Source organism: Streptomyces sp. 135, from assembly GCF_020026305.1.
Taxonomy (GTDB): domain Bacteria; phylum Actinomycetota; class Actinomycetes; order Streptomycetales; family Streptomycetaceae; genus Streptomyces.
Genome location: NZ_CP075691.1, coordinates 4,883,697 through 4,939,963, shown reverse-complemented (window position 1 = coordinate 4,939,963; position 56,267 = coordinate 4,883,697). Strand labels below are relative to the sequence as shown.

Annotated in this window: 54 protein-coding genes and 1 pseudogene (2 of these 55 cut by a window edge); 14 read left to right on the top strand and 41 right to left on the bottom strand. The window is 69.7% G+C overall.

Annotated elements, in window-relative coordinates; all coding sequences use genetic code 11:
- The 14 genes and pseudogenes from nuoN to KKZ08_RS22245 form a co-directional block, all read right to left on the bottom strand.
- Positions 1 to 1,624 carry the 5' portion of an NADH-quinone oxidoreductase subunit NuoN gene (gene nuoN, locus KKZ08_RS22310; RefSeq protein ID WP_223776144.1) on the bottom strand. The gene continues 26 nt to the left of window position 1, outside the view, so the window shows 1,624 of its 1,650 coding nt (coding positions 1-1,624); the start codon lies at positions 1,622 to 1,624; its stop codon lies off the left edge, out of view.
- Positions 1,621 to 3,234: an NADH-quinone oxidoreductase subunit M gene (locus tag KKZ08_RS22305; protein WP_223776143.1), complete on the bottom strand. Its 1,614-nt coding sequence runs from the start codon at positions 3,232 to 3,234 to the stop codon at positions 1,621 to 1,623. The genes nuoN and KKZ08_RS22305 overlap by 4 nt, the downstream gene beginning before the upstream one ends.
- Positions 3,235 to 3,239: 5 nt before the next feature.
- Positions 3,240 to 5,195 (bottom strand): NADH-quinone oxidoreductase subunit L, encoded by a 1,956-nt coding sequence (gene nuoL / locus KKZ08_RS22300; protein WP_223776142.1) that lies wholly within the window; start codon positions 5,193 to 5,195, stop codon positions 3,240 to 3,242.
- A gap of 10 nt (positions 5,196 to 5,205) precedes the next feature.
- Entirely contained in the window at positions 5,206 to 5,505 is a 300-nt protein-coding gene (gene nuoK, locus KKZ08_RS22295; protein WP_067282377.1) for an NADH-quinone oxidoreductase subunit NuoK, read from the bottom strand.
- A complete protein-coding gene (locus KKZ08_RS22290; protein ID WP_223776141.1) occupies positions 5,502 to 6,341 on the bottom strand; it encodes an NADH-quinone oxidoreductase subunit J in 840 nt (279 codons plus the stop codon). Before KKZ08_RS22290 ends, nuoK begins: the two co-directional genes overlap by 4 nt.
- Positions 6,338 to 7,099, bottom strand: coding sequence for an NADH-quinone oxidoreductase subunit NuoI (nuoI, locus tag KKZ08_RS22285; RefSeq protein WP_223776140.1), 762 nt, complete (start codon positions 7,097 to 7,099; stop codon positions 6,338 to 6,340). The genes KKZ08_RS22290 and nuoI overlap by 4 nt, the downstream gene beginning before the upstream one ends.
- The gene (gene nuoH, locus KKZ08_RS22280) at positions 7,092 to 8,480 is read right to left on the bottom strand and encodes an NADH-quinone oxidoreductase subunit NuoH (protein WP_223779145.1); all 1,389 of its coding nucleotides are present in this window, start codon (positions 8,478 to 8,480) and stop codon (positions 7,092 to 7,094) included. Before nuoH ends, nuoI begins: the two co-directional genes overlap by 8 nt.
- A pseudogene (locus KKZ08_RS22275) lies at positions 8,480 to 10,989 on the bottom strand (NADH-quinone oxidoreductase subunit G). The gene nuoH and the pseudogene KKZ08_RS22275 overlap by 1 nt, the downstream one beginning before the upstream one ends.
- Positions 10,986 to 12,347, bottom strand: coding sequence for an NADH-quinone oxidoreductase subunit NuoF (nuoF, locus tag KKZ08_RS22270; protein WP_223776139.1), 1,362 nt, complete (start codon positions 12,345 to 12,347; stop codon positions 10,986 to 10,988). Before nuoF ends, KKZ08_RS22275 begins: the two are co-directional and overlap by 4 nt.
- Positions 12,347 to 13,180, bottom strand: coding sequence for an NADH-quinone oxidoreductase subunit NuoE (nuoE, locus tag KKZ08_RS22265; RefSeq protein WP_223779144.1), 834 nt, complete (start codon positions 13,178 to 13,180; stop codon positions 12,347 to 12,349). Before nuoE ends, nuoF begins: the two co-directional genes overlap by 1 nt.
- Positions 13,181 to 13,221: 41 nt before the next feature.
- Positions 13,222 to 14,544: an NADH-quinone oxidoreductase subunit D gene (locus KKZ08_RS22260; RefSeq protein WP_223776138.1), complete on the bottom strand. Its 1,323-nt coding sequence runs from the start codon at positions 14,542 to 14,544 to the stop codon at positions 13,222 to 13,224.
- Complete coding sequence (locus tag KKZ08_RS22255; protein WP_223779143.1) at positions 14,544 to 15,248, bottom strand: NADH-quinone oxidoreductase subunit C; 705 nt, start codon at positions 15,246 to 15,248, stop codon at positions 14,544 to 14,546. Before KKZ08_RS22255 ends, KKZ08_RS22260 begins: the two co-directional genes overlap by 1 nt.
- A gap of 29 nt (positions 15,249 to 15,277) precedes the next feature.
- On the bottom strand, positions 15,278 to 15,832 hold the full coding sequence (locus tag KKZ08_RS22250) for an NADH-quinone oxidoreductase subunit B (protein ID WP_031035164.1): 555 nt from the start codon (positions 15,830 to 15,832) through the stop codon (positions 15,278 to 15,280).
- A 21-nt stretch (positions 15,833 to 15,853) separates the two neighbouring features.
- Complete coding sequence (locus KKZ08_RS22245; protein ID WP_003992243.1) at positions 15,854 to 16,213, bottom strand: NADH-quinone oxidoreductase subunit A; 360 nt, start codon at positions 16,211 to 16,213, stop codon at positions 15,854 to 15,856.
- Between the two features lie 831 nt (positions 16,214 to 17,044).
- On the opposite strand from KKZ08_RS22245, the gene KKZ08_RS22240 reads away from it, so the two are divergent.
- Positions 17,045 to 17,872, top strand: coding sequence for a C40 family peptidase (locus tag KKZ08_RS22240; RefSeq protein ID WP_223776137.1), 828 nt, complete (start codon positions 17,045 to 17,047; stop codon positions 17,870 to 17,872).
- A gap of 101 nt (positions 17,873 to 17,973) precedes the next feature.
- Here the strand turns inward: KKZ08_RS22240 and KKZ08_RS22235 are convergent, their stop codons facing one another.
- Together KKZ08_RS22235 and KKZ08_RS22230 are read right to left on the bottom strand one after the other, a co-directional pair.
- Positions 17,974 to 18,303, bottom strand: a complete 330-nt coding sequence (locus KKZ08_RS22235) for a putative quinol monooxygenase (RefSeq protein WP_223776136.1) — start codon at positions 18,301 to 18,303, stop codon at positions 17,974 to 17,976.
- A 104-nt stretch (positions 18,304 to 18,407) separates the two neighbouring features.
- A complete protein-coding gene (locus tag KKZ08_RS22230; protein ID WP_223776135.1) occupies positions 18,408 to 19,694 on the bottom strand; it encodes a geranylgeranyl reductase family protein in 1,287 nt (428 codons plus the stop codon).
- A gap of 97 nt (positions 19,695 to 19,791) precedes the next feature.
- Between KKZ08_RS22230 and KKZ08_RS22225 the strand changes: the two genes are divergently transcribed.
- Complete coding sequence (locus tag KKZ08_RS22225) at positions 19,792 to 20,334, top strand: GNAT family N-acetyltransferase (protein WP_223776134.1); 543 nt, start codon at positions 19,792 to 19,794, stop codon at positions 20,332 to 20,334.
- 48 nt (positions 20,335 to 20,382) lie between these two features.
- Here KKZ08_RS22225 and KKZ08_RS22220 read toward each other — a convergent pair whose 3' ends face one another.
- The 6 genes from KKZ08_RS22220 to KKZ08_RS22195 form a co-directional block, all read right to left on the bottom strand.
- On the bottom strand, positions 20,383 to 22,833 hold the full coding sequence (locus KKZ08_RS22220; RefSeq protein ID WP_223776133.1) for a zinc-ribbon domain-containing protein: 2,451 nt from the start codon (positions 22,831 to 22,833) through the stop codon (positions 20,383 to 20,385).
- 134 nt (positions 22,834 to 22,967) lie between these two features.
- Complete coding sequence (locus KKZ08_RS22215; protein ID WP_223776132.1) at positions 22,968 to 23,663, bottom strand: demethylmenaquinone methyltransferase; 696 nt, start codon at positions 23,661 to 23,663, stop codon at positions 22,968 to 22,970.
- Positions 23,664 to 23,854: 191 nt separating this feature from the next.
- On the bottom strand, positions 23,855 to 24,454 hold the full coding sequence (locus tag KKZ08_RS22210; protein ID WP_223776131.1) for a hypothetical protein: 600 nt from the start codon (positions 24,452 to 24,454) through the stop codon (positions 23,855 to 23,857).
- A 7-nt stretch (positions 24,455 to 24,461) separates the two neighbouring features.
- A complete protein-coding gene (gene mqnC / locus KKZ08_RS22205) occupies positions 24,462 to 25,676 on the bottom strand; it encodes a cyclic dehypoxanthinyl futalosine synthase (protein ID WP_223776130.1) in 1,215 nt (404 codons plus the stop codon).
- 71 nt (positions 25,677 to 25,747) lie between these two features.
- The gene (locus tag KKZ08_RS22200) at positions 25,748 to 26,476 is read right to left on the bottom strand and encodes an A24 family peptidase (RefSeq protein ID WP_223776129.1); all 729 of its coding nucleotides are present in this window, start codon (positions 26,474 to 26,476) and stop codon (positions 25,748 to 25,750) included.
- Positions 26,477 to 26,484: 8 nt separating this feature from the next.
- Positions 26,485 to 29,535: a bacterial transcriptional activator domain-containing protein gene (locus KKZ08_RS22195; RefSeq protein WP_223776128.1), complete on the bottom strand. Its 3,051-nt coding sequence runs from the start codon at positions 29,533 to 29,535 to the stop codon at positions 26,485 to 26,487.
- Positions 29,536 to 29,761: 226 nt separating this feature from the next.
- Here KKZ08_RS22195 and KKZ08_RS22190 point away from each other — a divergent pair, with 226 nt between their 5' ends.
- On the top strand, positions 29,762 to 30,139 hold the full coding sequence (locus tag KKZ08_RS22190) for a hypothetical protein (RefSeq protein WP_223776127.1): 378 nt from the start codon (positions 29,762 to 29,764) through the stop codon (positions 30,137 to 30,139).
- A gap of 11 nt (positions 30,140 to 30,150) precedes the next feature.
- On the opposite strand, the gene KKZ08_RS22185 is transcribed toward KKZ08_RS22190, so the two are convergent.
- From KKZ08_RS22185 to KKZ08_RS22145, 9 genes are all read right to left on the bottom strand, one after another.
- Positions 30,151 to 30,615 carry a pilus assembly protein TadG-related protein gene (locus KKZ08_RS22185; RefSeq protein ID WP_223776126.1) on the bottom strand — a complete coding sequence of 155 codons (465 nt, stop codon included), beginning with the start codon at positions 30,613 to 30,615 and terminating at the stop codon, positions 30,151 to 30,153.
- Entirely contained in the window at positions 30,612 to 31,070 is a 459-nt protein-coding gene (locus KKZ08_RS22180; protein WP_223776125.1) for a TadE/TadG family type IV pilus assembly protein, read from the bottom strand. Before KKZ08_RS22180 ends, KKZ08_RS22185 begins: the two co-directional genes overlap by 4 nt.
- Positions 31,070 to 31,447, bottom strand: a complete 378-nt coding sequence (locus tag KKZ08_RS22175) for a TadE family protein (protein WP_223776124.1) — start codon at positions 31,445 to 31,447, stop codon at positions 31,070 to 31,072. The genes KKZ08_RS22180 and KKZ08_RS22175 overlap by 1 nt, the downstream gene beginning before the upstream one ends.
- A gap of 107 nt (positions 31,448 to 31,554) precedes the next feature.
- On the bottom strand, positions 31,555 to 31,806 hold the full coding sequence (locus KKZ08_RS22170; protein WP_223776123.1) for a hypothetical protein: 252 nt from the start codon (positions 31,804 to 31,806) through the stop codon (positions 31,555 to 31,557).
- Positions 31,807 to 31,870: 64 nt separating this feature from the next.
- Complete coding sequence (locus KKZ08_RS22165) at positions 31,871 to 32,800, bottom strand: type II secretion system F family protein (protein WP_223776122.1); 930 nt, start codon at positions 32,798 to 32,800, stop codon at positions 31,871 to 31,873.
- Entirely contained in the window at positions 32,797 to 33,840 is a 1,044-nt protein-coding gene (locus tag KKZ08_RS22160; RefSeq protein ID WP_223776121.1) for a type II secretion system F family protein, read from the bottom strand. The genes KKZ08_RS22165 and KKZ08_RS22160 overlap by 4 nt, the downstream gene beginning before the upstream one ends.
- A gap of 7 nt (positions 33,841 to 33,847) precedes the next feature.
- Entirely contained in the window at positions 33,848 to 35,158 is a 1,311-nt protein-coding gene (locus KKZ08_RS22155; RefSeq protein WP_127912108.1) for an ATPase, T2SS/T4P/T4SS family, read from the bottom strand.
- Positions 35,155 to 36,018 (bottom strand): hypothetical protein, encoded by an 864-nt coding sequence (locus tag KKZ08_RS22150; RefSeq protein WP_223776120.1) that lies wholly within the window; start codon positions 36,016 to 36,018, stop codon positions 35,155 to 35,157. Before KKZ08_RS22150 ends, KKZ08_RS22155 begins: the two co-directional genes overlap by 4 nt.
- A 17-nt stretch (positions 36,019 to 36,035) precedes the next feature.
- Positions 36,036 to 36,764: a hypothetical protein gene (locus KKZ08_RS22145; RefSeq protein ID WP_223776119.1), complete on the bottom strand. Its 729-nt coding sequence runs from the start codon at positions 36,762 to 36,764 to the stop codon at positions 36,036 to 36,038.
- A gap of 470 nt (positions 36,765 to 37,234) precedes the next feature.
- On the opposite strand from KKZ08_RS22145, the gene KKZ08_RS22140 reads away from it, so the two are divergent.
- A complete protein-coding gene (locus tag KKZ08_RS22140; RefSeq protein WP_223776118.1) occupies positions 37,235 to 38,008 on the top strand; it encodes a hypothetical protein in 774 nt (257 codons plus the stop codon).
- 199 nt (positions 38,009 to 38,207) lie between these two features.
- The gene (locus KKZ08_RS22135; RefSeq protein WP_223776117.1) at positions 38,208 to 39,083 is read left to right on the top strand and encodes a serine protease; all 876 of its coding nucleotides are present in this window, start codon (positions 38,208 to 38,210) and stop codon (positions 39,081 to 39,083) included.
- A gap of 84 nt (positions 39,084 to 39,167) precedes the next feature.
- On the opposite strand, the gene KKZ08_RS22130 is transcribed toward KKZ08_RS22135, so the two are convergent.
- From KKZ08_RS22130 to KKZ08_RS22110, 5 genes are all read right to left on the bottom strand, one after another.
- Complete coding sequence (locus tag KKZ08_RS22130; protein WP_223776116.1) at positions 39,168 to 39,611, bottom strand: SUKH-3 domain-containing protein; 444 nt, start codon at positions 39,609 to 39,611, stop codon at positions 39,168 to 39,170.
- 2 nt (positions 39,612 to 39,613) lie between these two features.
- Positions 39,614 to 44,224, bottom strand: coding sequence for a DUF6531 domain-containing protein (locus KKZ08_RS22125; protein WP_223776115.1), 4,611 nt, complete (start codon positions 44,222 to 44,224; stop codon positions 39,614 to 39,616).
- A gap of 141 nt (positions 44,225 to 44,365) precedes the next feature.
- On the bottom strand, positions 44,366 to 45,007 hold the full coding sequence (locus KKZ08_RS22120) for a hypothetical protein (RefSeq protein WP_223776114.1): 642 nt from the start codon (positions 45,005 to 45,007) through the stop codon (positions 44,366 to 44,368).
- 98 nt (positions 45,008 to 45,105) lie between these two features.
- Positions 45,106 to 45,642 carry a DinB family protein gene (locus KKZ08_RS22115; protein ID WP_223776113.1) on the bottom strand — a complete coding sequence of 179 codons (537 nt, stop codon included), beginning with the start codon at positions 45,640 to 45,642 and terminating at the stop codon, positions 45,106 to 45,108.
- A gap of 119 nt (positions 45,643 to 45,761) precedes the next feature.
- Positions 45,762 to 46,280 carry a hypothetical protein gene (locus tag KKZ08_RS22110; RefSeq protein ID WP_223776112.1) on the bottom strand — a complete coding sequence of 173 codons (519 nt, stop codon included), beginning with the start codon at positions 46,278 to 46,280 and terminating at the stop codon, positions 45,762 to 45,764.
- Between the two features lie 208 nt (positions 46,281 to 46,488).
- Here KKZ08_RS22110 and KKZ08_RS22105 point away from each other — a divergent pair, with 208 nt between their 5' ends.
- The 8 genes from KKZ08_RS22105 (at position 46,489) to KKZ08_RS22070 (ending at position 51,401) form a co-directional block, all read left to right on the top strand.
- The gene (locus KKZ08_RS22105; RefSeq protein WP_223776111.1) at positions 46,489 to 47,163 is read left to right on the top strand and encodes a hypothetical protein; all 675 of its coding nucleotides are present in this window, start codon (positions 46,489 to 46,491) and stop codon (positions 47,161 to 47,163) included.
- Positions 47,160 to 48,239 carry a hypothetical protein gene (locus KKZ08_RS22100; protein ID WP_223776110.1) on the top strand — a complete coding sequence of 360 codons (1,080 nt, stop codon included), beginning with the start codon at positions 47,160 to 47,162 and terminating at the stop codon, positions 48,237 to 48,239. The genes KKZ08_RS22105 and KKZ08_RS22100 overlap by 4 nt, the downstream gene beginning before the upstream one ends.
- Before the next feature lie 11 nt (positions 48,240 to 48,250).
- Entirely contained in the window at positions 48,251 to 48,547 is a 297-nt protein-coding gene (locus KKZ08_RS22095) for a hypothetical protein (RefSeq protein WP_223776109.1), read from the top strand.
- 12 nt (positions 48,548 to 48,559) lie between these two features.
- On the top strand, positions 48,560 to 48,898 hold the full coding sequence (locus KKZ08_RS22090) for a putative T7SS-secreted protein (protein WP_223776108.1): 339 nt from the start codon (positions 48,560 to 48,562) through the stop codon (positions 48,896 to 48,898).
- Positions 48,895 to 49,707, top strand: coding sequence for a hypothetical protein (locus KKZ08_RS22085; RefSeq protein WP_223776107.1), 813 nt, complete (start codon positions 48,895 to 48,897; stop codon positions 49,705 to 49,707). Before KKZ08_RS22090 ends, KKZ08_RS22085 begins: the two co-directional genes overlap by 4 nt.
- A gap of 107 nt (positions 49,708 to 49,814) precedes the next feature.
- Positions 49,815 to 50,186 (top strand): hypothetical protein, encoded by a 372-nt coding sequence (locus tag KKZ08_RS22080; RefSeq protein WP_223776106.1) that lies wholly within the window; start codon positions 49,815 to 49,817, stop codon positions 50,184 to 50,186.
- Entirely contained in the window at positions 50,173 to 50,799 is a 627-nt protein-coding gene (locus KKZ08_RS22075) for a hypothetical protein (RefSeq protein ID WP_223776105.1), read from the top strand. Before KKZ08_RS22080 ends, KKZ08_RS22075 begins: the two co-directional genes overlap by 14 nt.
- Complete coding sequence (locus KKZ08_RS22070; protein WP_223776104.1) at positions 50,796 to 51,401, top strand: hypothetical protein; 606 nt, start codon at positions 50,796 to 50,798, stop codon at positions 51,399 to 51,401. The genes KKZ08_RS22075 and KKZ08_RS22070 overlap by 4 nt, the downstream gene beginning before the upstream one ends.
- Before the next feature lie 613 nt (positions 51,402 to 52,014).
- Here KKZ08_RS22070 and KKZ08_RS22065 read toward each other — a convergent pair.
- From KKZ08_RS22065 to KKZ08_RS22045, 5 genes are all read right to left on the bottom strand, one after another.
- Positions 52,015 to 52,611 carry a hypothetical protein gene (locus tag KKZ08_RS22065; protein ID WP_223776103.1) on the bottom strand — a complete coding sequence of 199 codons (597 nt, stop codon included), beginning with the start codon at positions 52,609 to 52,611 and terminating at the stop codon, positions 52,015 to 52,017.
- Between the two features lies 1 nt (position 52,612).
- Positions 52,613 to 53,287, bottom strand: a complete 675-nt coding sequence (locus KKZ08_RS22060) for a hypothetical protein (RefSeq protein ID WP_223776102.1) — start codon at positions 53,285 to 53,287, stop codon at positions 52,613 to 52,615.
- A complete protein-coding gene (locus tag KKZ08_RS22055; protein ID WP_223776101.1) occupies positions 53,287 to 54,660 on the bottom strand; it encodes a hypothetical protein in 1,374 nt (457 codons plus the stop codon). Before KKZ08_RS22055 ends, KKZ08_RS22060 begins: the two co-directional genes overlap by 1 nt.
- Positions 54,660 to 54,965 (bottom strand): hypothetical protein, encoded by a 306-nt coding sequence (locus KKZ08_RS22050; RefSeq protein WP_223776100.1) that lies wholly within the window; start codon positions 54,963 to 54,965, stop codon positions 54,660 to 54,662. Before KKZ08_RS22050 ends, KKZ08_RS22055 begins: the two co-directional genes overlap by 1 nt.
- A 111-nt stretch (positions 54,966 to 55,076) precedes the next feature.
- The gene (locus KKZ08_RS22045) at positions 55,077 to 55,376 is read right to left on the bottom strand and encodes a WXG100 family type VII secretion target (RefSeq protein ID WP_125514376.1); all 300 of its coding nucleotides are present in this window, start codon (positions 55,374 to 55,376) and stop codon (positions 55,077 to 55,079) included.
- 258 nt (positions 55,377 to 55,634) lie between these two features.
- Between KKZ08_RS22045 and KKZ08_RS22040 the strand changes: the two genes are divergently transcribed.
- Positions 55,635 to 56,267: the 5' end (the start) of an FtsK/SpoIIIE domain-containing protein gene (locus tag KKZ08_RS22040; RefSeq protein ID WP_223776099.1), read on the top strand. 4,134 nt of this gene lie beyond the right edge of the window; only the first 633 of its 4,767 coding nucleotides appear in the window; its start codon is at positions 55,635 to 55,637; its stop codon lies beyond the right edge, outside the window.

The window sequence follows — 56,267 nt, the reverse complement described above, 5'->3', positions numbered from 1 at the left end:
CGGCCAGATCCAGGAAGTACTGCGGGGCCACACCGAGCACCAGCGTCACCGCGACGCCCACGCCGATCGCCGTCATCGTCAGCGGCGAGGGCACGGCGACCGTGGGGCCGTCCGTCTTCGGCTCGCTGAAGAACATCAGCACGATCACGCGGATGTAGAAGAACGCGGCGATCGCCGACGACAGCACACCGACCACGACCAGCGTGCCCGCGCCGCCCTCCGCGGCCGCCTTGAACACCGCGAACTTCCCGGTGAACCCGGAGGTCAGCGGAATGCCCGCGAAGGCCAGCAGGAAGACCGCGAACACCGCCGCGACCAGCGGGGACCTGCGTCCGAGCCCCGCCCACTTCGACAGGTGCGTGGCCTCGCCCCCCGCGTCCCTGACCAGCGTGACCACGGCGAAGGCGCCGATCGTCACGAAGGAGTAGGCGGCGAGGTAGAAGAGGACGGAGGAGACGCCGTCCGGAGTGGTGGCGATCACACCGGCCAGGATGAAGCCCGCGTGCGCGATGGACGAGTAGGCGAGGAGCCGCTTGATGTCGGTCTGGGTGATCGCGACGATCGCGCCGCCCAGCATCGTGATGATCGCGATGCCCCACATGACCGGCCGCCAGTCCCAGCGCAGGCCCGGCAGGACCACGTAGAGCAGCCGCAGGAGGGCGCCGAACGCGGCCACCTTCGTCGCCGCCGCCATGAAGCCGGTGACCGGCGTCGGCGCGCCCTGGTACACGTCCGGGGTCCACATGTGGAACGGCACCGCGCCCACCTTGAAGAGCAGGCCCATCACGACCATGGCGACGCCGATCAGGAGCAGCGCGTCATTGCCCATGGTGTCGGCGAGCGCCGGGTCCACGGTCGTGACGTTGCCCTCGACGACGTTCGCGATCGTCGCGTACGACACGGAGCCCGCGTACCCGTACAGGAGGGCGATGCCGAAGAGCGTGAACGCGGAGGCGAAGGCGCCGAGCAGGAAGTACTTGACGGCGGCTTCCTGCGACATGAGGCGCTTGCGGCGGGCGAGCGCGCAGAGCAGGTACAGCGGCAGGGAGAAGACTTCCAGCGCGATGAAGAACGTCAGGAGGTCGTTGGCCGCGGGGAAGACGAGCATGCCGCCGATGGCGAAGAGCGCCAGCGGGAACACCTCGGTGGTGCTGAACCCGGCCTTCGTGGCGGCCTGTTCCCCTTCGCTGCCCGGCACGGCGCCGGCCTGGGCGACGAACGAATCGACGCGGTTGCCGTGCGCCACCGGGTCGAGCCGCCGCTCGGCGAAGGTGAAGATGGCGACGAGCCCGGCGAGCAGGATGGTGCCCTGGAGGAAGAGCGCGGGCCCGTCGACCGCGATCGCGCCCATCGCCGCGATCTGCGCCTTCGTCGTGCCGAAGCCGCGGGCCGCGAGCCCGACCACCGCGGCGAAGGCGGCGGCGAGGGCGACAACGGAGACGAACAGCTGGACGTAGTAACGGGACTTGCGCGGGACGAAGGCTTCGATGAGCACTCCGACGACGGCGGCGCCGATGACGATCAACGTCGGCGACAGCTGCCCATACTCGATCTTGGGGGCGCCGATCTTGTCGACCGGATCCGCCGCCATTGTCCACAGGCTGTGGACGGCTGATGCGCTCACTTGGCCGCCTCCACCTCGGGCTCGGGGTCCTTCTTCTGGACGTCGGACATGGTGTGCTCGACCGCCGGGTTCACCAGCTCGGTGAGCGGCTTCGGATAGACCCCGAGGCCGATCAGGAGCGCGATCAGCGGGGCGACGACGACCAACTCCCGCACCCGCAGGTCCGGCATGGCCGACACCTCGGGCTTCACGGGGCCCGTCATCGTCCGCTGGTAGAGGACGAGGGTGTAGAGCGCCGCGAGCACGATGCCGACCGTCGCGATGATCCCGACGACCGGGTAGCGCACGAACGCGCCGACCAGGACCAGGAATTCACTCACGAAGGGCGCGAGTCCCGGCAGCGAGAGCGTGGCGAGACCACCGATCAGGAAGGTGCCCGCGAGCACCGGGGCGACTTTCTGCACCCCTCCGTAGTCGGCGATCAGACGCGAGCCGCGCCGCGAGATCAGGAACCCGGCCACCAGCATCAGCGCGGCGGTCGAGATGCCGTGGTTGACCATGTAGAGCGTCGCGCCGGACTGGCCCTGCGAGGTCATCACGAAGATGCCGAGGATGATGAACCCGAAGTGCGAGATCGACGCGTACGCCACCAGGCGCTTGATGTCGCGCTGGCCGACCGCGAGCAGCGCGCCGTAGATGATGCTGATCAGCGCGAGGACGAGGATGGCCGGCGTCGCCCACTTGCTCGCCTCGGGGAAGAGCCCGAGGCAGAACCGCAGCATCGCGAAGGTGCCGACCTTGTCGACCACTGCCGTGATCAGTACGGCGACGGGGGCCGTGGCCTCCCCCATCGCGTTCGGCAGCCAGGTGTGCAGCGGCCACAGCGGCGCCTTCACCGCGAAGGCGAAGAAGAAGCCGAGGAAGAGCCACCGCTCGGTGTTGGTCGCCATGTCCAGCGTGCCGTTGGCCCGGGCCTCGGCGATCTCCTGGAGCGAGAAGTTCCCCGCGACCACGTAGAGCCCGATGACCGCGGCCAGCATGATGAGGCCGCCGACGAGGTTGTAGAGGAGGAACTTCACGGCCGCGTAGCTGCGCTGCGCCGACGCGTTCTCGTCGCTGCCCGCGTGGGCGCGGTCCCCGAAGCCGCCGATGAGGAAGTACATCGGGATGAGCATGGCTTCGAAGAAGATGTAGAAGAGGAAGACGTCGGTGGCCTCGAAGGAGATGATCACCATCGCCTCGACGGCCAGGATCAGGGCGAAGAAGGCCTGGGTGGGCCGCCATTTGTAGGGGGCTTTCGTCTCACTGGGGCCTCCCCTGCTCGAACGAAGTTGAGAGCTTGGGGAAGGGTCGGCGTCGTGCCAGCCCGCCAGGATGATGAACGGGATCAGCAGCGCGGTCAGTCCGATGAGGGCGACGCCGATGCCGTCGACCCCCAGTTCGTACCGCACCCCGAAGTCCGCGATCCACGCGCGGGACTCGGTGAGTTGATAGCGGTCTCCGTCCGGGTCGAACCGCACGAGCACGGTCACGGCGAGCGCGAGCGTGGCGAGCGAGACGAGCAGCGCGAGCCACTTGGCGGCGGTCCGCCGGGCGGCCGGGACGGCCGCCGTGAGGATCGCACCGACCGCGGGCAGGGCCGCCGTCGCTGTCAGCAGAGGAAAGGACATCGGTATCAGACCGCCCTCATCAGCAGGGTCGCGGCGATGAGCACCGCAGCGCCGCCGAACATCGAGACCGCGTAGGAGCGGGCGTAGCCGTTCTGCAGTTTGCGCAGGCGCCCGGAGAGGCCGCCCATGGAGGCCGCCGTGCCGTTGACGACACCGTCGACCAGGCTGTGGTCGACGTAGACCAGGGACCGCGTGAGGTGCTCGCCGCCGCGCACCAGGACGACGTGGTTGAAGTCGTCCTGGAGGAGGTCGCGGCGGGCGGCCCTGGTGACCAGCGAGCCGCGCGGGGCGGTGACCGGGACCGGCCGGCGCCCGTACTGGACGTAGGCCAGGGCGACGCCGATGACGAGGACCACCATGGTGGCGCCCGTGACCGTGGCGGCGCTCAGCGGGGAGTTCCCGTGGTCGTGGTGGGTGACCGGCTCCAGCCAGTGCATGAAGCGGTCACCGATGCTGAAGAAGCCGCCCGCGAAGACCGACCCGAAGGCGAGCACGACCATCGGGATCGTCATGGACTTCGGCGACTCGTGCGGGTGCGGTTCATCGTGCACCCCGTGCGCCCCGTGCGTCTCGGCGGCGGGCTCCACGTCCGGCTGGTCCGGGGAGGCGGTCGGGCGGTTGCGCCACCGCTCCTCTCCGAAGAAGGTCATAATCATCACGCGCGTCATGTAGTACGCGGTGACGGCCGCGCCCAGGAGCGCCACCGAGCCGAGGATCCAGCCCTCCGCGCCGCCCTTGGCGAAGGCAGCCTCGATGATCTTGTCCTTGGAGAAGAAGCCCGAAAGACCGGGGAAGCCGATGATGGCCAGATAACCGAGGCCGAACGTCACGAAGGTGACCGGCATGTACTTCCTGAGGCCGCCGTACTTCCTCATGTCGACCTCGTCGTTCATGCCGTGCATGACCGAACCGGCTCCCAGGAAGAGCCCGGCCTTGAAGAAGCCGTGCGTCACCAGGTGCATGATCGCGAAGACGTAGCCGATGGGGCCGAGGCCCGCGGCGAGGATCATGTAGCCGATCTGGGACATCGTCGAGCCGGCGAGGGCCTTCTTGATGTCGTCCTTCGCGCAACCGACGATCGCACCGAACAGGAGCGTGACCGCTCCGACGATCGTGACGACGAGCTGGGCGTCCGGCGCGCCGTTGAAGATCGCTCCGGAGCGGACGATCAAGTAGACGCCGGCGGTCACCATCGTGGCGGCGTGGATCAGGGCCGAGACCGGGGTCGGGCCCTCCATCGCGTCACCGAGCCAGGACTGGAGCGGCACCTGCGCGGACTTGCCGCACGCGGCGAGCAGCAGCATCAGGCCGATGGCGGTGAGCTTGCCCTCGCTGGTCTCGCCCGTCGCCTCCAGGACGGGCCCGAAGGCGAACGTCCCGAAGGTGGTGAACATCAGCATGATCGCGATCGACAGGCCCATGTCGCCGACCCGGTTGACCAGGAAGGCCTTCTTCGCGGCGGTCGCCGCGCTGGGCTTGTGCTGCCAGAAGCCGATCAGGAGGTACGAGGCGAGGCCGACGCCCTCCCAGCCGACGTACAGCAGGAGGTAATTGTCGGCGAGGACGAGGAGGAGCATCGCCGCGAGGAAGAGGTTCAGGTAGCCGAAGAAGCGGCGGCGGCGCTCGTCGTGCTCCATGTACCCGATGGAGTAGACATGGATCAGGGTGCCGACACCGGAGATCAGCAGGACGAACGTCATCGACAGCTGGTCGAGCTGGAAGGCGACGTCCGCCTGGAAGCCCTCGACGGGGATCCAGCTGAACAGGTGCTGCGACAGGGTGCGCTCCTCGGCGCCCTTGCCCAGCATGTCGGTGAAGAGCACCACGGCGATGACGAAGGAGGCGGCCGCGAGCAGCGTGCCGAGCCAGTGGCCCGCGCGGTCCAACGCCCGCCCGCCGCACAGCAGTACGGCCGCTCCGAGCAGAGGCGCCGCGACGAGCAGCGCGATCAGGTTCTCCACTTTCAGCCCCTCACAGCTTCATCAGGCTGGCGTCGTCGACCGAGGCCGAGTGGCGGGAACGGAACAGCGACACGATGATCGCCAGCCCGACCACGACCTCCGCGGCGGCGACGACCATCGTGAAGAAGGCGATGATCTGGCCGTCGAGGTTGCCGTGCATCCGGGAGAAGGCCACGAGCGCGAGGTTGCAGGCGTTGAGCATGAGCTCGATGCACATGAACACCACGATGGCGTTGCGCCTGATGAGCACGCCGGTCGCGCCGATCGCGAACAACAGGGCGGCCAGGTAGAGGTAGTTGACGGGGTTCACTTCGACGCCTCCTCGGTCCGCCCGATGTCGGTGCCGCGCAGGTCCGGCCGCTCCAGACGGTCGGCGGAGCGCTGCTCCAGCGCCCGCAGGTCGTCCAGGGCCTCGGCCGACACGTCGCGGATCTGGCCGCGCTCGCGCAGCGTCTTGTTGACCGTGAGCTCCGACGGGGTGCCGTCGGGCAGCAGGCCCGCGATGTCCACGGCGTTGTGCCGGGCGTACACACCCGGGGCCGGCAGGGGCGGCAGGTGCTTGCCCTTGCGCACGCGCTCCTCGGACCGCTCGCGCTGGGTCTTGGCGCGCTCCGTGCGCTCCCGGTGGGTGAGCACCATCGCGCCGACCGTGGCGGTGATGAGCAGGGCGCCGGTGATCTCGAAGGCGAAGACGTACTTGGTGAAGATGAGGGTCGCGAGGCCCTCCACGTTTCCACCGGCGTTCGCCTTGCCGAGGCCGTTGAACTCCCGCACCGAGGCGTTCCCGATGCCCGCGAAGAGCAGCACCGCGAAGCCGAGACCGCAGAGCAGGGCCAGCCAGCGCTGCCCCTTGATGGTCTCCTTCAGGGAGTCGGCGGCGGTGACACCGACGAGCATGACCACGAAGAGGAAGAGCATCATGATCGCGCCTGTGTAGACGACGATCTGGACGACGCCCAGGAAGTACGCGCCGTTGGCGAGGTAGAACACCGCGAGGATGATCATGGTCCCGGCGAGGCAGAGCGCGCTGTGCACGGCCTTCTTCATGAGGATCGTGCACAGGGCGCCGATCACGGCGACCGTGCCGAGCACCCAGAACTGGATGGCCTCGCCGGTGGAGGTGGTGTAGGCGGCGAGCTGCGTCATCGGCCGGCCGCCTTCCCGGAGGCCGGGTCGACCGACGCTTCCCCCGTGGCCGATTCGCCGGCCGCCGTCCCGGTGGCCGCTCCGGCGACCACCTTCTCGGAAGCCGGTTCGCCGGGCCCGAAGTCGGAGGACGCCTCCTGAGGCGTCTCACCCTTGGAGCGGGCCACCTGGGGAACCGTCCCGGGAGCGGCCTCCGTGACCAGGCCCCGGTAGTAGTCCTGCTCGTCCATGCCCGGGAAGATCGAGTGCGGGGTCTCGACCATGCCCTCCTCCAGCCCGGCGAGCAGCTGCTCCTTGGTGTAGATGAGGCTCTCGCGGGTGCTGTCGGCCAGCTCGAACTCGTTCGTCATCGTCAGCGCGCGCGTGGGGCACGCCTCGATGCACAGCCCGCACAGGATGCAGCGGGCGTAGTTGATCTGGTAGACGCGGCCGTACCGCTCGCCGGGGGAGTAACGCTCCTCTTCGGTGTTGTCCGCGCCCTCCACGTAGATGGCGTCCGCGGGGCAGGCCCAGGCGCAGAGCTCACAGCCGACGCACTTCTCCAGGCCGTCCGGATGGCGGTTCAGCTGGTGCCTGCCGTGGAAGCGGGGAGCTGTGGTCTTCTGCTGCTCCGGATACTGCTCGGTGAGCCGCTTCTTGAACATGGCCTTGAAGGTCACGCCGAAGCCCGCGACGGGGTTCTGGAACCCCTGCTTCGATTGGTTCGACTCGTGGGGTGACTCCGGCGATGCCGGTGATTCGTTGTTCGACTCAGCCATCGGACGCCTCCTTTCCGTCACTTCGGGTTCCGCCACTTCGCGTTCCGTCACTTTGAGTATCCGGCCCACCACTGACAATCAGCTCCCGCTCCTGGCGCGGACGCCGGCGCGGAACGGGCGGCAGGCTCTGCCCGGGCAGCGGTGGCACGGGGAATCCGCCCGCCATCGGGTCGAAGGCGACCGGCTTCTCCTCTGCGGCGGCCTCCTTCTCCCGCTTGTCGCGGAAGATGTCGACGACCACGGAGAGCAACAGCAGCGCGATGACCCCACCGGCCACGTAGAGCACGATCGAGGTGAAGTCGTAGTTCTCGTTCCGCATGGCCCTGACCGTGGCGACGAGCATCAGCCACAGGACCGAGACCGGGATGAGGACCTTCCAGCCGAGCTTCATCAGCTGGTCGTAGCGCACGCGGGGCAGCGTGCCGCGCAGCCAGATGAAGAAGAACAGCAGCAGCTGGACCTTGATCACGAACCAGAGCATCGGCCACCAGCCGTGGTTCGCGCCCTCCCAGAAGGCGCTGACCGGGTACGGGGCCCGCCAGCCGCCCAGGAAGAGCGTGACCGAGACCGCCGAGACGGTGACCATGTTGACGTACTCGGCGAGCATGAACATCGCGAACTTGATGGAGGAGTACTCGGTGTTGAAGCCGCCGACGAGGTCGCCCTCGGACTCCGGCATGTCGAACGGCGCGCGGTTGGTCTCACCGATCATCGTCACGATGTAGATCAGGAACGAGACCGGCAGCAGCAGTACGTACCAGCGGTCCGCCTGCGCCTCCACGATCGCCGAGGTCGACATAGACCCGGAGTAGAGGAACACGGAGGCGAACGCCGCGCCCATCGCGATCTCGTACGAGATCATCTGCGCGCAGGAGCGCAAGCCTCCGAGGAGCGGATAGGTGGATCCGGAACTCCAGCCCGCCAGCACGATGCCGTAGATGCCGACGGAGGCGACCGCGAGGATGTAGAGCATCGCGATCGGCAGGTCGGTGAGCTGCATCGTGGTGCGCTGGCCGAAGATCGAGACTTCGTTGCCCGCGGGCCCGAAGGGGATCACCGCGATCGCCATGAAGGCCGGGATCGCCGCGACGATCGGGGCAAGGACGTAGACCACCTTGTCCGCGCGCTTGACGATCACGTCTTCCTTGAGCATCAGCTTGATGCCGTCGGCGAGGGACTGGAGCATGCCCCAGGGGCCGTGCCGGTTGGGGCCGATGCGCAGCTGCATCCAGGCGACGACCTTGCGCTCCCACACGATGGAGAAGAGCACCGTCACCATCAGGAACGCGAAGCAGAAGACCGCCTTGACGGCGACCAGCCACCACGGGTCACGGCCGAACATGGACAGGTCTTCCGCCGCAAGCGGCACCACGGTGTGCATCACGACGTCACCTCCGGGGCCTCGGAGGGCTCCGGCAGGACCGCCGGGCCGATGCGGACGAGGTCGCCGGGGCGGGCGCCGGTGTCCGAAGTGACGCCTCCCCCGGTCGAGTTCAGCGGCAGCCAGACCACGCGGTCCGGCATGCTGGTGACCTGGAGCGGCAGCGCGGTCGAGCCGGCGGGCCCGGTGACCGTGAGGAGGTCGCCGTCCTTCACGCCCGCTTCGGCCGCCGTGGCGGCCGACACGCGCGCGTGGGCGGCGTGGCGCGTGCCGGCCAGCGCTTCGTCGCCGTCCTGGAGGCGGCCCTGGTCGAGCAGCAGCCGGTGCCCTGCGAGCACGGCCTCTCCGGAGGCGGGCCTCGGCGGCTGCGCCCCCGCCTCGCGGGGCTCGTCCGCGCACGGCCCGGCCCAGGCGCCGAGCCGGTCCAGCTCCCTGCGGAGCGTCAACAGGTCGGGCAGGCCGAGGTGGACGTCACCGGCGTCGGCCAGCATGTGCAGCACCCGTGCGTCGGTGGGCGCCAGCCTGCGGGTCATCTGGTCCGGCTTCAGCGCGGCGTCGAACATCCGCGCCCGGCCCTCCCAGTTGAGGAACGTGCCCGGCTTCTCCGCGACCGCGGCCACCGGGAGGACGACGTCCGCCCGCTCCGTCACCTCGCTGGGCCGCAGCTCCAGCGAGACCAGGAAGCCGACCGCGTCGAGCGCCTCACGCGCGCGTGCCGGGTCGGGCAGGTCGGCGACCTCGACGCCCGCGACGAGCAGCGCGCCGAGCTCGCCGGTCGCGGCGGCCTCGATGATCTGGCCGGTGTCGCGGCCGTAGCGGTGCGGGAGTTCGGCGACGCCCCAGGCGGCCGCGACCTCGTCCCGCGCGCGCGGGTCGGTGGCCGGACGCCCGCCGGGCAGCAGCGACGGCAGCGCGCCCACCTCGACGGCGGCCCGCTCCCCGCCCTGCGCGGGATCCACACCAGTTGCGCGCCGGTCGCGGTGGCCGCGCGGACGGCGGCGGTGAGCCCGCCGGGCACGGCCGCGAGCCGCTCTCCGACGACGATGACCGCGCCGGGCGTACGCAGCGCCTCGGCGGCCCTGGCCGCGTCGTCCACGAGGCCCGCCCCGGCGGCGAGCGCGTCCAGCCACTCCGTCTCGGTGCCGGGAGCCGCGGGCAGCAGCGTGCCGCCCGCCTTCTCCAGGCCCCGGGTCATGTGCGTGGCGAGGGAGAAGGTGCGCTGGCCGTGCTTGCGCCAGGCCTTGCGCAGCCGCAGGAAGACGCCGGGCGCCTCCTCCTCGGACTCGAACCCGGCGAGCAGGACGGCGGGCGCCTTCTCCAGGGCGGTGTACGTGACGCCGCTGCCGTCGAGGTCCCGGCCCCGCCCGGCCACGCGTGCCGCGAGGAAGTCGGCCTCCTCGCTGCTGTGCACGCGCGCGCGGAAGTCGATGTCGTTCGTGTCGAGCGCCACGCGCGCGTACTTGCTGTACGCGTAGGCGTCCTCCACGGTGAGCCGGCCGCCGGTCAGCACGCCCGCCCGGCCGCGCGCGGCGGCGAGACCGCGGGCCGCGGCCGCCAGGGCCTCGGGCCAGCCGGCGGGCTCAAGGGCACCCGCCGCGTTGCGCACCAGGGGATGGGTGAGCCGGTCGGGCCGCTGCGCGTAACGGAAGGCGAAGCGCCCCTTGTCGCACATCCACTCTTCGTTGACCTCGGGGTCTTCCCGCGCGAGGCGCCGCATGACCTTGCCGCGCCGGTGGTCGGTGCGGGTCGCGCAGCCGCCCGAGCAGTGCTCGCACACCGACGGCGACGACACCAGGTCGAAGGGGCGGGAGCGGAATCGGTACGCCGCCGAGGTCAGCGCGCCGACCGGGCAGATCTGGATGGTGTTCCCGGAGAAGTACGACTCGAAGGGGTCGCCCTCTCCGGTGCCGACCTGCTGGAGGGCGCCGCGCTCGATGAGTTCGATCATCGGGTCGCCGGCGATCTGGTTGCTGAAGCGGGTGCAGCGCGCGCACAGCACGCACCGCTCACGGTCGAGCAGCACCTGCGCGGAGATCGGCACCGGCTTCTCGAACGTCCGCTTCTTGCCGTCGAAGCGGGAGTCCGGGTCGCCGACCTGCATCGCCTGGTTCTGGAGCGGACACTCGCCGCCCTTGTCGCACACCGGGCAGTCCAGCGGGTGGTTGATGAGCAGCAGCTCCATCACGCCGCGCTGCGCCTTCTCGGCGACCGGTGAGGTCAGCTGCGACTTCACGACCATGCCGTCGGTGCAGGTGATGGTGCAGGACGCCATCGGCTTGCGCTGGCCCTCCACCTCGACGATGCACTGGCGGCAGGCGCCCGCCGGGTCGAGCAGCGGGTGGTCGCAGAAGCGGGGGATCTCGATGCCGAGGAGTTCGGCGGCGCGGATCACCAACGTGCCCTTGGGGACGCTGATCTCGATGCCGTCGATCGTCAGCGCAACGAGATCCTCCGGCGGGACGGCTGCCTCCCCGCCCCCGGAAGGAGCGCTGTTCGTGGTCACTGTCATGCGTTCACCTGCGCGTTTCCAGCGGGCCTGTCGGCCCAGAGAGTCGACTTGGCCGGGTCGAAGGGGCAGCCCTTGCCGGTGATGTGCTGCTCGTACTCCTCCCGGAAGTACTTCAGCGAGGAGAAGATCGGTGAGGCCGCGCCGTCGCCGAGGGCGCAGAAGGACTTGCCGTTGATGTTGTCGGCGATGTCGTTCAGCTTGTCGAGGTCGGCCATGACGCCCTTGCCGGCCTCGATGTCGCGGAGCAACTGCACGAGCCAGTAGGTCCCTTCGCGGCAGGGCGTGCACTTTCCGCAGGACTCGTGGGCGTAGAACTCGGTCCAGCGCGTCACGGCGCGCACGACGCAGGTCGTCTCGTCGAAGCACTGGAGCGCCTTCGTGCCGAGCATCGAACCGGCGGCGCCCACGCCCTCGTAGTCCAGGGGCACGTCGAGGTGCTCGTCGGTGAACATCGGCGTCGAAGAACCGCCGGGCGTCCAGAACTTGAGGCGGTGTCCGGCACGCATGCCGCCGCTCATGTCGAGCAGCTGGCGCAGCGTGATGCCGAGCGGGGCCTCGTACTGGCCGGGGTTGGTGACGTGGCCGCTGAGCGAGTAGAGCGTGAAGCCCGGGGACTTCTCGCTGCCCATCGACTTGAACCAGTCTTTTCCGCGCTGGAGGATCGCGGGAACCGACGCGATGGACTCGACGTTGTTCACCACAGTGGGGCATGCGTAGAGGCCCGCGACGGCCGGGAAGGGGGGACGCAGTCGCGGTTGGCCCCGGCGGCCTTCGAGCGAGTCGAGCAGCGCGGTCTCCTCACCGCAGATGTACGCGCCCGCGCCCGCGTGCACGGTGAGTTCCAGATCGAGTCCGCTGCCCAGGATGTCCTTGCCGAGGTAGCCCGCCGCATAGGCCTCGCGGACGGCTTCGTGCAGCCTGCGCAGCACGGGGACGACCTCGCCCCGCAGATAGACGAAGGCATGCGACGACCGGATCGCGTAACACGCGATCACGATCCCCTCGATGAGGGAATGCGGGTTCGCGAAGAGGAGCGGGATGTCCTTGCAGGTCCCCGGTTCCGACTCGTCGGCGTTGACAACTAGATAGTGCGGCTTGCCGTCTCCCTGCGGGATGAACTGCCACTTCATCCCGGTGGGGAATCCGGCGCCGCCCCGGCCCCGCAGGCCCGAGTCCTTCACGTACGCGATGAGGTCGTCCGGCGCCATGGTGAGCGCCTTGCGCAGGCCTTCGTACCCGTCGTGGCGCAGGTAGGTCTCCAGCGTCCAGGACTTCTCCTCGTCCCAGAACGCGGAGAGGACCGGCGCGAGCAGCTTCTCCGGGCTCGTCTCGTGGTCGATCTCGGCTGCCAAGGTCATCACTCCCCCTCCTCGGCGGTCGGTCCGGCCGGGTGGGCCGGGTCGGATGCCGAGGTCTGCTGCGGTGCGTCGTGCGAGCTGAGGTGCTCGGCGGCCGCTTCGTCCTGCGGGTCCGCGTGGGAGCCTGCGTCCTGCGGGCCTCCCGCGCGCGGGTGGACCACGCGCCGCTGTGGCGCCTCGCCCTTGGCCAGGCGCAGTCCGATCAGGGAGGCGGGGCCCGCGCCACCGCTCGCCTCCACGGCACCGGGCCGTTCGTCGGGGAAGCCCGCGAGGATCCGTGCGGTCTCCTTGTACGTGCACAGAGGGGCCCCGCGCGTGGGCTCGACCGGCACGCCCGCGCGCAGGTCGTCGACGAGCCGCTTGGCGGACTCCGGGGTCTGGTTGTCGAAGAACTCCCAGTTGACCATCACCACGGGGGCGAAGTCGCAGGCGGCGTTGCACTCGATGTGTTCGAGCGTGATCTTGCCGTCCTCGGTCGTCTCGTCGTTGCCGACGCCGAGGTGCTGCTTGAGCTCGTCGAAGATCGCGTCACCGCCCATGACCGCGCAGAGCGTGTTGGTGCACACCCCGACCTGGTAGTCGCCGGAGGGCTTGCGCCGGTACATGGTGTAGAAGGTCGCGACGGCGGTGACCTCGGCCGTGGTCAGGCCAAGCACGTCGGCGCAGAACTGCATGCCGGTGCGCGTGACGTGGCCCTCCTCGGACTGCACCAGGTGCAGCAGCGGCAGGAGCGCGGACCGCGAGTCCGGGTAGCGGGCGATGATCTCCGCGGCGTCCGCCTCGAGCCGGGCCCGTACGTCGGCCGGATAGTCGGGGGCGGGGAGTTGGGGCATGCCCAGGCTGACGCCCGCGGCCTTCTCTGAAGGAGTGGCGGTCACCGGTCGACGCCTCCCATCACGGGGTCGATGGACGCGACGGCGACGATGACGTCGGCGACCTGGCCGCCCTCGCACATCGCCGCCATGGCCTGGAGATTGGTGAAGGACGGATCGCGGAAGTGGACCCGGTAGGGGCGGGTGCCGCCGTCGGAGACGACGTGCACGCCCAGTTCGCCCTTGGGTGACTCGACCGCGGTGTACGCCTGTCCGGCCGGCACCCGGAAGCCCTCGGTCACCAGCTTGAAGTGGTGGATCAGGGCCTCCATGGAGGTGCCCATGATCTTCTTGATGTGGTCGAGGGAGTTGCCGAGACCGTCCGGGCCGAGCGCCAGCTGTGCGGGCCAGGCGATCTTCTTGTCGGCGACCATCACCGCTCCCGGCCGCAGCCGGTCCAGGCACTGCTCGACGATGCGCAGCGACTGGCGCATCTCTTCGAGGCGGATCAGGAAGCGGCCGTAGGAGTCGCAGGTGTCCGCGGTCGGGATGTCGAACTCGTAGTTCTCGTAGCCGCAGTAGGGCTGGGACTTGCGCAGGTCGTGCGGGAGGCCGGCCGAGCGCAGGACCGGGCCGGTGGCGCCGAGCGCCATGCAGCCGGCGAGGTCGAGATAGCCGACGTCCTGCATACGGGCCTTGAAGATGGGGTTCCCGGTGGCGAGCTTGTCGTACTCGGGAAGGTTCTTCTTCATCTTCTTCACGAACTCGCGGATCTGGTCCACCGCGCCCGGCGGCAGGTCCTGGGCGAGTCCGCCGGGCCGGATGTACGCGTGGTTCATCCGCAGGCCGGTGATGAGTTCGTAGATGTCGAGAATGAGTTCACGATCACGGAATCCGTAGATCATGATCGTGGTCGCGCCGAGCTCCATGCCGCCGGTGGCGATGCACACCAGGTGCGAGGAGAGGCGGTTGAGCTCCATGAGGAGCACGCGGATGACCGAGGCGCGGTCGGGGATCTGGTCCTCGATGCCGAGGAGCTTCTCGACCCCGAGGCAGTACGCCGTCTCGTTGAAGAACGGCGTCAGGTAGTCCATCCGCGTGACGAACGTCGTGCCCTGCGTCCACGTGCGGTATTCGAGGTTCTTCTCGATGCCCGTGTGCAGATAGCCGATGCCGCAGCGGGCCTCGGAGACGGTCTCGCCCTCGATCTCCAGGATGAGGCGGAGCACGCCGTGCGTGGAGGGGTGCTGTGGCCCCATGTTGACGATGATGCGCTCGTCGTCGGCCTTGGCCGCGGACTGGACGACTTCGTCCCAGTCCCCGCCGGTGACCGTATATACGGTCCCCTCGGTCGTCTCCCGAGCGGAAGCATGTGAAGCAGACATCAGCTGTACGACCTCCGCTGGTCCGGAGCCGGGATCTGGGCGCCCTTGTACTCGACGGGGATGCCGCCGAGGGGGTAGTCCTTGCGCTGCGGGAAGCCCTGCCAGTCGTCCGGCATCATGATCCGCGTCAGGGCCGGGTGACCGTCGAAGATCAGCCCGAAGAAGTCGTACGTCTCGCGCTCGTGCCAGTCGTTCGTCGGATAGACGGAGACCAGCGAGGGGACGTGCGGATCGGCGTCGGGGGCGCTGACTTCGAGCCGGATCAGCCGGTTGTGGGTGATCGAGCGCAGGTGGTAGACGGCGTGCAGCTCGCGGCCCTTGTCCTCGAGGAAGTGCACGCCGGAGACGCCCGTGCAGAGCTCGAAGCGCAGAGCCGGGTCGTCGCGCAGCGTCTGGGCGACGCGGACGAGGTGTTCGCGCGCGATGTGGAAGGTCAGCTCGCCGCGGTCGACGACCGTCTTCTCGATCGCGTTCTCCGGGAGCAGGCCCTGTTCCTCCAGGGCCCCTTCCAGTTCGTCCGCGACTTCGTCGAACCAGCCGCCGTAGGGGCGCGCGGTGGCGCCGGGCAGCGCGACGGTCCGGACGAGCCCGCCGTAGCCGGAGGTGTCCCCGCCGTTCTCGGCGCCGAACATGCCCTTGCGTACGCGGATGACGTCGCCGGCCGCCTCGCGCGGGACGGGCACGCCGTTGCCATTGCCGTTCAGGTTCTCGCTCTGCGAGTCGTGCGTGTCGCTCACCGCAGCAGCCCCTTCATCTCGATGGTGGGGAGCGCCTTCAGGGCCGCTTCCTCCGCCTCGCGGGCCGCTTCTTCCGCGTTCACGCCGAGCTTGGAGCCCTGGATCTTCTGGTGGAGCTTGAGAATCGCGTCCATCAGCATCTCGGGCCGCGGCGGGCAACCAGGCAAATAGATGTCAACGGGGACGACATGGTCCACACCCTGCACAATCGCGTAATTGTTGAACATCCCACCCGATGATGCGCAAACTCCCATGGAGATCACCCACTTGGGGTTGGGCATCTGGTCGTAGACCTGTCGCAGCACCGGCGCCATCTTCTGGCTCACCCGGCCGGCCACGATCATCAGATCCGCCTGGCGCGGTGAGCCGCGGAAGACCTCCATGCCGAAGCGCGCCAGGTCGTACCGCCCCGCACCCGTCGTCATCATCTCGATGGCGCAGCACGCGAGGCCGAACGTGGCGGGGAAGACGGATGACTTGCGCACCCAGCCCGCGGCTTGTTCGACGGTGGTCAGCAGAAAACCGCTCGGCAGTTTCTCTTCGAGTCCCATGCTCTTTGGCCCCTCAGACCTTTAGTCCCATTCCAGGCCGCCACGCCGCCATACGTACGCGTACGCGACGAAGACGGTGAGCACGAAGAGCAGCATCTCCACGAGCCCGAAAATCCCCAGCGCGTCGAAGGTGACGGCCCAGGGGTAGAGGAAGACGATCTCGATGTCGAAGACGATGAAGAGCATCGCCGTCAGGTAGTACTTGATGGGGAATCGCCCACCACCGGCCGGCGTCGGCGTCGGCTCGATACCGCACTCATAGGCCTCTAGCTTCGCGCGGTTGTACCGCTTTGGACCGATAAGCGTGGCCATGACCACGGAGAAGATCGCAAAGCCTGCCCCGAGGGCTCCCAGCACGAGGATGGGCGCATAGGCGTTCACGCTCCTCGCTCCTCTCAGTCGGCACTGACTGTTGGCGGTTACGTCGGACGAGCCCCGGCTCCCGTTGAAGATCACTTACATGTGAAGCAGGTCACAAGCCCAACTGCACCGCATCTTATGCCCGGCGGTCTGTGATCTGCGACACGGGGTGCGACAACGGCTTTGTGATCTCCACCACCTGACGAAGGATCATGAAGTCGGATGAGCGGTGATCTACGTACGCGAAGCGCCTGAGTGATCACCAGAGGTGACATCTCGGCGCGTCACCGCTGGTCGAAGGGGTGGCGCTCTATCAAGAGGTGGCCACCGCAAGCAAATTGGCGCTGGACCGGATCACTTGATAAGGCACCCCGTTCACACTTTGGCGGCAGAGATGTGGACAGGTGTGGACGCGTGCACCGATTCACGAGCGCGGTCGGCGCGTCGCGATCGCACCCGGTCGGCGGCGCCCGCAGGCGACGCGCCCCCGACGGACCCGGAAAATGGTTCGGGATTCACCCGAAGGGCAGCCGAGAAGTACGGGAGATCTCAGGGAGGTCTCAGCGAGATCTCAGAGAGATCCCCGAGGGGGCCCATCTGTGACCTGCGCCACACCCACCCCACCCCCCAATCAACCGGGCTTGGCCAACTGCCTCAACCGGTGGTAGTCCGCGGGCAATTCGGGCGTATCTCAGAAAACCCATGATCACAGGCGTGATCGACCGTGTCCGCATTGCCCGTTACGGCGTCAATAAAGAGCGACACGCCCGGGATTCGGGCCGCGGAACGGCAACTGTGGCGCACCACACGTTTCTTGAAGGGAACCGCGAGTCCCTGATAGCGGTTGTTCTCATGTCCCACACCGCTCACATACCCAGCCACCGGAAGCCCCGTCGCAGCGCCTCCAAGATCGCCCTGCGCGCAGGAGTTGCCGGTGGCGTCCTCAGCACCCTGGCAGTGGCCGCGGCGGCCGGTACGGCGAACGCGGCCGAGCCGGTGTCCGAGACCATCGAAATGCCCACCCTGACCGCTGATCTGTCCGCACAGATCGCGCAGTCGGCGGACGCCACCCAGCAGGCCGCCGACTCCTACGAGTCGCGCGCCGAGCAGGACGCCGCCGCCGCCAAGGCCGCCAAGCAGGCCAAGGAAGACCAGGCGAAGGCCGAGAAGAAGGCCGAGGCCGAGCGCAAGGCGAAGGCCGCCGCGGCCAAGAAGGCCGAGGAGGAGCGCGCCTCCCGTGCCACCGAGCGCACGACGCTCTCCACCCAGTCGACGTCCGGTTCCGGCGCCACCGCCTCCGCCTCCGACTCGGTCGCCCCGGCCAGCGGCAGCGTCGGCACGGTCATCAGCTTCCTCAAGGCGCAGCTCGGCGACGCCTACGTGATGGGTGCCTCGGGCCCGAACGCCTGGGACTGCTCCAGCCTCGTGCAGGCCGCGTTCAAGCAGGCGGGCGTGGACCTTCCGCGCGTCTCGCAGGACCAGTCGGTCGCCGGTACGCCGGTCTCGCTCTCCAACATCCAGGTGGGCGACATCCTTTACTGGGGTGGCGCCGGTTCCGCGTACCACGTCGGTGTGTACATCGGTAACGGCCAGTACCTGGACGCCGCCAACCCCAGCAAGGGCGTTGTCATCCAGGACCTGTCGGGTTACCCGGCCTCGGGCGCCGTGCGCGTCCTCTGACGGCCCCTTAGAGCGACGCACCAAGGGCCGGAACCCCCGGGTGGGGTTCCGGCCCTTGGCGTGCCCTCGGGCGGCCGTACAGCCGTTCCAGAGGCGAACGGCTAGTTGCTCTTCGGCGACAGCTCCGCCATCCGCGACCAGTCGTCGCCCTCGATCTCCGTGTTGATGATCTGCGGGACCTCGGCGATGGCCTCGGCCATCGTCTCCATGCCGGCCTTGAAGTGGTCGGAGTTCACGTGCGCGGCGCCCGCCTCGGATGAGGCGAACGCCTCCAGGAGCACGAACTGGTTCGGATCGTCGACGCTGCGCGACCACTCGTAGAAGAGGTTGCCGGGCTCGGCGCGCGTGGCCCGGGTGAACTCGGCGGTCCGCTCCAGCCAGGTGTCGGCGTGCTCGGGGCGGACGGTGAACTTGACGGCGATGAAAATCATGGGGCCAGCGTGCCTCGTGTCCGACACTACGGCCAAATCAGACCTCGCGGACGCGGACGGCACCGCTCCCCTGCCCGCGCCGCGTCCCGCCCCGCGCCCCGGTCTCACGCCTTCGGCGCCACCTTGCTCAGGCCGTTGATGATGCGGTCCATCGCGTCGCCGCCCGTCGGGTCGGTGAGGTTCGCCAGCATCTTCAGCGTGAACTTCATCAGGATGGGATGGGTCAGACCGCGCTGCGTCGCGATCTTCATGACCTTCGGGTTGCCGATGAGCTTCACGAAGGCGCGGCCCAGCGTGTAGTAGCCGCCGTAGACGTCCTTGAGGGTCTGCGGGTAGTTCTGGAGCGCCCGTTCCCGCTGGGCGGGGGTGGCACGCGCGTGTGCCTGCACGATGACGTCGGCCGCGATCTGGCCGGACTCCATGGCGTACGCGATGCCCTCGCCGTTGAACGGGTTGACCAGGCCGCCCGCGTCACCCACCAGGAGCAGGCCCTTGGTGTAGTGCGGCTGGCGGTTGAAGGCCATCGGCAGGGCGGCGCCGCGGATGGGCATCGTCATGTTCTCCGGGGTGTACCCCCAGTCCTCCGGCATCGAGGCGCACCACGCCTTGAGGACCTCGCGCCAGTCGAGCTCGCGGAAGGCCTTGGAGGAGTTGAGGATGCCGAGGCCGACGTTGGAGGTGCCGTCGCCCATGCCGAAGATCCAGCCGTAGCCGGGCAGGAGCCGGTCCTCGCCGGGTCCGCGGCGGTCCCACAGCTCCAGCCAGGACTCCAGGTAGTCGTCGTCGTGGCGGGGCGAGGTGAAGTACGTCCGCACGGCCACGCCCATCGGCCGGTCCTCGCGGCGGTGCAGGCCCATGGCGAGCGAGATCCGCGAGGAGTTGCCGTCGGCCGCGACGACCAGCGGGGCGTGGAAGGTGACCGGGGTCTTCTCCTCGCCGAGCTTGGCGTGCACGCCGGTGATGCGGCCGGTGCGGTCGTCGATGACCGGCTCCCCCACGTTGCACCGCTCGTACAGCCGCGCGCCCGCCTTCTGCGCCTGCCGGGCGAGCTGCTCGTCGAAGTCGTCGCGCTTCCGTACGAGGCCGTAGTCGGGGTAGGAGGCGAGTTCGGGCCAGTCCAGTTGGAGCCGCATGCCGCCGCCGATGATGCGCAGGCCCTTGTTCCGCAGCCAGCCCGCCTCTTCGGAGATGTCGATGCCCATGGACACGAGCTGCTTGGTGGCGCGCGGGGTGAGCCCGTCGCCGCAGACCTTCTCGCGCGGGAAGGCGGTCTTCTCCAGGAGGAGGACGTCGAGTCCGGCCTTCGCCAGGTAGTACGCCGTCGTCGAACCGGCGGGCCCGGCTCCGACGACGATGACGTCCGCTGAGTGTTCGGAGAGGGGCTCGGTCACGGCGGGTTCTCCCCAGGGCTCGAAATCTATGTGCCGACCGGCACGGGATATGGGCAGTCTATGAGGCGGTACTCACCAGCCAGCCGAAGGGCCACTTGTGACCGAGCAGACCGAGACCCTGCCCGCCTTGCACCTCCCCGAGGTGCGGCTGCGCGTCCCCACCCATGAGGACGCCTTCGCCTGGCACCGGCTCTTCCGCGACCGCGAGGTGATGGAGTTCCTCGGGGGCGTGCCCGCGGAGCTGTCCGTGTACGAGGAGCTGACCGCGCGGCAGCGCAGACACGACGCCGAACTGGGGTTCTGTTTCTGGACCTTGCTGGACGGGACCGGGGAGCCGGTCGGCTTCGCGGGCGCCCAGCCCTGGACCCGCCCCTGGGGCCCGACCGGCGAGATCGAGATCGGCTGGCGGCTGGGGCGCGCGGCCTGGGGCAAGGGGTACGCGACCGCCGCCGCCCACGCCACGCTGGAGCGGCTGCGGGCGGCGGGAGTACCGAGCGTGGTGGCGATGGTCGCCGCCGGGAACGAGCGCTCCGTCGCGGTGACCCGGCGGCTCGGCATGGAGCTCGGCGAGACGTTCACGATGCCGGGGGCGGGCGCGGAGGAGCGGCGCGCGGCGTACTGCTTCCGGCTCGCCCTGTAGAGCGCGCGCGGGGACCCCTCCCGGTGACGGGTCCCCCGCTCCTCGGCCTCAGTCCGTGAGCCGCCAGGTCTTCAGCGCGGTCCGGTGCGTCTTCGCGCCCTCGCCCGCGGGCCAGAAGTCCTCGCGCCAGGAGAGCTGGATGGCGTACTCGGTGCCGTCCTCTGCGATGTAGCTCTGGTTGACGGCGTGGATCGTGCGGTCCGCCTCGTCGGTGTACGTGTACTCCCAGATCGCGCCGTCCTGCCCCTGGAAGGTGTTCCGCTCCATCCGGATCCGCTGGTAGTCCGACTTGTCCGGGGCGGACTTGGTGTGCTTCTCGATGTTCGTGAAGTTCTCGTACGAGGTGTAGGGCGCGTCCCTCACGACGCCGACGAGGAACTCCTCCCGCCCGGTCGACCCCGCGTACGTGATCTGTCCGGGCCGCTCCGGGTCCACGGACTGCCGCGTCCATCCCTCGGGGACGGCGAAGGAGAACCCCTCGGAGTCCGTCACCCGCTCGGAGCCCTTGGGGATCTCGGTCCCGTCGGTCCCGCCGGCGGGGTTCGCGCTGTCGCTCGGCTCCTGGTCCGGCGTGGTCGGCGAAGTGGACCGGCCCGGCTCCTGGCTCGGCTCCTCGGACCGGCTGACGGAGGGCTTGTCGTCCTTTCCGGCGTTGTCCGCCTTACCGCCGTCGTTGTCCTGCCAGACCAGCACGCCGGCCGTCGCGCCACCGCCGATGAGGAAGGCCCCGGCGAGCGTGGCCACCCAGACTCCGGCCCGGCCGCGCGGCTTGGCGGCGGCGGGGGGCTGCGGGGCGAGCTGGACGGCGTGGGGGCCGTACGTGTGGACGGGCGTGCCCGGGGCGGGAGGCGTGGCGGGGCCGGTGGGTGCCGACTGCGTGACCAGCGCGGCGGCTTCGGAGGCAGCCGTTCCGGCCGGGGCCCCCGGAACCGGTGGCACCGCCGGTGCGTACGCGGGCGCCGCGGGGGCACCGCTCTGCCCCGACATCCGCAGCAGGTACGGCCCGAGCAGCGCGGCGGGGAAGATCCACAGCAGTCCGAAGAGCAGCACCTCCGGGACGCTGAGCCCGATCTCCATGCCGCCGTTGCCACCGGCCCCGCCGAATCCCGACTCGCCGGTGACCGCGCCGGACGCCTCGACGCCGAGACCGCCTGCCGCGGCGAGCAGCAGGACGAGCCCGAAAAAGACGCCCGCGCACAGGAGTTGCTCTCCCCGGCTCGCGCAGCGCCGCGCGGCGAGGACGCCGAGCGTCAGCGCGCAGACGAGGCCGAGCGCCAACGCGCCCACGATCGCCCAGTCGTTGGTGACGTCGCCCAGTTCGGAGAGACCGAAGGTCTCGCTCTCGGACCGGCCGCCGTACAGCGAGCCGCTGCCTCGCACGGAGGCCTCGACCCCCGCGCCCCAGCTGATGCCGAGCGCCGCGACCGCGAGGTTCGGCAGGATGAGCAGCGCGACCAGGAGCGGCGAGACGCCGTCGTCGTCGAGGTCGGAGACCTCGGCCAGGTCGTCGACCTGCGCCAGGCTGACGAAGGCGACGACCGCGCAGAGCACGAGGACGACGGCCAGGGCCCGCAGCGCGGTGCCCACGGCCCGGAAGGCGGCCTGCACGCCGGGCCGCGCGGCGACCTGGAGCGGGTCTGCGCGGTGCAGCACCCCGTAGGAGACGACGAGCGCGATGCCCAGTGCGCCGAGCGCGGCGAGCACCGGGGACGACGACAGTTCGACGCCCTCGATCTCGGGCTGCGCGAAGAGGGACAGCGCCAGGACGCCCGCGGTCGCCAGCAGCGAGACCCGTACGGCCGCTTCCAGCCCGGCCGTGCCGCCGCCCTGGTGCCCGTACCCGCGTGCGAGGAGGCGGTTGCGCAGGACGCGTACGCCGATGAGGAGCGCCACGATCCACAGCGCGGTCACGGTGAGCGGGACGATGTGCAGGGAGGCCGTGCCTTCGAGCGTGGCCGCCGAGGAGTCGGAGCCGAGGCCGCCCGAGCCGAGGCCGCCCGTGCCCAGGCCGTCCGAACCCGTGCCGAAGCCGTCGGAATCGCCGAAGGACGGCCGCCGCTGCTCATGGCCCGTCACATCGAAGCCACCGCCCACCGATTGGAGGAGCAGCGCGAGGGCGATCCGCAGCCGGTCGGTGAAGCCGGCGACCGGCTCGTCGCCCTGGCCGTACGACGGGATGGCGAAGGAGAGACCGCCGATCAGGAGCAGCGCGAAGGGCCAGAGCGCGGCCTGCGCGGCTCCGGCCCAGTCGCCGCGGAACGTACGGCCGAAGAAGGCGCCGACGGGAGAGGGGGCGGTGGCCGCGGGGGCCGGTGCCGGGGCCGGGGTGTAGGCGGGCGGGGGCGGAGACGCGGGAGGCCGTGGTTCCGAGGGCGCCTCCGCCGGGGCGGGCGGGGTGTCCGGAACGGGCGGATCCGGGAGGCGTTCCTTCCCGCACTTCATGCAGAAGCGGGCCTCATCTGGGGCTGATGCCCCACAGTGCGGGCAGTACGACGCCATCAAACGCTCCGTCACAGTCCAGGAGTTCACCCACGAGCGGGAAGGACCGACCCTATAAGAACCGCATAAGTTCTGTCGGGGGTCGTAGCAACGGACACATCTTGGCCGGTGGCCGGTTCCCGGTCCGGCCCGGTTCAGCCCTGCTTGAAGCCTCGGTGCAGCGCCACGACGCCGCCCGTGAGGTTCCGCCAGGCCACCTTCGACCAGCCCGCGTCCTTCAGCCGCGCGGCGAGCGCGGGCTGGTCGGGCCAGGAGCGGATCGACTCGGCGAGGTAGACGTACGCGTCGGGGTTGGAGGACACGGCGCGGGCGACCGGCGGCAGGGCCCGCATCAGGTACTCGGTGTAGACGGTCCTGAACGGCGCCCAGGTCGGGCTGGAGAACTCGCAGATCACGACCCGGCCGCCGGGCTTCGTCACGCGGTACAGCTCGCGCAGCGCGAGGTCCGTGTCCTGGATGTTGCGCAGCCCGAAGGAGATGGTGACGGCGTCGAAGGTGTCGTCCTTGAACGGCAGCTTCGTCCCGTCGCCCGCCGTGAACGGCATCCAGGGGTGGCGCTCCTTGCCGACCCGGAGCATGCCGAGCGAGAAGTCGCAGGGCACGACGTACGCGCCGGCCTGCGCGAAGGGCTGGGAGGAGGTGGCGGTGCCCGCGGCGAGGTCCAGGACCTTCTGCGCGGGGCGCGCGTCGACGGCCTTGGCGACCTCCTTGCGCCAGAGGCGGGTCTGGCCGAGGGAGAGCACGTCGTTGGTGAGGTCGTATCGTTCCGCGACGTCGTCGAACATCGTGGCGACTTCGTGGGGCTGCTTGTCCAAGGATGCGCGGGTCACCCGGCCTATTGTGTCAGGCCGGTCTTCTTTATTGGCGGGGGCCTTGGTCGCCCGGGGGTGGTTTTCGCCTGCGGCGGGCTGTCTTCGCGAAGGCGTCTGCCGGGCTGGGGGCGGGGCGGCGGGTGCGGGTGTGTTTTGGGTTGCTCACGCAGTTCCCCGCGCCCCTGACGGGGCCCCTCTTCGTACGGACGTCAACGGGCTCGGTAGACCAAGCGGCCTGCGATGACCGTTGCCACGCAGGTCGACGCGCCCTCGGTCACCAAGGACCGGCGGCTCTGGACGGCGAAGACCGCGAAGCGGGCCGGGGCGCCCGGGGTCAAGGGCGGGAGCAGGATCAAGGGGGTCGGGGAGAGGGACGCGGGGCCCGGGAGCCTCGGCGGGCGTTGGCCCACCGCGAGGCCCGCCCTGCGTACGGCGTCGATGACGGGGCGGGCGCGGAGTTCGCCCGCGACGGCCACCGTGCCGTGGGCCAGCAGCCGCTGCACCCCGCGCCGCGCGCCGGCGCCGACGCGGGAGGGGTCCGCGCGGAAGATCGCCCGGGCGCGCTCCCCGCCGATGGGCTCCGTGCCCAGGCGGTCGGCCTCGCGCGGATCGGGGTGGTACGTGGCCTCCAGGAGCTCGGGGCCGTACGGGTTGAGCAGCCCGGGGGTCAGGATGCCGGGCCAGCGGCGGACGCGGGCCGCCGGGTGTGCCGCCGCCAGCTCGTCGTACGGGCCGACGGCGGCGACGACCGCCCCGTCGGCCAGGACCGCCGCCTCCGGAGAGTGCTCGGCGACGTGAAGGGTGAGCAACAGGGCCTCAGTTCGTGGCGAGGAGCTTCAGCTCGGGGTGTGCCGTGCCGCCCTCGATCGCGGTGGACGAGATGTGCGAGGCGACGCGGTCGTCGACCGGGTCGTTCGCCGGGTCGTCGTGCACCACGAGGTGCTCGTACGTCGTGGCGCGCTGGGCCGGCACGCGGTCCGCCGTACGGATCATCTCGATCATCTCGCGGAGGTTCGAGCGGTGCTTGGCGCCGGCCGAGGAGACCACGTTCTCCTCCAGCATCACCGAGCCGAGGTCGTCCGCGCCGTAGTGCAGCGTCAGCTGGCCCGCCTCCTTGCCGGTGGTCAGCCAGGAGCCCTGGATGTGCGCGACGTTGTCGAGGAAGATCCGCGCGATCGCGATCATGCGGATGTACTCGAAGATCGTCGCCTGCGTGCGGCCCTTGAGGTGGTTGTTCTCGGGCTGGTACGTGTACGGGATGAAGGCCCGGAAGCCTCCGGTCCGGTCCTGCACGTCGCGGATCATCCGCAGGTGCTCGATGCGCTCGGCGTTGGTCTCGCCCGTGCCCATGAGCATGGTGGACGTGGACTCCACGCCGAGGTTGTGCGCCGTCTCCATGATCTCCAGCCAGCGCTCGCCGCTCTCCTTGAGCGGGGCGATGGCCTTGCGCGGGCGGGCCGGGAGCAGCTCGGCGCCCGCTCCCGCGAAGGAGTCGAGGCCCGCGGCGTTGATGCGCTGGATGGCCTCCTCCACCGACACCTTGGAGATGCGGGCCATGTGCTCGACCTCGGACGCGCCGAGGGAGTGGATGACCAGCTGCGGGAAGTTCTTCTTGATGGCGGAGAAGTGCTCTTCGTAGTACTCGACGCCGTAGTCCGGGTGGTGCCCGCCCTGGAACATGATCTGGGTGCCGCCCAGTTCGACGGTCTCCGCGCAGCGGCGCAGGATGTCGTCGAGGTCGCGGCTCCAGCCCTTCTTGGTGTCCTTGGGGGCGGCGTAGAAGGCGCAGAACTTGCACGCCGTCACGCAGACGTTCGTGTAGTTGATGTTGCGCTCGATGATGTACGTCGCGATGTGCTCCGTACCGGCGTAGCGCCGGCGGCGGATGGCGTCGGCGGCGGCGCCGAGCGCGTGCAGCGGGGCGTCCCGGTAGAGGACGAGCGCTTCCTCGGGGGTGATCCGCCCACCTGCGGCGGCACGGTCGAGGACGGCTGTGACATCAAACGACGTGAGGTCGGCCTTCTCGGTCACCGGGACGTCCCTTTCGTAAGGGTTGTGGACAGACCAAGCCAGCGTACGCCAGCCCTTCCGGGGCCCTGACGTCAGGCGGTGTACGCCCCGAGCAGCACGCCCGCGAAGGCGCCGCCGAGCAGGAAGGGCCCGAAGGGGATCGCCGTCTTGCGCCCCGCGCGGCGGGCCGCGACGAGCGCGATGCCGTACAGCGAGGCCAGCAGGAACCCGGCGAAGGTGCCGAGCAGCAGCACGCCCCAGCCGTACCAGCCGAGCGCCGCCCCGAGCGCGAGGGCGAGCTTCACGTCACCGAACCCCATGCCGTTGGGGTTGATCAGGAAGAGCACGAAGTACGCCCCGGCCAGCGCGAGCGCCCCGTACAGCGCCCCGGTCCACGAGCCGCCGTGCCCGGGCAGCAGCGCGGCGCCCCCGAGCAGCGCGAGCGCGGCCCCGGCGAGCGGCAGCGTGAGGACGTCCGGCAGCCGGTGCACCCCGAAGTCGACGACGGTCAGGAGGACGCCGACGGGAGCGAGCAGCAGCCAGGCGGCGAGTTCGGGGCGGGGGCCGGTGGTGAGGGCGAGGGCGGCGCAGACGGCCGCGGTGGCCGCGGTGACCAGGGCGGTGCGGGGCCCGTAACGGTCCCCGTGCCCGCACCGCGCGAGCCCGAGCCAGCCGCCGAGGGGGTGCCCCTCAGGACACTCGCCTCGCCAGGTGTCGTCCGGCGGGACGGAGAGGCGGTAGGCGGCGCGGGGCACGAGGGCGCCGGTGAGGGCGCCCCAGAGCGCGCCGCCGAGGGCGAGGAGCACGAGCGAGACGTCCACGTCGCCCGTCACCCCGCCGCCGAGACCCCGCTGCGCCAGGCCGGAAGCAGCTCGTCCAGCAGGGCTTCCGTACGGGGCGGCAGCCCCCGCGCCCCGCTCCGTGCGAGCAGATCCGCCGCCACCTGCTGAAGCCGGGCGGAATCGTCCGTGGCGGCCGTGGCCCGCAGCAGCTCGTTCCAGAGCCGCTCGTCGCCCGGCGCGGAGCCCAGCGCGGCGTTCAACGCCTCGATCGCCTTCTGGGCCCGCCCCTTCTCCAGGTGGAACTCACAGAGGGCGAGCCCGATGTCGGCGACGAGCAACGGCAGCTGCGCGTCGATTATCTCGTGCGTGAGCCAGGCGTAGCGGCCCTGCGGCCGGTCGGCGAGGAGCGGTCCGCGGACGAGCACCAGCGCGTCGGTGAGCATCCGCCCGCGCACGGCGCGGTTGCCGGCGCCGCGCCCCTGCGTGGCCTCGTGGTAGAGCGAGCGCAGCACGTCCAGGTCCGAGACGACGGACTTGGCGAGCGTGAGCCGCCCCCGCTGGTCGGCCCGCAGCCGCGGCGATCCGTCGGGGTCGGTGCCGAGCCATTCGCGCAGCCGCTCGACGAGCGCGTCGCGCACGTCGTCGGTGACGCCGCGCGGCCACAGCGCGGAGGCCAGCACCCGGGGGTGCACCCCTTCGCGGTGCAGGAGCAGCAGGGCGAGGGCCTCGTGCATCAGCGCGCTGCGCTCGCCGTCCGGCGTGTCGAGGCCGATGATCTCGTACGTGCCGACGAGGCGGGCGTAGACCGCGGGCCGCCCCTGCTCGGTGACGTCGACGAGGAACGGCGGCGCGGCGCCCGTGGGCCCGTCGTCGGGGCCCGTGGGGCCGGAGCCGCTCTCCGGGTCCGCCTCGGTGAACAGCCGGACCACGGCCCGCTGCTGGGCCTCGGGCAGCGTCTGGGCCTGGAGTTCGAGGCCGAGCAGGGGCGCGAGGAGCTTGCCCGCGCCGGTGATCTCCATCTCCCAGGCGGCGCCGGGCAGGTTCCCGGACTCCGTACCGACGAGGTAGCCGATGCCGAGGCGGCCGGCGTCGGCGGCGAGTTCGGCGAGCTTGACGGCGTCCTCACCGGTCGGTTCGGCGGCGAGCAGGACGAGGTGCGGGGCCCAGCGGGTGTGCCGGGCGGGACCGGTGCGGCCGGTGAGCACGGAGTCGTGCCCGGCGGCGCCGAGCGCGCCGCGCCGCTGCCGCGTCTCGGCCTCCATGGTCTCCAGGAGGGCCTCGACGTCTTCGAGGTGCCGCAGCCGGTTGGGCGCGAGCGGGGTGAGGTCCTGACCGAAGCCGACGACGGTGATGGTCATGCGGTCCGACCAGCCGTTGGTGGCGAGTTCGGCGGCGACCGAGGCGAAGACGGCGGCGCGGTCGCTCTCGCTGCCGCTCAGCGAGACGATGCCGGGCACGGACTCCAGGTTGAGGAGCAGCCGCGATTCCTCGGGGGCACCGAGAGTGCCGAGGCTGACGAGGCCCGGGTAGGGCGCGGCGGTGTCCACGTCCTCGTACCGCTCGGCGTCGGTGCGCGCCAGCACCCAGAACGTCTGGTCCTGCCCCAACTGCCAGGGCGCGGGCGGGCGTCCGGCGGGCTGGGCGAGCTGGAGGTGCAGGTCGCCGTTGGTCAGCCAGGCCGCGTACACGGTCGGCAGCTCGCGGTTCTCCGCGGCGAGGGAGGCGGCGAGGCCGCGCAGGGAGAGGTCGAGCAGGCGTACGCCCTCGGGGTCGGCGCCCACGAGCAGCGCGTCGTGCGCGTCGGCGGCGTCCCCGGTCGGGGTCCGCGGCTGCATGCCGCGGCGCCCGCCGACCGCGCCCATGGCCGACTGCCACAGGGCGTGGCGGCGACGGCGGCCGAGGGCGCCGAGCAGGCCGGCGGCGAGGAGGGGCGCGCCGAGGAGGGCTTCCGGCAGCCCGAAGCCGGAGCCTTCGGACTGGCCGCCGTCGGTGGCGGCGGGGCCTTCGGGAGCCTCGGGGGCTTCGGCGGCGGGTGTGTCGGGGGTGGCCGGGGCCTGCGGCATGGCCGGCTTGCCGGGGGCGGAGGGCCGCTGCTCGGGCAGGACGATGTGCGCGGTGTCGCGGTCGACGGAGCTGCCGCCGCCCTGCTCCTGACCGCCGCCCTGCCGCTGGTCGCCGGTCTTGGAGTAGTCGGAGATCTGCTCCTTGACGTCCTCGGAGACCTTCGGGGCCTCGTGGGGCATCTCGACGAGCTCGCCGCCGTGCGCGTCCGCGGGCATCTCCATGATCCAGCCGGGCCGGATGAGGCTGGCCTCGGAGAGCCTCGAACCGTCGGGCTGCTCGCGGTCCTTGTTGAGCTGGTAGATCTCCTTGTACCGGCGGCCGTCGCCCAGGTGCCGCTCGGCGATCTCCCACAGGGAGTCGTGGTGGCGGCCCTCGGGCGGCTGGATCCGGTAGTACTTCGTGTCGCCGTCCTTGGCGCTTCCGCCGCCCTCGGCGTGCGCGGCGGCCTGCTCGGCCTGCGCGGCGAGCGCGTCGGCGGCGGACGCGGCGGACTGCTGGCCCTGCCCGAAGAGGCCGGGGGTCTGCTGGGCGCTCGCGGCGGACCCGGGCTTCTGGTTCCCCTCCAGCGACTGCCCGAACTGCGAGAGCCCGGGCGCGAAGCTGGCGGCGGTGGCGCCCACCAGGAGCAGGGCGGCGACGAGCTGCCGCGCGAGCATCTGACTGCCACCGGCACCGGGCACCCGGCTCGGGATCCCTACGCCGGACAGCGCGGCCTTTATCTCCACGAGCACGCAGGCGGTGAACTGCGCCCAGGCGAACCAGACGACGACGGTCAGCACGTTGATGAACGTGCCGACGGTGATCTCCCGCTGCAACCAGCTCAGCGAGGGCGCCCCGCCCGGCAGCGGCCACCCCACGAACAGCACGAGCGCCGCGGGCACGCCGACCAGGAGCACGGCCAACGCGACGAAGGCGAGGAAGGCCTTGACGAAGTCCCCGACGGTACGCCCGCGCCTCGGCAGGGGCTGCGGCGTCCGGTTCCGCGGCGACTGCGGGTCAGGCGGGCTCGTCGAGCGTGAGGTGGTGCGCGCCATGGCGGGTGTCCTGGTGTCCTGTGGGAGGAGTGGATGGGCAAGTGACGTGTCGGGCGGGAGTACTGAGGTGATGGTACGGAAGGTGCGTCACCCGCATCGAGGGTGGCCGTCACAGTTCCGGTACGGATCGGGTGTGCCCGCGCGGCGCTCATCGGCCATCATGGCGTGCGGCATGATGGCGGCCCGCGACGCACGGCCAGAGCGAGTTGCTCGGGGGGAGACGGACATGGGTGGCAAGGGCAAGAGCGACCTCACGATCCCGCTCACGGATCTGGAGGACTACGGCAGTCGGCTGCGCTCCATCAAGACCCGCATGAACCGCACGAAGAAGATCTTCGAGTCCTACCGCGACGACATCGGCGACGGTGGTGTCTACGACGCCCTCGACGACTTCGAGTCCAACTGGGAGGACGGCCGCGAGGACATCGGCCAGCAGCTGGACCAGCTGGCGGACCTGTCCGACGCCGTCGTACGCGAGTTCAAGAAGCTGGACGACGACCTGACGAAGGCCGTCAACGACGCGGTGAAGGTGAACGAGGGCAAGGGCAGCAAGGGGGGCAAGGGCGGTAAGGGTGACGGGAAGGGCGAGGGCGGCGGCAAGTAGCCGCGGCGGCCTCAGCCCACCTCGTTCTCCGCGACCGCCCTGCCCTTCACCGTCACGTCGCCGCCGTAGAACATGCCCGTGAACACAGGGCTGTAGGTCATCTGGACCTCGACCTCGACCTGTTGCGGGTTCGCCGTCACGCACTGGGTGTTGGCCACGTCCGCGCCCTTGAGGCCCACCTCCTCGACGAAGGCCCTGACCCTGGCCGCGCAGTTCTCGTAGTTGATGGGCGCTCCCTTCGCGCCCTCGTAGATGTCCTCCAGTTCGAGGTCCTGCGCGGCGTAGCGCGCGGCCTGTTCCGCGATGTCCGCGGCGCGTTCCCGCTTGGAGATGGAGAGGCCGCCGTCGATGACGAACGCCGACAGCGTGAGGAAGACGAGCGCGAAGACGATGACGGCCCCGGCGCCCGAGCCCCGGTCGTCGAGGTGCGCGCGGCGGGCCGCGAACCAGTCGCGTACGACGAAACGGCGTCTCACGCCGACCTCCGGTACGGGTCCAGCGGCGAGCTGAAGGTGGCCTCCAATGTCGTCGGGACGTCCAGGCCCAGCATGGCAAGGCCCTTGACCTCGCAGCTGACCTCGACGGTGAAGAACGGGTCGACCTTCTCGTCGAAGCCGGTGCTCTTCTGGACGACCGAGACCGGGCCCGAGCACACGTCGGCGAGGTCGGCCGCCGCGGCCTTGCGCGCCTCGGCCAGCGCCGTCCCGTGCTCCTTCTGGATCGACCCGGCGCGGGCCGCGTCGCGCGCCGCACCGTCGATGGCCCCCCGGCCCTCGACGAGCTGGCCGAAGGCCACCAGGACCAGGATGAAGAGGATCATCACCGGGGCGAGGATCACCACTTCGACGGTCGAAAGGCCCCGGTCGTCGCGGCGGCGGCGCTCCCGCACCGCCGTACGCGCCTTTGCCCACGCGTCCCGTACGTCCCGCATCAGCCGGCCTCCTCCACGAACCGCTCCACCGGTCCCGCGGACCGTGCGTGCACGGTCAGGTCGAGCCCCGGGAAGACCGTGGGGATCCGCGCGGTGACCTCCACGCCGACCGTGTTCTGCTCCGGCTGGACGGTCTTCACCTCCGGGCCGAGCACCAGCTTCGGGCCGAGCTGGCGGATGTACGCGTCGGCCACGTCACGGGCCTCGCCCCGCCAGCCGCCGGGGTTCTCGTCGGCCGTGGCGCGGGCCTTGCGGGCGCCCGCCTGCGCCGCGGCCTGGGCGACGTGATCGGCGAAGAAGTACAGCGCGAACTGCACCGTCGCGAAGATCATGAAGAACAGCACCGGGGTGAGCAGCACGAACTCGATCGCGGTCATGCCGGATTCACCGCGGGCGGAGGCTGCCTCCACCCTGCGGCGTACGAATCCGCGTATGCCCGGCGTTCCCCGCATGTGCACCCCCGTCGTCCTTGGTCGGGCCGCGGTCAGCAGGTGCTGTCCGCGTCCGCGCCCTTGATGCAGTTGCCGACCTTCTTCGCGCCCGAGTCGAGCGCCTCGTTGATGACCGCGGCCACCACGCCCACGATCGCCACCACGACCGCCGAGATGATGACCCACTCGACCGCGGACGCACCGCGGTCGAGTTCGCCGGAGCGGGCACGCTGCACGCGGCCCTGAAGGAAGGTGATCACGAAGTCCAGGCCCGGGTTGCCGGTGCCGAAGTTCCGTCCGTTCATGGTGAGTTGTCCTCTCAGGAGTGGTGGGGGGAAGAAGCGCCGGTCCCCGTTGTCGCCGGCGCCGCTAGACCTGGAACACGCGCATCGCCGCCGGGAAGATGAGGAAGACCAGGAACCCCGCGCACAGCAGCAGCTGCGCGACCAGCATCGACTGGGACTTCTCGCCGGCGCTGCCCTCGATCTCGGCCAGCTCGCGGTGCCGCATCGTCTCCGCGCGGGAGGCGAGGGACTCGCGTACCTTCGCGCCGTCGTCCGCCACCAGCGCCAGGGACGCCGACAGGTCCTTCAGCTCCTCGACGCCCAGTTCCTCGCCGAGCGCGCCGAGTGCCTGCCACTGGCTGACACCGGTGATGCGGGCGTCGGCCAGCGCGCTGCGGATGCGCTGCGTCGCCCAGCCGTCGGAGACCTCCGCCGCCGCCATGAGCGCCTCGGGCAGGCCGCGGCCGCCCGCGAGGCTCATCGACACCAGGTCCAGATAGGCACCGATGACGCGGCGCAGATCGCGCCGCTTGTCCGCCGCGTCCCTGCGTACTTCCAGGTCGGGCAGGAAGAAGAAGAGCGCACCGAACATCAGCGCGAGCCAGACCGGGATGATCGGGCTGCGGCCGAGGCCGAGCGTGTAGACGACGGCGAAGAGGAACGGGCCGAAGAAGACGCCGACCGCGGCGAGGAGCACCTTCGTCGCGAGGAACTTCTCCCAGCTGCGGTCGAGGACCGCGAGGTCGGCCCGCAGCGACCGCTGCTCCCACCCCTGCTGGAGGTAGAACTCCGCGACGCGCATGCCGACGCGGGTGCGCATCGACCCGATGCGGCCGGGCTTCTCGGTGTCCGAGGTGGCCCGGTGCGACTCGTACGCCGCGCCGCGCGCCCGCATCGCGTCGATGCGGGCGACGGTGGCGACCGCGCTGCGCTTCGACGGCATCAGGGCGCGGATGAGGGCGAAGACACCGAGGCCGAGGACCGCGCCGATCACGATCGGCGTCGTCAGGCTCATCGACGTACCCCCTCGGGAGAGTTGGTGTAGCCCGGCAGCCCCTGCTGGCCCAGCAGCCCCTGCTGACCCGGCTGCGGCGTCTGGTCGTTGGCGGCGGCCGGGCCCCTCGGGCGGACGAACTGCACGCCCGGCTCGTCCTTGACCAGGAAGCGGTCCGGCGTCTCCACCGTCGACAGCTTCCGCAGCCACCAGAAGCCGAGCGCGAACAGCGCGCACACCATGGCGAGCACGAGCTGCCCGACGGGCGTGCCGTACGGCTCGACGAACTCACGGTTGAAGATGGAAAGGCCGAGGACGAAGGCGACCGACACCGCCACCACGATCTGCACCGAGCGGCGGGTCGACGCGCGCTGCGCCATGACGCGCTGGCGCATGTCGACCTCCTCGCGCGCCGACTTGGCGAGCGCGCCGAGGACTTGGCGCAGGCCGGGGCCGCGCAGCTTGGCGTTGAGGATGAGCGCCGCGACGATGATGTCGGCCGAGGCGTCGTCGATCTCGTCGGCGAGGATCTGGAGGGCCTCGGGCAGCGGGGTGCGGGCGCGCAGCCGGTCGACCAGGGCGTCCAGGTGGGGGCGGAGCACCGGCGCCGCCGCACGGGCGGAAGCGGGAATGGCCTGCTCCAGGCCGACCGCGCCCGCGATGGTGTCGCGCAGCGACTCCGTCCAGGCGGCGAGGGCCTCGACCCGCTTCATCTGCGCCCGTTCCTCGGCGGCGCCGCCGAAGAGCTTGTCCCAGAAGAAGACGAGGATGCCGGCGGCGATGCCCGCCACCGCCCAGCGGGTGAGGAGCAGGACGACCAGGCCGACACCGGCCGCGAGGGATCCACGCCGGCCGGCGAACCGAATCAGTTCGCTCGCGCGCTCGCTCGCCTTGTGCTTCTCGTGGGCGGGCTTGGCGGGCAGGCCGCGGATCGCGATGGCGAGGAGCGCGAGGCCGCCGCCCGCGGCGACACCGCAGCCCAGTGCGTACAGGACGGGCAGCGAGAAGAGGCCGCCCATGGCGCCGAGGGATCCCACGGCCTGCGAGTCCAGCGTGTTCATGTCGTGCTCACCCCCATTGCCCGGCGGGCCGGTAACCGAACGCCGCCAGGTCGTCCATGCAGGCTATCGGCGCGTGCGCGACGACCCGTCCGTCGGGGGCCTCCGCGAAGACCTCGCTGGACAGGACGCGGCCGTCGACGCCGTTGACCTCGCGGATCGAGGTCACCATGCGCTGGAGCTTGCCGCCGGACTGGTAGTTGTTGCGCCGCTGGATGAAGACGACGAAGTTGACCGCTCCCGCGACGAGCATCTGGCTCGCCTCGATGGGCAGCCGCTCGGACGCCTGCAACGCGTACGTGGAAATACGGTTGAACACCTCACTGGAGCTGTTGGCGTGGATCGTGGAGAGCGAGCCGTCGTTGCCCTGCGACATCGCGTTCAGCATCGTCACGATCTCGTCGCCGAGGACCTCACCGACGATGACGCGCGAGGGGTTCATGCGCAGCGAGCGGCGCACCAGCTCCGCCATCGAGATCTCGCCCTGGCCCTCGGAGTTGGGCAGCCGCTCCTCGAACGCGACGACGTTCGGGTGCAGGTCGGCGAACTGGTCGAGGCCGAGCTCCAGGGCGCGTTCGACGGTCACCAGACGCTCGTGCGGCGGGATCTCGTTGGCGAGGGCGCGCAGCAGCGTCGTCTTACCGGCGTTCGTCGCGCCCGCGATCATGATGTTCTTGCGGGCGCGGACCGCGCAGGCGAGGAAGTGGCCGATCTCCGGGGTCAGCGTGCCGTTGCCGACCAGGTCCGACATGAAGACCTTGCCCATGCGGGCGCGGCGGATGGAGAGGGCGGGGCGGCGCGTGACGTCCATGACCGCCGACAGACGCGAGCCGTCCGGCAGCCGCAGGTCGAGCTGCGGGTTCGCGGAGTCGAAGGGGCGCGAGGACAGACCCGAGTACGCGCCGAGGACCTGGATGAGCTCGACGAGTTCCTCGTCGGTCTCGGCGACCGGGTCGGCCTTGGTCTCCCGGCCGTCGGCGTATCCGACGAAGACCTGGTCGCAGCCGTTGATGTCGATGTTCTCGACCTCGGGGTCGTCGAGCAGCGGCTGCAGCCGTCCGACGCCGAAGAGCGCGGCGTGCACGGCGGCCGCGTACTGCTCCTCGGTCTCCGCGTCGAGCGGGGTGCGCCCGGCGTTGATCTCCGCGCGCGCATACTCCTCCAGGATCTGTGCGATGACGGCGCGGGCGTAGTGCCGCTCGTCCTCGCCCGACATCGGGGTGACGCCGGATATCTGGTCGAGGCGGCGCTGCTCGGCGATGCGGTCACCGGCTTCTTGCCGGAACCGCTTCACCAGCTGGTGGTCGACGGGCGTACTCATCGGCCCGCTCCGGGCTGCGGCTGCTGGGTGGCGCGGGCGGGCTGCTGCGCGACGGGGTTCGTCCAGGCGGCGCCGTACTGCTGGTACAGGTCGACGGTCACCTTGCGCGCGGAGCGGATGAGCAGCGACTTGTCGAGCCGTCCGCGCTTGCGCCCGGCCAGCTGGTCGGCGCCCGCCGGGTCGTCGGCGAGGGTGCCGACGACGCGGGCGCCGGTCTGCGCGGCCACCAGCATGTCGTTGACCTGGTGGACCAGCTTGGCCGAGGTCGACGGGTCGGTGATCAGGAGGACGCCGATGAGCGGGGTCGCGAGCGAGGCGGCGCCGCGCGAGCCGCCGTGCAGCTTGGCGGCGAGGGCCGCGGCACGGTCACGTACGCGGGCCAGCGATTCGGGTTCGGTGCGCGAGACGAGCAGGACGAGGGCGGCCTGCGGGAAGAGTTCGACGGCCGGGGTGTCGCCGCTGACGCGCCCGCAGTCCGCGATGACGTCGGCGGGCGCGTGCGGCGAGTCGGCGAGCTGGGAGAAGGCGCGGCCGAGGGTCGGCCAGAGCCCGGCGAGACCGGCCGCCTGCTCGGCGACCCCGAGCCCGACGAGCACTTCGAGGCCGCCGCTCAAGGGCTGTACGTGGTCCCAGAGTTGGTCGGGTACGAGGCCGCGGCGCGCCGTGGCCGCGATGGACAGCATGCCGGTGTTGGGGTTGAGCGGTCCGCCGTGCGCGGCGGCGCTGCGGTAGACCAGGTCGCCGCCCGCGGGGTCGGTCTCCGCGACCAGTACGCGGCGCGGCCAGACCGCGGCGAGCGCGACGGCGGCGGTGGTGACGCCGGGCGACCCCTTGTCGGCGGCGAGAGCGATGAGCGCCATGTCTCTTCTACTCGCTTCTAGTTGCCGTTGCCGGTGACGCGTACGACGACGACCTTGCCCTCGGACGCGGCGCTCGCCAGGGCCGCGACCTCCTCCTGCGGGACGAGGAGGGTGATGTTCTGGTTGCCGGTGCTCACGGTGGCGTCGCTCTTGCTGCTGACCTTGCTCACCTTGGCGGCGGCGACGAGCGGGGTACCGCCGCCGGAGCTGGAGCCGCCGCTGCCCGTGGAGCCCTTGCCGCTGGAGGTGCCGGAGAGAACGGGGTAGGCGGCGACGGTGTCACCGCTCTTCAGGTCGGCGGGGTACTGGCCCTCCTTGAGAGCGAGGCCGACGGAGGCCTTGCCCGCGGGCAGGGTCTCCTTGGCGCCGAACATCTCGCCGACGGCGACAGCGCCCTTGGGGATGGTGCTCTTGGCCTTCAGCTTGGTGAGGGCCTCGAGCTGCTCCCACTTGACGTAGTTGATGGAGGTGTCCTCGGCGACCATCACAGAGGTGATGTTCACGCCCTCGGCGACCGACTCGCCCGCCGGGATCTCCTTCGTCACCTTCACGACCTCGATCCGGTCACCGGCGCGCAGCACGAGCACGGTGGCGCCGAGCGCACCGACGAGGATGAGGAGGACGGCCAGTGCGGCAAGTGCCGGTTTGCGCTCGCGAGGCGGCGCGGGAAGGCGCTCACCGACCGCCGGCTGAACCGGTGCGGAGGAACGGCTGTTGCCCGCCCCCATACGCTCCTGGATCTTCACGCAACTGCTCCCCGCACGCCCAAGAAGACTCGGTCAATTTCCGTCATTTGTGACACTCGCGACTCTCTCGCCCCGCCTCGGGCGGGCTATTCAGCCCCAGGCTCAGTGTCAAGCCATCGCACCGTATCAGCAGCACATAAGCCCCTCAAGGCGTGTTAAAGATCGCGAAGCTCACACCTCTCATCGTTATCCGCGCGCAATCCGGGCGGGTTGCTCGCGATGCGGTTCTTGCCCTGTGGAGCGCGGCCGACATGTGCGTACGTGAAGGCGTGAACTTTGCCCAACTGGCGCCCCGTACCCGCTCGCCCCTGGCCGGCGGCGGCTTCCACACGGTTCCCACACGTCACGGACCGGGCGCGGCACAGCCGTGCCATGATCCGTCGACGCGGAGGACGACGCCGACGGGTGCCGTACCGGTTCCCGACCGCGGCCTCACGTGCCCCACCACACACGACGGGAAGGAACCGACCGTGAGCACCCCTGCCGACCGCACCCCACTCCTCCCCCTCTCCCGCGCAACTCTCGCCTCCGATCCGCGACTTCTCGCGGCCGTGCGCGAGATCGGCGTCCGGCGCGGCTTCGACTACACGGACGACGCAGCGACGACGGCGCTGCTGGAGGAGCGCCGGAAGGCGGTCCACCGGGCAGGCACCAGCGCTCCGGGCTGGATCGGCGCCCTGCTGATCGTCGCGGGCGTCCTCTGGCCGCTCTTCTCCCCCATGGTCCCCGCCATGTCCGGCAGACCCCCGGCCCTGCTGTTCGGTCCGGCCGTCCCCCTCCTGGCCCTCGGGTCCTGGCTCTGGGTGCTCGTGCGGCGGCGCTGGAAGCGGCAGTTGCTGCATCCGCTGCTGGCCGGGTACCGCGAGGTGATCGGTTGCGCACGAGCACACGGGGTTCCGGTGACCCACATACCGGACTGGCTGGTGGGCCGCACACAGAGCGGCAGCGGGAAGGGGGCGGCGCCGATCCCCTCGTACCCGGAGGCGGGCGCGCGTTCCGGCGTGGCGGGTGGCAGGTCCGGGGCGGCGGGTCCGCGGCGAAGGGGTGGCCGAAGGGCGCCGTGGCCGACGAACGGCGCACGTCCTGCTGCTCTGGCCGTCGTGACAGAGGGAGCAGGCGGTGGCGTACGTACGGGCGCTCGCGGCGGCGCAGGCGGCGGGAGCACGGGTGCCGGAAATGTCGCCTGCGTTGCGGAAGTTGCTCGCCGAGGAGACCGAGCGAGCGACGGAATGAAGACGGCATGACGCCGGAATGAACCTGCCCCGGGGAATTGCCCTCTCTCTTTCCGGCGCGAGGGTCCGACGGGATTGTTGAAGCGTTGAGCAAAACCCACCCAGGCCAGCCTGGTCCGGGCCTTTCGCGCGCAGAGCAGTGCGGCGGCGGTGACTGCACACCGCACCGCATTCCGCTACTCCTGCCGTACGAAAGAGAAACAGCCCCCCCATGAATTCCAAGAGAACCCCCACGCGCAAGACCTCCATAGCCGCCGGTCTCGCCGCGACCGGCGCGGCACTGGCGATGGTGGCCACGTCCGCCCCCGCAGCGCACGCGATCATCGGCGGCACCGAAGTCCCCAACGATGCCTACCCGTTCATGACGGCGGTCCTGGACAAGGGCCCGGGCAGCGCGCTCGACCGCCAGTTCTGCGGCGCGAGCCTCGTCACGCCGGACACGGTCGTCACGGCGGCGCACTGCCTGGTCGACGACGCGGGCAAGCCGGTGAAGCCGAAGACGCTCCAGGTGGCGGTGGGCCGCACGGTCCTGTCCTCCCGGCAGGGCCAGATACGTGACATCGCCAAGGGCGGCGTCGTCGTGCACCCGCGCTACCTCAAGGGCCAGGAGGCCTACGACGTGGCGTTCCTCCAGCTGAAGAAGCCGGTGCGGGGCATCTCCCCGGTCGCGCTCCCCACGCAGGGCACGGACGCGCTGATCCGCCCGGGCCAGAAGGCGACGGTCGCGGGCTGGGGCAACACGGACACGGAGCTGCCCCACACGCCCGACCGCCTGCGGCAGGTGCGGGTCCCGATCCTCTCCCACGCCGAGTGCAGGACGAGCTACGCGGAGTACGACGCCAAGGTCAACTTCTGCGCCGGCGTCGAGACCAAGGACTCCTGCCAGGGCGACAGCGGCGGCCCCATCTTCCGCAAGGTCCCCGGCCGCGAGGCCCCGATCCTGATCGGCGTCGTCTCCTACGGCGACGGCTGCGGCGCGCAGGGCGCCCCCGGTGTCTATACGTCGCTCAGCTCGTCGAAGCTGTGGAAGACGCTGGACGAGTCGCCCTCGGGCAAGAAGATCAAGCGGGCGATGAACCGGCGCTGACGGCCGGTTGATGCGGGCGGGCGGCCCGGGACACACAACCGAGTCCCGGGCCGCCCTTTTCTGCCAGCCCGATGAAAGCCCGATTCAGCGGATGCCCTCGATGAGTTTCTCCAGTGCCTTGTCGCCGGTGTCCGCGAGCAGCGTGGCACTGTCCATGCCGATATAGACCTTGCCGTCCGGCGCGATTCCCAGATAGCTGTTGCGGCGGTCGGCTTCGCCGACGGGATATAGATACGCGCCCGCCTCCTCGCTGAGCACGTCGAAGATCTCGTCGTCCCATTCGGCCGCGAGAGGGTCGAGTCGGAAGCCCATGCGGGCCATCGTCCTGCCCGGGCCCCGCTCCTCGCATGCCAAGCCGCCGAACTCGGCGAGGAAGAGCCGTGCCGCCTCGTGGATCGCGAAGCCGCCGTGATCGCGCAGGACTTTCTCCCACTCGGCCGTGGGCACGGTTCGCCCGGGGTGCCAGCCGACCGCCCGCAGTACGCGGTCGGACTCCGCGGACCAACGCCCGGGGGATTCTTCAGTCATCTCTAGGTCACCGCCGTGATTCCGAATTGGTCGAGCACATGCTGACATGACGAACAGGGGGCCTTGGGCACACCGTGCTTGGGGTTGCCCGCCGCCCGCACGTCCACCGCAGCACTCACGCCGCCCCGCGGATCGTGTCCGGAGTTCATGGCGTTGGAGAGGGCTTCCGCCTCGCCGCACCGTCCATGCTGGTTCCCCGTCGGGCGCAGCTCCATCGGAACCCTGTCGTAGGCGGCCTGGACGTCCGGGTGCAGGTTGTGGTCGCCGCCGCCCTTGATGCTCGCACCGCTGTACGTCTGCGGATGCCCGGGCACCGTGAGACCGGCCGCGCTCGTCGGCCTGGTCTGCTTGCTGGCGCCCGGCCGGCCCTGTTCGAGATCGGCGCGGTCGCGTGCGGCCTGCAAGGCGCGCTCGCAGTCCGGCGCCAGGCCGAGCGGGTCGACCCCGGTGAAGGGGTTCGCCGCGTAGGCGCGGGGGTTCGGGCCCGGCGCGAGATCGAGGGGGTCCAGGGAGACGTACTGGCCCGTCTCCGGGTCGTAGTGGCGCTGATAGTTGTAGTGCAGCCCCGACTCGGGATCGTGGTACTGGCCGGGGAACCGGAGAGGGCAGCACGCGCGGTCACCGGACGCCTCCTCGTCCACCGGCGCGCCCCAGACCGTGGTCCGGGAGCACCATGCCAGCTCGCCCTCCGCGTCGCACAGCTCCGTCGGCGTGCCGACCACGTCGGTGACGATCGAGTAGAACTCCTCGTCGATCCACTCCTGCTCCGCGTCCTGGTGGGCCCGGAACCCGGCGACGCGCTCCACCTGCGTGACCGGACTGAAGCGGTCCCTCTCCCAGTCCCACGTCGTACACCTGAGCGGCTCGTCGCCGGACCGTCTGACCTGCTCCGCGAGCACGAAGCCGTCCCAGACGAACCACACCTCCTCCACGACGGTTTCACCGTCCGCCGCGAAGCGCCGCTTCGCGATGCGGCGCCCGAACGGGTCGTACAAATACGCCCACTTCGTCCCGTCCGGCGTGACCACGCCGACCAGGCGGTCCTGGCTGTCCCACGTGTAGTGCCAGACGTCGGCCTTCCGGGAGAGCCGCTTTCTGCGCCGCCGCACCACGCGGCCCTGGGCGTCGAAGACGTAGCGCACGCCCCCGGGCCTGCCCGAACCGCCACTCACGCCTCCGGAGGCCGCGGCCGCCGCGGCCCCCTGCCGCTCCGCCGACGCCACATTCCCGGCCGCGTCGTAGGCGTACCGCTCCGACCAGGTGTCCGCCCGCACAGCGGTGACCCGTCCGGTGGGGTCGACGTCGATGGTGCGGCGGCCGTTGACCAGGTCGTCGATCGTGTGGATCGTGCCGTCCGACCGGTAGCGGTACGTCCGCTCCTGCACCCTGCGCCGTTCGGGCCTGGTCGGCGAGGCGTCGGCAGTCACCGCCTGCGAACTGAGCCTGCTGTCCGGGTCCCAGCCCTGGGTGAGCACCATCGCTCCCGCGCGGCGCTCGATCTCGCGGCCGGCGTCGTCGTAGCCGAAGCTGACCGCACGGCCCGCCGTCCGGAGCAGTACGGGCCGGTCACGGCCGTCGTACTCCCAGAGGCTCTCGGCGTTCGACGGCGTCACCCGGCGCGTGCGCCTGCCCAGCTCGTCGTAGGCGGAGCGCACGGTCGCGCCGTTGCAGGTCTCGGCCAGAATCCGGCCGAGTGCGTCGCGTTCGTAGGCGACCTCCGCATGCTCGCTGCGCACCACGCGGAGGTTGCCCACCGGGTCGTACTCGTAGCTCGTGACCCCCTCGGGCGTCCGCTGTTCCAGGACTTTGCCGAGCAGGTCACGCACGTACTCGGTGGTCTCTCCGGCGCCGTTCGTCTGCCCGATCAGCTGTCCGGCCGCGTCGTGGCGGTAGCTGCGCGTACGACCCTCGAAGTCCCGCTCCTGGATCAACCGGCCGGCGTCGTCGTAGGTGTAGCTCCAGGTGGCGCCGAGCTGGTTGGTCACCGAGGTCACCCTGAGTTCACCGTCGTAGGTGAAGCGCAGGCATGACCCGTCCGGCTCGGTCCGCTTCTCCAGCAGGTCGAACGCGCCGTACTCGAAACGCGTCACGCGGCCGAGGGAGTCCACGTATTCGACGAGGTTGCCCTCACCGTCGTAGGCCCGCCGCTCCGTACTGCCGTCGGGCAGGGTGCGCAGGGCGAGCCTGCCTTCCGGCGTCCAGGTGTAGGCGGTGCGGGAGCCGTCTGGGCCGGTCTGCGCGACGAGCCTACCGAAGGCGTCCCGTTCGTAGCGCGTCGTCGCGCCCTCGGCATCGGTCGTCGCGACGGGGAGCCCCGCCGCGTCAGTCTCCACCCGGGTCGCCCGCCCCGTGGCATCGGTGATCGTGGATATCCCACCGGCCTCGTCGTACCCGAAGGAGAGGCGGGTGCCGGTCGGGTCGGTCTCCGCCGTGAGACGGCCCGCGGAGTCGTACTCCATGCGCCACACAGCACCGTCCGGCTCGGTCACCGTCACGGGCCTGCCGCGCTCGTCGAGTTCGGCGACGCTCTGCCCGCCGTCCGGCCGCAGGACATGCGTCGGAAAGCCGTGCTCGTCGTAGCGGTAGCGGGTCGTCCGGCCGAGCGGGTCGGTGCGCGAGAGCAACCGGTCGTAGCGGTCCCATTCCAAGTACGTGGTCTGCCCGAGCGGGTTCGTCTCGGACATGAGCTGGCGCAGCTCGTTGTGCCGGTAGGTGGTGGTGCGGCCGAGGGAGTCCGTGTAGCGCGTCTCGCGGTTCTCGGTGTCGTACGCGACGGTGCAGGAGAGCCGGCCGTCGGTACCCTCGCCCCGGACACAGCGGTCGAGGTCGTCGTACGTGAAGCGGTACCAGCCGCCGTTGCGGTCGGTCCAGGACGTGATGCGGTTGCGGCCGTCGTACGTGAGTTTCAGCGCACCACCGGAGTCGCGGACCTCGGTGAGGTTGCCCCGGCCGTCGTCGCTGTAGCCGTAGGACAGCAGGGTGACGCCCTCGGGCCCCGCCTCCGCATCGTCCAGGCGGAGCCGGGTGACGCGGCCTCCGTCCGTGTCGACACGCAGGTGCCGCCCGGCGGAGTCCCGTACGGCCGTCGGCGTCCCGATCGCGTCGCGGTCGAATTCGACGCGCCTGCCGGTGGAGTCCGAGATCGCAGCCAAAGGCATCACGAACGCGGTGTCGTCCGGGCCGGGCGCGCCCAGAGACGCGAAGTGCCGGACCGTGCCTGCCTGCGGGTCGGAGATGCGGATGGGGGCGCCCGGCGAGCCGTCCCAGTCCAGCGGCCAGCGCGGACCTTCGAGGGGCATGACCGAGGCACCGGGCCGGGGCACCGGATACAGGAGAATCATGCCGTCCTCGGCGGCGAACACCACTCCCTCGGCGTCCAGTTCGAGCCGCTCGTCGAGCGTCGAGGCCCACGACGGCCCGAACCACCGGCCCCATCCGTATGTCGACAGGTGGGTACGCCGAAGGACCAGCGGCATCAGCCCCGGGAGGTCGACGTCGGTCTCCTCCATGAGCATCTCGCCGGAGACCATGTCGATCGGGTCACCGTTCTTGCACCGCGAGGCGGCCTTCTTGCCCGCACCCGCCGCGTCGTCGGCACCCCTGCGCAGCCCGCCCTTGCCCAACCCCTTGGCCATGGCCTTGAGGCCGCCCTTGGCTCCCTTGGCGAGTTTGGCCGCGGTGGTGATGCCCTTGGCGCCGGGTATGCAGTCGAGGGCGGAGAACGCCACGTCCATGAGCGTGGCTTGACCTTTCGCGTATTTGCTCAAGGTGTCCGCGAGGACGATGGCCCCGGCGACGATGACGATGGCGGCGAGAATCGGGCCGCCGACGATCATCGCGATGATGCCGACGACGGCGACGACGACCTTGCAGATCTCGACAATGGTGTCCCAGTTGTCGGAGACCCAGTCGCCGATCTCCTCCCACCACTTGCGGTTCCTGATACCCGCATCCGAGGCCTCGTCGATCTTCCGCTTGGCGGTGCCCGCGGCCTCCTCGCGCATCTTGCGGGCATCGGCGGCCATCTTCTTGGCCGCCTCCAGCGCGCTCTTGGCGGCGTCGACGTCACCCTGCGCGGACTTCTGGGCCTTCTCCGCGGAGGCGGCGTTACGGGTGGCGGCGCGGACCTTGTCCTCGTCCGGCTTGGGCACGTCCTTGCCCTGGGAACCACCCTTGTCCTTGTACTTGTCGGCTTCCTTGCCGGCCTTCTCCACCCACGACTCGGCCGAGGAGAGACGGGACTTGGCGCTGCTCAGGTCCGCCTGGGCCTCGCGGCCCTTGACCAGCGCCTTGTCGGCCAAGGCCTGGGCGCGCTCCAACTCCGGCCAGTACGCGGCCAGCGCGTCGCCCGCCATCCCGTAGGACTTCTTGAGCTTCTTCAGCTTCTCCGGCGCCTTCTCGAACTTCTCCGTGAAAGCGTCCGCGGTCTTCCCCGCCCACCGCAGGATCGCGTCCTCGCCCGCCATCCCCTTGATGTCCCGGAGCACCTTGCCGACATCGTCGGAGAAGTCATGCAAGTCCTTGGCCAGCTTGCGCACCCGGTCGGGATCTCCCGGCGTCGGGTCCTTCTCCAGATCCAGGACGTGCCAGTCCCTAGGCCGGTGGCCCCCCATGCGTCATCCCCCGTCATACCTGCAGCTACAGCTACAGCAGCCACCGTACAGAGGTACGAATTTACTAGCCGAGGTGTCGGTGGCGGGAGGCGCCTTGGGGCGGCCGGCCCTACTCCGCTACTCCGCTACTCCGCTACTCCGCTACTCCGCGAAGCGGAACGTAGAAGTCACCGCGTCGAAGATGTCGAAGAAGGAATCCGCCAGTTCCAGGATCTGGCTGCTGCCCGAGACCAGCGCGACCTTGCCCTCCTGGCCCGGCACCGGGATGAACGTCTGCATCAGGACGACGCGGATCGTGCGGTCGTCACCCTGTACGGAGATGTCCTCGATGCCGTACGTCCGTGCCGCGAGGCCGACGCCCGGGATGTCGACCGTCGTGACCTTCCGCCACGCGTCGCCCTCCCGCTTGGCCTCGCGTACGCCGAGCTGGGCGACGATGCGTTCCGGGTCGGTGGGCAGGATGTCGCCGCTGGGCGTGCGCGCGCCGACCAAGGAGACCGTGACCGAGCCGGTGACCGGCGTATCGCCGCCGAAGGTCTCCGCCATGCAGCCGCAGTACAGCGCGCCGGACTGCCAGGCGTCCTTCGAGGCCTTGCGCAGGAACGCCTCGAAGGTCTCGCGGTACGGGGCCAGCTCGGGGCGCGCACGCACCCGGTCGTTGATCATCTGGCGGATCGCGGAGTCGCGCGACTCGGGGCGTACGTCGAACTCCCACCACGTCTCCGGCACCTTGATGCTGAATCCGCCGCGCGCGATGGTCTGCGGTGCTGTGTAGCGGGCCATGGCTGTTCTCGTCCCCTTTGTCGGCGTGCGCCGGTCCGGTCGCTGACCGGTCCGGGAGCCAGCCTACGAGGCGGCGCCCTCCGCGGGAGGAGCGCCCGCTACTCCCCCGTGACGCCGTCGATCCGCTCCCTCAGCAGATCCGCGTGGCCGTTGTGGCGTGCGTACTCCTCGATCATGTGGGTGAGGACGTAGCGGAGCGAATACGTGTCGCCGCGGAAATCGGCGGTGGCGTCGAGGGAGTCCAGGGCGTCCACGACGGCGCGGGAGCGGGCGCACTCGGCGCGCCACACCTCGAAGGCCTCGTCCGGGTCGGCGTCCGCTACGTCGAAGTCGGCGTGCTCGCCCGGCACCCTCCCCGACCAATTGGCCCTCAGCGCTTCGCCGTTCATCACGTTCCTGAACCAGCTCCGCTCGACCTCGGCGAGATGCCGGACGAGGCCGAGCAGCGACATGTCCGAGGGCGGCACGGCCCGCTCCTTGAGCTGCTCGGCGGTCAGCCCGGCGCACTTCATCGCGAGGGTCTCGCGCTGGTACTGGAGGAAGGCGGTGAGGGAGGCGCGTTCGCCGGCGGCGGTGTGCGGGGGCTCTGTGCGCTGGGGGACTCGGGGCATGTGCACGGGGATCTCGTCGGCCATCACGCCATCATGCCGATCCGCCTGGGGGTGCGCACGCGGATATGCGGCGCCTTCGGGTGAGGCAGTGGCAGGTGAGCCGGTGACAGGTCAGGCCAGCTCAGGTGGATTCAGGGGGTGCCTCAGCCGATGGGGCCCCAGTCGCGGCGCGGTCGAGGCGCTTCCGCCGAGGCCCGTGGGGCGCCTCCTCGCGGACGACTGCCCGTACGAAGTGATCCTCGCGCCGTGAAGTACAGCATGAGCAGGAACAGAACCGTGAGGGGCAGCCCGATCAGCTCGCCGAAGCCCAGCGTGAACCACCCCGCGCTGTCCCCCGCGCGCACCTGCCGCACCCCGGTGGCGAGAAGGGACACGGTGCCGACCGTCCATGGCAGCGCCCAGGGCCACGCGTCGGGCTCCGGTACCGGCTCCGCGCGGCGTCCCTCGCTGAAGGCCGCGTACCAGTAACGGGCGCACCACCAGGCCACGGCGAGCATCGAGACGGCCCCCGCACCGAGCCCGGTACGCGCCAAGGGGCTGGCCCCGGCACCGAAGGTGGCGACGAGCAGCCCGACTCCCACGCCGCCCATGGCGAGGAACAGCATCGCGCCGACGGCGAGGCGATGCCACCGAGGGCCGTCCAGGGCACGGGGCGAAATCATGACCGTCAGCCTAGGGCGGCGGGAAGTCTCCGTACCCTCGGTTTCATTTCGCTGACTCACGCTGCTGACCCGCGGCTTCGCGTCACGACACGGTGACAGTCCGCTGGAATCGGGCGGCTTGCCCCGCTATCGAACCTGGCGGAACCAACAGCCCCGTGGATAACGTCGGCTCCCGTTGGAGACATCCTCGCCCCACCGGGAGCCGACCGTGAACCGCCGCACCACGCCTGTCGCCATCGCGCTCGCCGCGACCGCTGCCCTGCTTCTGTCGGCCTGCGGCAGCGGAGACGACGGTGGCTCCAAGGACACCGACAAGATCGCGGGAGCGGACCAGAACTCCGGGAAGCCGAAGAAGTCGGCAGAGCCGTCGGGCGCGCCGGCGGCGGACAAGCCGGACGGCGTGGATGTGTCCCTGCCGAAGGACATGAACCTGGTCTTCGACTGGAACGAGCCGAAGGACAAGAACGAGGCGGCCGCGATGGCCGACACCGCCAACTTCCTTCGCGCGATCTATCGAGGCGTCCACAAGCGCACTGCCAACGACGCGGCGATCACCGCCTACTCCACCGGCGACGGACTGCATTACGCCAAGGTGCAGGTCAGCGAGTGGATCAAGGGTGGTTGGACCGCCACCGGGACTTTGCGTCATTACCAGGCCATCACGCGATCCGCCGCGAACGGTAATTCGGTGGAGGTCTCCTTCTGTGCGGACTCGGGCAAGTTCTACGGCAAAGAGGTCAAGTCCGGGAAACTCCTGAAGACCGAGAACAGCATCAAGGACTTCGACTACTTCAGGGTCGTCATGTCCAAGTCCCCCACGGGCAAGGGGCTGTGGCAGGCGTCCAAGGTGTTCGTCGAGACGAAAGCGGAGAAGTGTCGGTGATCAGATCGCGACGCACGGTTCTCAACACCGCGGCGCTGGCCCTCACCTTCAGCGTCCTCATTCTCACGGAATCCGCCTATGCGGCCAAGCCGGTCGATTCCGACAAGGGGACCGTGGACCGGCAGGGCGGCAGCGACGCCACCGGCATCTACGCCGCCGCAAAGGTCCAGTACTCCGGCGCCGTCGCCAAGGGCGGAAGCAGTGGAAACGTTTCCTCGTCCGACGTCACCTGGAACCCGCCCCCTTGCTGGTACGCCCCCTACCTCGGCGCCAAGGACTTCAAGAAGAAGATGTCCAAGGAGCTGAAGGACGCCATGGGCGCCCCCGGCATGGGCGGTCACGCGGGCCAGGCGCTCTCCCAGATGCAGCGTCATTACGAGGACGACTACGGCTGGACCGACACCCCGGGCTACAAGGACTACAACGTCGACAAGGACGGCAAGGGGATGTTCTGGGCCGCCGTCGAGAACCCCGACGAGCCGGACATCCTGAAGCGCTCCTCGTGCAGCGACATCCCCTTCTGGGTCGACAACGGCGAGGCGCCGCCGCCGCAGTACGAGGAAGCCATCAAGCCGGAGATGCTGGCCGCGCTCGCCTACCAGCACATGCAGCTGCCCGAGACGAAGGTCTCCCTCGCCCCCGATGGCACGACGAAGGTGAACCTGCCGACCTGGGCCTGGCTCGACAAGGCCGTCTTCGACGAGGTCCGGGCCACGGCGGCCATCAACGTCCCGGGCTTCGCGATCGAGGCGACGACGACCGCCAAGCCCAAGTCGCTCACGCTCGACCCGGGCACGGGCGACGCCACACTGATCCCCGCCGGTGGTGAGTGCCCCATCACCGACGACGGCAAGATCGGCGCACCGTACGCGAAGGGCAGGTCCAAGGAGACCCCGCCCTGCGGCATCGTCTACAACCGCTCGTCCAAGGGAGCCACGTTCCCCCTCAAAGCCGCCCTCACATGGGAGATCAGCTGGACGGGGACGGGACAGGACACTCCGGTCGGCATGCCCGACGGCACGATCGAGGTCGTCCAGGAGGTCGCGGTCGAGGAAGTGCAGTCCATCAACCGGTAATAGAGGAAAACATGACCGACCTCGGGGTGGACTACGACTACCTCTACACGATCAAGAAGGACCTCAGCACAGTACGCAAGGAATTCAAGGGGTGCACCGGGCATCAGGAAGACCTGAAGGACGCATACGGATCGCCTTATGTCTCCGGAGCCATGGAGGACTTCACCACCAACTGGGACGACCACCGTAAAGAGCTTCTGGACAACATCGAGAAGGTCGGCAAGCTCGTCGAGCAGTCCATCGAGAACTTCGAGAAGCTCGACAAAGAGCTGGCCGAGGCCAATAAACGCAAGAAGAAGAACAATTAAGGGAGAAAGTGCGTGGCCGGCCGTCCAGTCGATTGGTCCCCCATCGCCGAATCAGACCCGACTCCGGGCGACCCGGTCGCCGTGCGCGCGGAGGCGAAACGGCTCTCGAACATAGCGGAAACCCTGTCCCGACAGGTGAAGAAGCTCCGTCAGCTCGGCGACGACGACAACATCAAGGGCAAGTACGCGAAGAGCCTGAAGGAGGAGTCCGACGAACTCGCCGGACGCTTCGAGAAGACCAAGGGGCGCTATGAGAAGGTTTCGGGCCACCTGAACACATGGGCCGACGAGTTGGAGCACGCTCAAGGACTCGCCCAGAAGGCGCGTGACAGGACGCATCGGACGCGATGACAGGTACCTGGGACAACCTGGTCGGCTGGGCCAAGGAGCACGCGGAGGGGTTCAAGCTCTTCCTCGACATCCTCAGCTGGATCGGTACGGCTCTGGCCATTGCCGCGATCTTCATCCCGGGCCTCAACCTCATCGTCATCGGCATCGGCATCGCAGTCGTACTGGGTCGCATGCTGCTGGTGGCCGCCGGCAAGGCGACCTGGATGGACGTAGCCTTCGACGCCTTCGGGCTGCTCACCATGGGCCTCGGCCGTGGTGCCATGATCGGCCTCAAGGCGGCGAGCAAGACGACGCGTGCCGCTTCCACCGTGCAGCGGGTCACCAAGCTCAAGGACGGCCTCACGGCCACCAAGTCCCTGCGCAACCAGCTGGCGAACCGGCTGGCCGGTGCGACCGACGACGCGGCCAAGGCCGGCATCCGCGCGGAGATGACTGCCCTGCGCAAGGGCATCGCCGGTCGCGCCGGCAAGGTGGCCGACGAGATGCCGCCGCCCAGCAAGTGGTCCACGGCGGCGCACCTCGGCGACAGTGAGCTCGCGGCGCTGCGGAAGGGGATCAGCACGAACAAGCGGCTCTTCGGCGAGGGGATCTCGCAGGGCACCAAGGCGGGCGGGAACGTCGCCTACGGTGTCGCCATGGGCTCCGCCTACGCCGGCACGGCCGTCGACTGGGGCGACAAGCTGCTGGGTGACAATGACACGCTGAACGCCGCGAGCGACGGGCTGAACATTCCGCACAAGCCCAGCTGGGAAGCGTACAACGACTTCAAGGGAAGTCACGGCGTGACGCAGGCCCAGTCCGCTTGGTGAGGGAGCACGGCACCGGCAGGTCGCCACGCACGGAACCAGGAGCCGCATTCATGGTGGACAACAGAACACCCGGCGCAGCAGCTGACCCCTCGCCCGAGGACAGAAAGGTGATCAGGTACGCACGGATCGCCATCGTGACACCGCTCGCCCTGCTCATCATTGCCATCATCGGCGGGGTGCTCATCGAGTCAGGGGCACTCCCCGACGCGCTCAGCGGTGTCTTCCGCGTGCCAGCGCAGGTCGTGCCCCTGACCGCGATCGCCGCACTGGCCTTCGGGGTCGTCACCATCCACCGCCGAGGCCTCTGGCGGAAGGAGTTCACCCTCTACTTCGCCGGAGGCGGGCTTGCCCAGCTCTTTCCGCTGCTCCTGCTGATGCACCAGTACCCCGTGGTACTCGCCACCCCTCTGCTGCCCGGTGCCCTCACGCTCGTGTGCGGGGCGCTCGAACGAAGGAACCGACGCGATGCCGCCGGCTGACATCAAGAACGCTTTCGGCTACACCCTGGTCCTCCCACCCGGGTGGGCCCGGATCCCTCTGCGGGAGGGGACCCAGGAGGCGGTCAAGACGATCGTCGACGAAGCCGCTGAGAGGGTTTCCGCCGACCTGCCCAAGGACAAGGTGGCAGACGCGCGCATGGAGTTGTACCGGCGACTGAACGCGTCGGTCAAGGAGGCCCAGCGACGGGACGGTGTGGACCTCTACCTTCCCGTGGAGCCGATGCACGGGTATCTCATCGCCGCATCCATCGTCGTCGCGAAGGTCGACACCGCGCTGCGGGAAGGTGTGGGGGGGCAGGACGTACTGACCCAGTTGCTCGCCGATTCTGCGGGTTCCGAGCCCGTGGAGATGGACGGGGCGACGGCGGTGCGCAAGGAGCGCACGATGCCTGCCGACCCGAAGAAAGACGCGGAAGCGCCATCGAAGCACGTGGACTACCTCGTGCAAGTGCCCTCTTCCGGTGGGGACTCCGGGTGGCTCGTCGTCAGCTTCAGCACACTCGGAGACGGCAACCCCGAGGGCGACTTCACCGAGATCCTCGTCGAGCTCTTCGACGCCGTGATGACTACGTTCCGCTGGAGGACCGAGTGAACGTCACTTTCTCTCTCGACACGGACAGCGATGCCACCGTCTGGCCCGCCATGCCCATCCTCGGCGAAGGGCGTGGTGCCGCGCGCGAGCGCAAGAAATGGGCCCGCCGCACCTCGGAGCTGCTCTGGGCACTCGTCGACGACGAACCCGTCGACAAGAAGCAGGTCAAGATGCTGGCGTTCGAGCTGGAGTCCACGGCGGAGCTGCTCCCCCGCACCATCCCGGTGCACCAGGTCTTCCTCTACGTACCGGATCCGCGCCGGGAGTTCCTGACCTTTCTCGTGCACGCCGGCCCGAGCGAGGGCGAAGTCGACGCGACGCTGGAAGAGCTCGTCCAGAAGAACGAGCCGGGCGCCGCCCAGGACCCCGAGGTCATCGACTTCGACACCGAACGCCTGGGTCGGGGCAAGCGCTCGATCCGCTACTTCGTCGCGGCCAAGGCCGAGGCCATGTGCTGTTCGGTCAACTACGCCTGGCGCCTCGAATCGCTGGGCATCGACGTGATCGTGCGTACGCTCGGCGAGGACATCGGGTGGATCACTTCGAACATCGACGAGTTCGACGACTTCGCGCGGAGCCTGTTCATCAACCTCGACCAGTAGCCCTCTGACGCGGCGGCCCAGCGGCTCTTCCCTCTCCCCTTCTTCCGCAGCCTCCCCAGCCTTGCCTGCCGTTCGGCGGCGAGCCGTTGCTCCCGGGCAGCATGCAAGCGGTACGCGGCCCAGCCCGCGGCGTCCGGGGGGACGACGTACGTGATGAGAGCCGGCCCCACACCCGGCAGGGACTGGAAGCGGCCTCGTACGGACGGCAGTGGCGCCCACGCAGGACCACGAGAAGGTAGAGCATCGCCAGGAAGGGCAAGCCCCAGCACACCACCAGACCGACGCGCCACATGGAACGGCTCGTCCACCCGGCTCCCGGCCAGGCGAACATGAGCTCCGGCGCCAGGCGGACAGCCGAACGCCACGCGCCCTTCACCCAAAGAACAGCGCACACCGAGGCGAGGACAAGCAGCACCCCGCCGCGATCGCCACTGCTTCCCGCACGTTCGGTCCGCCGTCTGCCCGCTCCATCGTCACCTCTCCTTCTTCAGGGCCGACTTCATTGCCGTCAGTGTCAAGAAGCCGGACGCATGGTGCCGACCAACTCGGCGGGCACGAAAGCGGAAGCTGCGGCCTTGGCCGCGGAGAGGGCGCCTTTGAAAAGCGTTACGGCCTACTCCCAGTGAAGTGTTCCCGCCACCGTGTCGAAGAGTTGCACCATCTTCGGTGCCAGGCCCTCCATGGGGGTGGAGAAGGTGAGGTTCAGCCACTGGCCGCTCGCGGGTACGGGGACGTGATAGGTCACGGTCGTCGTGGCGAGGGTATTGCCCATCTGGCGCTCGGGGTCAGCGGCTTCGGTCTTCTCTATGCGTACGGCGTCACCCGCGGCATCCAGTCTCCGGACCTCCGGGGGGCGCCCCGTTCCTCCCAGCCGGCGAGCCAGGTCGTGTGCCGTCCGGCAGCCGGGCCAGCCGTCCGGGAGCAGGCTCACGAGCAGCGATGACGCCAGCGGCAGGCCCGCGACGGTCAGCAAGGAGATGTACAGCTCGAGACCACCCTCGCGGTGGGCCGCCTTCGCCTGCTTCTGCAGGTCCCGCATCAGCCGTTCCTTGAGCACCGGCGCGTTGTCGATACCGGCGAATTGCCGGTCGGCGAGCGCGACGATGCCGCGGTCGCGCTCGTCGGGGTCGAGGTGCAGTTGGAACCAGCCGTCGGGGACGAAGATCGTGTAGTCGCTGGGAGGGGTGTCCCATTGCGTCTGGAGCGGCATATCAGCGCTCGCCGGGGGATTCGGGGGCATTCTCTGACATCGGCTCCGCGGGAACAGGCAACAGACGCATGGTCGGCACGAGGCGATCCACAAGGTCTGTCAGCTCGTCCGTGCGTTCAAAGTTGAGCCACCTTGCCTCGACCAGCAGAATCTCCTCATGGCCGGGCGGCCAGACCCAGTAGCGAAGGCACTCACTGAGCTTCTTGCCCCACCCAAAGCGCCGCTTCTCGGCCAGTACCGCCTGTACGCGGACGGCTGGGCCGATGGGCAACTCGACGTTGCTGACCTCTGGTTCGCCCTTCACCTCGGCGTAGGACCACTTCAGCAACATCCCCTGGTACTCCTCGGGCGACGGCCGTGTGACTCCGTCCTCTCCGTAGGCGAGGACGGACAAGTCCGCCAGGAACACACCGCCCTCCGTGTAGGCGACGGTGGTCAGGAGTGGGCCCGACTCGTATGCCGTCAGGGCATGCTCCTCCAGTTCCTGCTGGAGTGCTGCCTTGCTGACGCCGAGTCGCAGCGGATCGAACTGCTCCACAAGGTTCGCGGCCATTTGCCGGGCCTCTGCGCGAGTGCCGTCGTGCAGCGTCAGCCCGAGCCAGCCATTGTCGAAGTCAAAATCTACGAGGAAGTCTTCCTCGGGCCCGGCCGCCGGCCCTTGTTGTTCCTGCTCCATCACGACACCTCGTCAATAAGTAGACCACCGGCCGTGACACCACTTCCGGCTACGCTCAGTTGCATCGTCCTGCGCGACAGCTTGTTGACCGCGAACCCCTCATCTCCCAGGCTCTTGCCCAAGTGTTTCGCTTCGTTGAGAGCTGATGCCGCGGATGGGTCCGCCAAGGTCATCGACTTGCCGATTCCCTTGAGGCGGCTGCCGTTCCCGCGGTCTTTCAGAACCTGCGCCATCTCACGGTATCCGCCCTTGAAAGCATCCGTCCAAGTGGAACCCTTGAAGATCTCCGTGACAGGCTCGCGAATGGACTTCGAGATGTCGCCTTTCTGAAGGCCCTTGACGACTCCCGCATCACGGTTGAACTTATGCCGGTTGCGCTTGAGCTGGCGGGGAGTACCTTTACCGCTCCTGGCGAGCTGCATACGCTGCAGCAACCCCTTGGCATACCGCCCACTGACCTTGGACATCGCCTTTCCGGCCCCCATCATCAGCAACCCGACCGCAGCCGTGGCGAGGTCCGTCCACGATGCGTCGCCCATGCCGACCTGGATCGCCGTGCACGCAATGTTGATCAGTGTGGCCGCCATCGAGATGGCACCCAGGAGTCCGGCCAGTCCCTGGCCGATGATGGGGATCCAGCCGACAGCCAACGCTGCGATTCCGACGTACTTGGCGATGGATTCCGTCCATCCCGCAAGCCACTCCACGAAATCAGCGAAGCCGTCCCAGAAGCCATCCTTGAGAGCGTCGTCGGAGATCACCTCGTCGATGGCCTCACGCGCCTTGCGCGCGGCCTCATCGCGGACACTCTGCGCTTTCCGTAGCTTCTCCCGGGCCGCCTCCAAGGACTTCCCGGCGGCCTCCGCCCGGTCCTCCAGCCTTTCCTTCCGGCCCTTTTCGTCCCCCTTGGCACCGTCGCCCTTCCCGGGCTTTGCGGACAGGCCGTCCAGCCCCTTCTCGGCGGCGCTCTTGTCGGCCTCTGCCTCCTGGGCCTCCCGCCGTGCGACCTCGGCGATCCGCTGGGCCCGGAGGAGTTCCGTGGCATAACTGCTGGGCCGGGCAGCGGCATTCGACTCGTAGTCGGTTCCGTGATCCACGATCCGGTCACCGACCGCGTCGGCCACCGTTTTGTAGCGCTTGTGCGCGGCTTCCAGCCGGCCGCGGCACTTCTTGGCCTTCTCACGGAACTCTTTGCCCGCGTCACTGTCCCAGGACTCCACCTCGGACGCCGCCTTGAGGTGACGTACCTGCCGTTCCAATTCGTCGGCCGTCTTGCGGAGCTTGCGGCCCAACTGTTCCAGGCGGTCGGGGTCGCCGGGGACCGGGTCCTGATCTGCCAGCGGCTGCCAGTCCTTGGGGCGCGCGCCGGCCATCAGGACTTCTTCTTGTCGGCTTCGCGAAGGACCCTGGCCAGTTCGCTGTCGATTTTCTCGTACGTCTTCGCGGCGGCCTTCGCGATCTCGGCCAGACTCTTGATCTCCTCGCCGAGCTCCTCGCGGTGGCTCTCCCAGTTCTCGACGAAGTCCCCGAACTGCCAGGAGAGGTCGTGCTCACCGAAGTCGTCCTCGTACTGGCCCTTCAGTTTCCCGAGGCCGTCGAAGGCGTCCTTGATCCGTCCAAGGCCGAGGCCCATCTCACGGATGACGTTCAGGTCGTCGATCCTCGTGTACTCGCCCATCGGGCGTTCCCCTCTGTCACGTCGTGCCGCCCTGCACCACCAGGAGCAACGAGAACGGGGGGACGGCCGGCACGCCCCGTCCCCCCGCCTCGGAAGCACTCATGTCAGCCGTTACTTCTTCGCGGCCCGTCCCAGCTCGTCATCGATCTGCTCGTACTTGTCCGCGGCATTGGTCAGGTAGTCGCCCATGCCGTCCAGGCCCTCGAGGGTCTTCTTCGCGCCCTCGACGAACTCGTCGAAGTTCTCGTCGAACGCCTTCGAGGCGCTCTTGGTGACGAAGCCCGTCTCGACGAGGTTCTTGATGTACTTCTTCAGGCCGTCCAGCTTCTCGTTGAGCTTGTCCTTCTCCTTGACCACGTGCTTGGCCGCATCACGCATGTCCTGATATGTGACATCAAGGTCCTTGGCCATGAGGCTCTCTCCCAATCAACTCGCCGCAGGGCCAACCCCCGTGGCTCCCGTAAGACGGATGCGAGACGGATGATGTGATCGTCCGCTCTTGCGCCAGCAGCTTACGGGTGAGGCGAACGGGAACGCAGCCCGGTTGAGTCACAGGTCTGCTATGACGGCGCGCCCGGTTCCGGTATGAGCCGGTGCACAGGGCGTTGCCTGTGGGAAGGGTGGAGCGGCTATCGTCACAGCCATTGTTCAGCTCCGGGGAGGACCGTCGTGCGCCTGACTCTGACCGTCGTCGATCCGTTCGGCGGAGGCTCCGCCGACGTGGTCCTCGACGCCGATCCCGAGTCCACCGTGCGGGACATCGCGGTGGAACTGGCCCGGCAGGTCGGCCACAGCGGTGCGCAGGTCATCCCCATCGGACACGGTCAGCAGACGCCCGCCGGCGGTGCCCCGATGATCTACGTGGACGGGTACGCGGTCGATCCGACGGCCACCGTCGTCACCTCGCCGCTGCGCGAGGGCGCCGTCGTCAGTCTCGACGACCCGGCGGGCTGCCTGCCGGGCGAGCCCTCCGGTCTGGTCGAGCTGCGCGTCGCCGGTGGGCCCTCCGCGGGGTCCGTGCACCGGCTCGGGATCGGGCGCTACGACATCGGCAGCGGGCCCGCCTCGTACGTCCGTATCGACGATCCGGAGATGCCCGCCCGCGCCCTGACGTTGTCAGTTGCAACTGATGGCACCTGCCAAGTCACGCTGCACGGGGAGGAGAAGGACAAGGAGGGCGTAACCCTCGACGGCGAGCCGTTCGGCGTGGAGAAGGAAGAGCCCGAACCGGCCGGGGCGACCCCACCCGAGGGGGAGTCCAAGAAGGACCGGAAGGCGCGGGAGAAGCGGGAGAAGCAAGAG

Excerpts from the sequence above, each read along its gene's own strand:
- KKZ08_RS22305 (WP_223776143.1), bottom strand. The coding sequence starts at position 3,234 with ATGTCCTTTCCTCTGCTGACAGCGACGGCGGCCCTGCCCGCGGTCGGT.
- KKZ08_RS22290 (WP_223776141.1), bottom strand. The coding sequence starts at position 6,341 with ATGACGCAGCTCGCCGCCTACACCACCTCCACCGGCGAGGCCATCCAG.
- nuoI (WP_223776140.1), bottom strand. The coding sequence starts at position 7,099 with ATGGCTGAGTCGAACAACGAATCACCGGCATCGCCGGAGTCACCCCAC.
- nuoH (WP_223779145.1), bottom strand. The coding sequence starts at position 8,480 with ATGCACACCGTGGTGCCGCTTGCGGCGGAAGACCTGTCCATGTTCGGC.
- nuoF (WP_223776139.1), bottom strand. The coding sequence starts at position 12,347 with ATGACCTTGGCAGCCGAGATCGACCACGAGACGAGCCCGGAGAAGCTG.
- nuoE (WP_223779144.1), bottom strand. The coding sequence starts at position 13,180 with ATGCCCCAACTCCCCGCCCCCGACTATCCGGCCGACGTACGGGCCCGG.
- KKZ08_RS22260 (WP_223776138.1), bottom strand. The coding sequence starts at position 14,544 with ATGTCTGCTTCACATGCTTCCGCTCGGGAGACGACCGAGGGGACCGTA.
- KKZ08_RS22250 (WP_031035164.1), bottom strand. The coding sequence starts at position 15,832 with ATGGGACTCGAAGAGAAACTGCCGAGCGGTTTTCTGCTGACCACCGTC.
- KKZ08_RS22240 (WP_223776137.1), top strand. The coding sequence starts at position 17,045 with ATGTCCCACACCGCTCACATACCCAGCCACCGGAAGCCCCGTCGCAGC.
- KKZ08_RS22235 (WP_223776136.1), bottom strand. The coding sequence starts at position 18,303 with ATGATTTTCATCGCCGTCAAGTTCACCGTCCGCCCCGAGCACGCCGAC.
- KKZ08_RS22220 (WP_223776133.1), bottom strand. The coding sequence starts at position 22,833 with ATGGCGTCGTACTGCCCGCACTGTGGGGCATCAGCCCCAGATGAGGCC.
- KKZ08_RS22195 (WP_223776128.1), bottom strand. The coding sequence starts at position 29,535 with ATGGCGCGCACCACCTCACGCTCGACGAGCCCGCCTGACCCGCAGTCG.
- KKZ08_RS22190 (WP_223776127.1), top strand. The coding sequence starts at position 29,762 with ATGGGTGGCAAGGGCAAGAGCGACCTCACGATCCCGCTCACGGATCTG.
- KKZ08_RS22180 (WP_223776125.1), bottom strand. The coding sequence starts at position 31,070 with ATGCGGGACGTACGGGACGCGTGGGCAAAGGCGCGTACGGCGGTGCGG.
- KKZ08_RS22175 (WP_223776124.1), bottom strand. The coding sequence starts at position 31,447 with ATGACCGCGATCGAGTTCGTGCTGCTCACCCCGGTGCTGTTCTTCATG.
- KKZ08_RS22170 (WP_223776123.1), bottom strand. The coding sequence starts at position 31,806 with ATGAACGGACGGAACTTCGGCACCGGCAACCCGGGCCTGGACTTCGTG.
- KKZ08_RS22165 (WP_223776122.1), bottom strand. The coding sequence starts at position 32,800 with ATGAGCCTGACGACGCCGATCGTGATCGGCGCGGTCCTCGGCCTCGGT.
- KKZ08_RS22160 (WP_223776121.1), bottom strand. The coding sequence starts at position 33,840 with ATGAACACGCTGGACTCGCAGGCCGTGGGATCCCTCGGCGCCATGGGC.
- KKZ08_RS22155 (WP_127912108.1), bottom strand. The coding sequence starts at position 35,158 with ATGAGTACGCCCGTCGACCACCAGCTGGTGAAGCGGTTCCGGCAAGAA.
- KKZ08_RS22150 (WP_223776120.1), bottom strand. The coding sequence starts at position 36,018 with ATGGCGCTCATCGCTCTCGCCGCCGACAAGGGGTCGCCCGGCGTCACC.
- KKZ08_RS22135 (WP_223776117.1), top strand. The coding sequence starts at position 38,208 with ATGAATTCCAAGAGAACCCCCACGCGCAAGACCTCCATAGCCGCCGGT.
- KKZ08_RS22130 (WP_223776116.1), bottom strand. The coding sequence starts at position 39,611 with ATGACTGAAGAATCCCCCGGGCGTTGGTCCGCGGAGTCCGACCGCGTA.
- KKZ08_RS22125 (WP_223776115.1), bottom strand. The coding sequence starts at position 44,224 with ATGGGGGGCCACCGGCCTAGGGACTGGCACGTCCTGGATCTGGAGAAG.
- KKZ08_RS22120 (WP_223776114.1), bottom strand. The coding sequence starts at position 45,007 with ATGGCCCGCTACACAGCACCGCAGACCATCGCGCGCGGCGGATTCAGC.
- KKZ08_RS22115 (WP_223776113.1), bottom strand. The coding sequence starts at position 45,642 with ATGGCCGACGAGATCCCCGTGCACATGCCCCGAGTCCCCCAGCGCACA.
- KKZ08_RS22110 (WP_223776112.1), bottom strand. The coding sequence starts at position 46,280 with ATGATTTCGCCCCGTGCCCTGGACGGCCCTCGGTGGCATCGCCTCGCC.
- KKZ08_RS22095 (WP_223776109.1), top strand. The coding sequence starts at position 48,251 with ATGACCGACCTCGGGGTGGACTACGACTACCTCTACACGATCAAGAAG.
- KKZ08_RS22085 (WP_223776107.1), top strand. The coding sequence starts at position 48,895 with ATGACAGGTACCTGGGACAACCTGGTCGGCTGGGCCAAGGAGCACGCG.
- KKZ08_RS22075 (WP_223776105.1), top strand. The coding sequence starts at position 50,173 with ATGCCGCCGGCTGACATCAAGAACGCTTTCGGCTACACCCTGGTCCTC.
- KKZ08_RS22065 (WP_223776103.1), bottom strand. The coding sequence starts at position 52,611 with ATGCCGCTCCAGACGCAATGGGACACCCCTCCCAGCGACTACACGATC.
- KKZ08_RS22060 (WP_223776102.1), bottom strand. The coding sequence starts at position 53,287 with ATGGAGCAGGAACAACAAGGGCCGGCGGCCGGGCCCGAGGAAGACTTC.
- KKZ08_RS22055 (WP_223776101.1), bottom strand. The coding sequence starts at position 54,660 with ATGGCCGGCGCGCGCCCCAAGGACTGGCAGCCGCTGGCAGATCAGGAC.
- KKZ08_RS22050 (WP_223776100.1), bottom strand. The coding sequence starts at position 54,965 with ATGGGCGAGTACACGAGGATCGACGACCTGAACGTCATCCGTGAGATG.
- KKZ08_RS22045 (WP_125514376.1), bottom strand. The coding sequence starts at position 55,376 with ATGGCCAAGGACCTTGATGTCACATATCAGGACATGCGTGATGCGGCC.